The sequence below is a fragment of the Paraburkholderia sp. HC6.4b genome (genome assembly GCF_014200875.1).
In the GTDB taxonomy this organism is placed as follows: domain Bacteria; phylum Pseudomonadota; class Gammaproteobacteria; order Burkholderiales; family Burkholderiaceae; genus Paraburkholderia; species Paraburkholderia tuberum.
Map to the genome: position 1 here is coordinate 1 of NZ_JACHDC010000016.1, position 57,286 is coordinate 57,286.

The following is a 57,286-nucleotide window of genomic DNA, read 5'->3' on the forward strand; positions in this document are numbered from 1 at the left end:
TCGTCGATGGCGCCGAACTGGAACATCAGCCTGTTCCACTACCGCAACCAGGGCGCGGACTACAGCTCGATTCTGGTCGGCATTCAGGTGCCCGGGAGCGACCACGCGGCGTTCGAGCGCTTCATCGAAACGCTCGGCTATCCGTGCTGGGAAGAGACGAAGAATCCGGTCTATCGTCTCTTCCTCGCCTGATCTCTTCGAACCGGAACGCAACGATGGCGCTTTCGCTCGTCGACAAACTGGTGGTCGCAATCTCGTCGCGCGCACTGTTCGACTTCGAGGAAGAGAACCGTGTCTACGAGGCCGGCGACCTGAAGGCTTACGAAGCGTTGCAGCGCGAGCGTCTGAACGTGCCCGCGAAACCGGGCGTGGCGTTTCCGCTGATCCGCAAGCTGCTTGCGCTGAACGCCGGCGGTCATCGCGTCGAAGTGGTGATCCTGTCGCGTAGCGATCCGATCAGCGGTCTGCGCGCGTTTCATTCCTGCCGCGAACACGGGCTCGCGATCGAGCGCGGCGTGTTCACGCGCGGCCGCGCGCCGTTCGGTTATCTGAAGCCGCTGAACGCTTCGCTGTTTTTGTCGGCGAATCAGCACGACGTGCGCGATGCGCTCGCCGCTGGCTTCCCAGCCGCACGCGTGTTGCCGGAATCGGCGAAAATGGCGAGCAAATACCCGGACGAAATCCGTATTGCGTTCGACGGCGACGCGGTCTTGTTTTCCGACGAAGCGGAACGCATCTTCCAGCAAGACGGCCTGCGCGCGTTCGTCGGTCACGAGATCGACAACAAGCATCTGCCGCTCGCGGACGGTCCGCTCAAGCCGCTGCTCGAAGCACTCCACCGGCTGCAAAAACTCGCGGACGCGGCCGCGCCGATGCGCATTCGCACGGCGCTGGTGACGGCGCGCTCGGCTCCCGCGCATGAGCGCGCGATCCGCACCCTGATGGCATGGAACATCGAAATCGACGAAGCGATGTTCCTCGGCGGCCTCGACAAAAGCGCATTTCTGCGCGAGTTCGAGCCCGACTTTTTCTTCGACGACCAGATCGGCCACTGCGAATCGGCCCGCGTCGTAACCGCGACCGGGCACGTGCTGAGTGGCATCGTGAACGCATCATGACACCCGAACAATCCCCGCTCGGCAAGTCCTCGACTTACACCGAACAATACGATCCGACGCTGCTATTTCCGATTGCGCGCAGCCATGCGCGCGAGGCGATCGGCATTACCGCGCGACTGCCGTTTTTCGGCACCGACATCTGGAACGCCTACGAGCTGTCGTGGCTGAACGCGCGCGGCAAGCCGCAGATCGCCGTCGCGACGTTCTTCGTGCCGGCCGACTCGCCGAACATCGTCGAGTCGAAATCGTTCAAGCTGTATCTCGGCTCGTTCGCGCAGACTGCGTTCGACTCGGCCGAGAGCGTGCGCGACACGATCAGGCGCGACGTGTCCGCGTCGTGCGGCGCGAGCGTGTCGGTACATCTGAGCACACCGCACGAATTCGGCAAGCTGAAAATGGAAGAATTCGCCGGTCTGTCGCTCGACCGGCTCGAACTCGAGGCGAGCGTCTATCAGCCGGACGCGTCACTTTTGAGCGCGGCGCACGACGAAGCGCCGGTCGAGGAAACGCTGTTCTCGAACCTGCTGAAGTCGAACTGCCCGGTGACCGGTCAACCGGACTGGGGCAGCGTGCAGATCCACTACACGGGCCCGCAGATCGATCACGCGGGCCTGTTGCGATACATCATCTCGTACCGCAATCACACCGGGTTTCATGAGCAATGCGTCGAGCGAATCTTCGTCGACATCATGAAGATGTGCAAACCGCTGAAGCTCGCCGTGTATGCGCGCTACACGCGCCGCGGCGGGCTCGACATCAACCCGTTCCGCACCAACTACAACCTGCCGATGCCGGACAACATGCGGCTCGCGCGGCAGTAACTCCAACACAAAAAAACAGCGGTAAACGCGACGAGGGCGCCGCAGGCCATCACGACCTGCGGCGCCCTCGTCACATGAAAGCCATCAAAGCGATCAGGCCGCCGGCTTCTTATAAGCGACGCAATCCACCTCGACCTTGCAGTCGATCACCATCGACGACACCACGCACGCGCGCGCCGGCGGATTCTCGCCAAAATACTCGCGAAACACCTTGTTGAACGACGCGAAGTCGCGCGGATCGTCGAGCCACACGCCGCAACGCACGACGTGCTCGGCGCCATAGCCCGCTTCCTTCAGGATTGCGAACACGTTCTGGATCGCCTTGTGCGATTGCTCGACGATGCCGCCGTTGATCACTTCGCCGTTTTCCATCGGCGTCTGGCCCGACACGAACAGCCAGCCGTCCGCCTCGACCGCGCGCGCGAACGGCATCACCTGACCGCCCGTTCCCTTTCCGCCTTCCACGCCATATCGCTTCATCGTCACACTCCTTAAAAAGTCGGGCACGCACGGCGCCCTCGCCGCGCGTGCCGCCATCAATCGATAAAAAATCAGAACGCGCCCTGCGCATCGCCCTTCGACGGCGCGCCGCGCGTGACGAACCGGCCAGCCCGCTCGCCCGTCACCGCGCCATCGCGATACGACAGCACGCCGTTGACCCACACCGCATCGATGCCGGCAGCGGGCTGCTGGGGCTTGTCGAACGTCGCCACGTCATGCACTTTCGCCGGATCGAACAGCACGAGGTCGGCGTGATAGCCGATATGCACTTCGCCGCGTTGCGCGAGTCCGAAGCGGCGCGCGGACAGGCTCGTCATCTTGCGCACCGCTTCCTCGAGCGGCAGCAAAGCGGCATCGCGCGCATAGTGACCGAGCACGCGCGGAAACGCGCCCCACAGCCGCGGATGCGGCAGCGGATCGTTCGGCAGGCCGTCGGAACCGACCATCGTCGCCGGATGCGACAGGATGCGCCGCACGTCGTCTTCGGACATGTTGTGATAGACCGCGCCGGCCGGCTGCAGGCGCTTGCCCGCCTCCTGCTGCGAGACGCCCCATTCGGCCGCGACTTCCTTGATCAGCTTGCCCGCCATTTCCGGATGCGGCTCGGACCACGTGATCGTGATGTCGATGTCGCCTGTCACCTGCTTCAGATCGAGCGTCGACGAGCTGCGGTTGTACGGATAGCAGTCGCAACCGACCGGCTGCCCGCCGCGCGCGCCTTCGAGCGACTTCAGCACCTCGACGCTGCGCCCCCAGTTCGACGGCCCCGCGCACTTCAGATGCGAGATCACGACCGGCACACGCGCATGACGACCGACGCGGTAGGCCTCGTCCATCGCGTCGAGAATCGCGTCGAACTCGGTGCGCATATGGGTCGTGTACAGCGCGCCCGCGGCCGCGAGCGGCTCGGCGAGCGCCATCACTTCCTCGGTCGGCGCGGCGAACGCCGAACCGTATGCGAGCCCCGAGCTGAGACCGAGCGCGCCGTGCGCGAGCGCTTCCTCGAGCTGCGCGCACATGCGCTCGATTTCCTCGGCAGTCGCCGCGCGATCGAGCCGGTCCATCTGGTTGTTGCGCAACGCCGTGTGGCCGATCAGCGCGCCGACGTTCACCGCCGGCCGCGCGGCGTTGACCGCGTTCACATAGTCGGCGAAGGTCGGGTACTGGAACGCGTCGCGCTCGCCGAGCAGGTTCATCGGATCGGGCGGATCGCCCTTCAGCGATACCGGCGACGCGCTGATCCCGCAATTGCCGACGATCACCGTCGTCACGCCTTGGGTGATCTTCGGCAGCATCTGCGGCGAGCGGATCACATGCGTGTCGTCGTGCGTGTGTACGTCGATAAAGCCCGGCGCGAGCGCGCGCCCCTCGGCCTCGATCACCTCTTCGGCGAGCCAGTTCGACAGATTGCCGATCGCGACGATGCGCCCGTCGCGGATCGCCACGTCGCGCTCGACGGGCGGCGCGCCCGTGCCGTCGTACAGTTGCGCGCCGACGATCAGCGTGTCGGCGGCTTCGGGATGCGAATGCATGGATCAGTCTCCTAACGGTTGTCGATCGCCGCCGCCGCGGTGCGCGTCGAGCGCGTGCTTCATGCGGCGCAGCAATTCGCGGCTTTCGTCGCCCTGACTGACGGCAAGTTCGGTGACGAGCACATCGAGCGCCATCATCATCGCGTAACGGGACGACGACGGCTTGTAAATGAAATCGGTTTCGAACGCGACGATCGGGATCAGCCAGTTGGCGAGCTTCGCCAGCGGCGACGCGGGCGCCGTCAGCGCGACCACCGTCGCACCGTAGCTGCGCGCGATCTTGCAGTTCTCGACCATCTCGGGCACGCGCCCCGTGGTGGACAGCGCGATCACGACGCACTCGCGCGACACCGTGCTCGCCACCATGCGCTGCAACAGCCCGTCCTGATAGGTCGCGACCGGGCGGCCGAGGCGCACGAGCCTGAAACGCATTTCGTCAGCGAGCGCGGTCGAGCCTCCGCCCATGCCGAACACGTAGATCATGCGCGCATCGCGCAGCGCGGCCGCCGCTTCGGCGAGCGGCGCCTGGCGCAGCAGTTGATGATTGTGCGCGAGCGCCGTTTGCAACTCGTCGAAGACGCGCGTGGCGATCGGCTCGGGTGCGTCGCTTGCGGTGTCGCGCTCGAGAAACCGCTGACCGACCGCGGCCGCCTGCGCGAGCCGCAGCTTGAGTTCGCGCACGTCGCGGCAGCCGACCGCCTTCGCGAAGCGCGTGACGGTCGCGATGCTGACCTCGGCCTGCTGTGCCAGCGCGCCGATGCTCGCGCGCGACGCGGCGGTCAGATCGTCGAGGATCAGCGCGGCGACCTTGCGTTCGGCCGAGCGCAACTCCGGCGCGCACTCGGCAATGCGCGCGACGATGTCGAAAGCGAGCGGTTCGGCGCTACGGTTCATGGCAGGCGGTGGGGTTCGCGGCACGGCTTTCGCGGCCCTTTCCGGCGGCCTTCGAAACCCATGGTACTAAATAACATTCGTTCAGACATCGTACTTTCGATAACATGGTAAAGTCAAATCTGACTCAATTTACCCGGACGATGGAGCACGGAGACATGAAAGTTACAAACTATCAGGGCGCGACGATTGATCCTTATAGCAAGGGCTTGGGCATGGTTCCGGGCACGAGCGTCCAGCTGAAGGACGCCGCGCGCCTCGAGTGGAACCTGCTCGCCGAGGACGTCAGCCTGCCGGCTGCCGTACTGTACGAGGATCGCGTCGAGCACAACCTGAAGTGGATGCAGGCGTTCGTTGCCGAATACGGCGTCAAGCTCGCGCCTCACGGTAAGACCACGATGGCGCCGCAACTGTTTCGCCGTCAGCTCGAAACCGGCGCGTGGGGCATCACGCTCGCCACCGCTCATCAGGTGCGCGCGGCGTACCACGGCGGCGTCTCGCGCATCCTGATGGCGAATCAGCTGGTCGGCCGTCACAACATGATGATGATCGCCGAATTGCTCAGCGATCCGGATTTCGAATTCTTCTGCCTCGTCGATTCGGCTGAAGGCGTCGAGCAACTCGGCGAATTCTTCACCTCGGTGAAGAAGCCGCTGCAGGTGCTGCTCGAACTCGGCGTGCCGGGTGGACGCACCGGCGTGCGCGACGAAGCGCAACGCAACGCGGTGCTCGACGCGATCGCGCGCTATCCGGACGTGCTGAAGCTCGCGGGGGTCGAACTGTACGAAGGCGTGCTGAAGGAAGAACCCGAAGTGCGCGCGTTCCTGCAAGGCGCGGTTGCGGTCACTCGCGAACTTGTCGAGCAGGGGCGTTTCGCGCGCTCGCCGGCGGTGCTATCGGGCGCGGGATCGGCGTGGTACGACGTGGTCGCCGAAGAGTTCGCGCAGGCGACGCAATCCGGCAAGGTCGAGGTCGTGCTGCGTCCCGGCTGCTACCTGACGCATGACGTCGGCATCTATCGCAAGGCGCAGACCGACATTTTCAAGCGCAATCCTGTCGCGAAGAAAATGGGCGAAGGGTTGCTGCCGGCGCTGCAATTGTGGGCGTACGTGCAGTCCATTCCCGAGCCGGATCGCGCGATCATCGGCCTCGGCAAACGCGACTCCGCGTTCGACGCAGGCATGCCGGAGCCGGCGCGCCACTATCGCCCGGGCCGGCAAGCGCCGCGCGACATCGCCGCGAGCGAGGGCTGGGAAATCTTCGGCCTGATGGATCAGCACGCGTATCTGCGGATTCCCGCCGGCGCCGATCTGAAAGTGGGCGACATGATCGCGTTCGACATCTCGCATCCGTGCCTGACGTTCGACAAGTGGAAGCAGGTGCTGGTCGTCGATCCGCAGTATCGCGTGAAGGAAGTGATCGAGACGTTCTTCTGATCGGACCACGCCGCGCTGACTGAAGCGCGATCTGTTCCGCTAAAGAAAAAGGCTGTGCGCCCTTGGGCTCACAGCCTTTTTTATCGCCACGCGCGGACTAAAAATCACATGCGCTGCGCCGCCTCGTCGCCGGCGGTCTCCTGCGGCGCGGCGGCCACGGTCGCGGCGCCGGCGTTGGCCGTCACCTCGCCAATGCGCGTCTCCAACATTCTCAGCGCGCTCGACAACGCCGCGAGCGCCTCATCCGGCAACCCGGCCATCGTGTCGTGCAAGAACGCGTTGCGACGCGGCAGGCTCGCTTCGGTCGCGGCGTGGCCCGCTTCGGTCAGGCGCACGTTGGTCACGCGGTTATCGCGCGTATCCATGCTGCGCGCGATCCAGCCCAACCCTTCGAGCGCCTTCAGCTGTCGCGTGAGCGCGCCAGGATCGACGCGCAACCGCTCGACGAGCCGCTTCTGCGACGACTCGCCGGCCTGCTCGCGCAGCGCGAGCAGAATGCGCCAGCGTGGCAACGGATGCCCCACCTGGGCCTCGAATGCCGACATGAACGCCCGATACGTGCGACCAAATTGCTGCATGACGGCGACGCGGTCCTGTTCTTCCATAATCTGCCTGTCCAACACCAAGTTCAAAAATCAGTCTGCGTGAATCACCGGCTCGAGCTTGCGCTGCAGCTTGATCGGCGGCACGCGGCGGGTTTGCCACACCGACACGACGGCGATCACCGCGGCCATCGCGAGACCCAGATGAATCGCCCCGACCAGCGCCTCGCGCGCACTTTCGAGCAACATCGCGCCGTTGTGGCCAGCGTGGGTCAACTGGTCGACGAGCGTGGTCTGCGCATCGCGGTTGATCAGGATCTGCGGATCGCCGAGATCGGCGAACCAGTGCGTCGCGCCCGCGCCTTCGAGCGCATTGCGCACACCGCTCTTGTACATGTGGGTCACGAGCGTGCCGGTCAGCGCCGTGCCGATCATGCCACCGATCATCCGCAGCGACTGCAGCAGCGCGGTCGCGATGCCGAGGTGTTCGCGGCCCGCGGTCTGCTGCGCGAAGATCGTCAGGTTCGGCATCACGAAGCCGAGCCCGAGGCCGCCGACGACCATGAACGACATCAGCACCCATTGCTGCATCGAACGGGTCGCGACGACGATGCCAAGGCATGACAGCGCGACCATCGCAAAGCCGATGTACAGCATCAGGTTCGGATTCTTCACCCGCGACACGACGCGCCCGTTCGCGATACTGCCGATCGTGATGAACACGACGAGCGGCGTGATCACGAGGCCCGCCTCTTTCGGCGACATGCCGAAGCCGCCCTGGAACAGCAGCGGTGCGTAGAACAGCAGCGAGAACATCGTGAAGCCGCCGAGCACGGCCAGCGTGAACAGCGCGGCCAGACTGCGGTTGCGGAACATGTCGACGGGCAGGATCGCGGTCGGGCAGCGCTTTTCCCATTTCCACAGCGTGACGGCCGACGCGACGGCGAGCCCGAGCAGCGCGAACGCGCTCAGCGTGACGCCGTGCTTCGGCAGCAATTCGACGAACAGCTGCAGTGAGCCGAGCGCAATCGCGATCAGCAGCGCGCCGGGCCAGTCGAGCCGCATTTTGCCGGTATGTTCGACGTGCCGCAGATGCGGCAGGAAACGCCAGACGAAAAACAGCGACAGCAGCCCGACCGGCAAATTCACATAGAACACCGAGCGCCAGCCGTAGTACTGCGTGAGAAAACCGCCGAGCGACGGGCCGACCGCATTGGCGATGCCGAACGCCGAGCTCATCAGCACCTGCCAGCGCAGCCGCACGACGGAATCGGGGAACAGATCGGGAATGCATGCGAACGCGGTGCCGACGAGCATGCCGCCGCCAATGCCCTGCAACCCGCGCGCGAGCACGAGAAACAGCATGCTGTTGGCCGCCCCGCACAGCACCGAGGCGCCGGTAAACACGACGATCGACGCAATCACGAACGGCTTGCGCCCGTAATAATCACCAAGCCGCCCGAAAATCGGCACGGTGATCACCGAGGTCAGCAGATACGAGGTTGCGACCCATGCGTACAACTCGAAGCCTCGGAGTTCGGACACGATGGTGGGCAGCGCGGTGCCGACCACGGTCTGGTCGAGCGCGACCAGCATCGTGACGAACGAGATGCCGAGCATGGCCAGCAGGGATTCGCGGAACGGTAAGACTTGCCCACTCGAATGGTGGGCGGCGGTATGGACAGCCATTTTTGATGGAGCAAAAGTTGACGTGTCAAAAGATTGGGGATCATACCACGATGCGACGCTCCAACCGGGACCGGAACGCGTCTTGCAACGCGGTAGACTGACCTTGAAGTATCCAGGACACGACATGCCAGGGAGGCCCATGCAGCCGAGTTCGCTCGCAGCACCATCCTTATCGGAGCAGGATCTCGCCGCGCTGCGGCGCGCGAAACACCAGCTCGAAAGCCCCGCGCTCACGATGAAGCTCGCGAGCGTCGTCGGCGCGCCGATCGAGAAGCTGCTATCGCGCATCCCGGCGTTCGCCAACCAAAAAGTGTCCGATGCGACGCAGGCCGCGTTGCGCAAATGTCTGTCGATCGCGCTACGCACGCTCGGCCGGCGCGACGACGCCAGGCTTCTCGCGCCCGACAAGCCGAACAACCTGCTGCACAAGTTCGCGGTCGCGACCACCGGCGCGGCCGGCGGGGCGTTTGGATTGATCGCGCTGCCAGTCGAGCTGCCGGTCACGACTACGCTGATGTTCCGCTCGATCTGCGACATCGCGCGCAGCGAGGGCGAGGACCTGACCTCGGTCGACACGCAGCTGCAATGCCTGACCGTGCTCGGCATGGGCGGTACATCGAGCGAGGACGACGACGCCGACCTCGGCTACTTCTTCATGCGCGGCGCGCTAGCGCAGGCGGTGTCGAAGGCGTCGTCCGAGGTGGCCAGCAAGGGCTTCACGACCCACGGCTCGGCGGCGCTGCTGCGGCTGCTCAACGCGATCGCCGCGCGCTTTTCGGTGCAGGTCAGCGAACAGATCGCTGCCAAATCGATTCCCGCGATCGGCGCGGTGCTCGGCGCGATGGTCAACACCGTGTTTATCGATCACTTCCAGCAGGTCGCGCACGGGCACTTCACCGTGCGGCGGCTCGAGCGGCAATACGGCCAGCAAACGATCGAAGCCGTCTATCGGACGCTCGACGTCACGCTCGACGCCTGAGCCCTGTTCGCGGCGCGGCTCGTCGCGCGTCGCACGAACGCGGCCGCGCGATCGAGCGCGCGGTTCGCCTCCGGCATGAATGGCGCGAACATCGGCCACACGTGCGGCAGGTTTTTCCACACCTCGCATTCGCAATCGACTCCTGCCGCGTGCGCGTTGTCGGCGACGCGGCGCGCGTCGTCGAGCAGCACCTCGGTGCTGCCCGCCTGCAAGAACAGCGGCGGCAGACCGCGCAGGTCCGCGTAGACCGGCGACGCGTACGGATGCGTGGCCGGCGCGTCGCCGAGATAGACCTTGGCCGCGCGCTCGATCGAGGCGCCACAGAACATCGGATCGACGCTGTCGTTGGTGCGCAGGCTCGCGCCGGTCGTCGCCAGATCGGTCCACGGCGAGAACAGCAGGCCGCCAGCGGGCATCGGTGCGCCGGCGTCGCGCAGCGCGACCAGCGTGGCGAGCGCGAGGCCGCCGCCCGCCGAGTCGCCGGCGACCACGATCGAGCTCGGTGCGATGCCCATCGCGAGCAGCTGTCGATAGGCGGCGGTGGCGTCCTCAAGCGCGGCCGGAAAGCGATGCTCGGGCGCGAGGCGGTAGTCGAGGGAGAAGAGCCGCGCGTCTGCGCGGGTAGCGAGAGCGAACGTTAGCGACCGATGCGTGCGCGGCGAGCAGAAGTAGTAGCCTCCGCCGTGGCAATACAGCACCGTCGGCTCCGCGCCGCCGGCCGTGCCGCCGTCCACGCGTTCCAGCCATTCGCCGACGAGCGGCGCCTCGCCCGCGCCATACGTTTCGCGAAGATGCCAGCCGCGCGGCACGCGTGGCGACCACACCCGCTTCGAGGTCAGCGCGCGCGCCCGCTCGACGTTGATAGACGGTTTGAGGGTTTCGGGCCGGAACTGCTTGCGCAAATACCAGCAAGCGAGCGCGCTTTGCCAGCTCATCGGGACATGCTCCTTCGTTGAAGTCCCGTCATGGTACGGGCGGTGGCGGGGACGCCGTTGGTTGGCGGGTTCTAACGGTGTGAAGCTGCTTTTGGCCGCGGCACGCGCGCTCGGCCCACGCGAGGCCCACGCCTAGTTCGCCGGCAACACCTGCCCGCGAATTTCGCCCGTCGGATTCTGCGCGGTATGAACATTGAAGTACCACTGCCCCGCCATCAGATCCGTGACCTGCTGCTCGGTCAGCTTCGCCGTGCCTTTGATCGGACTCGCGAGGCCATTCTTCTCGATCGGCACCTGGACCTTCGCGTTCTGGCCAACCGGCGCGGGACCGTGGAAATGCGCGGCGGTGACCGGACTGCTCAAGCCTTCGTAAGTAACAGTCCACTGCAGCGATTGGGTGGACGTGTCGAAGGTCGCATTCAGCATGCCGTGCCCGTGACTCACGCGCGGCGGCACTTCGCTCGACGGCTGGAGATTCGCCTTCAGCGCAACCGTATCCGCGAACGCAGCGCCCGACGCAAGCGCCCACACCACCACGGCCAGATTCAATTTTCGCAGTGAAATCATGGTCTTCTCCGGACATTGACGCGCCGCCGCGGCACCCGTGTCGGCCGTGCGGAGCTTCCACATACTAGTGCAAATCATTTGGAGCCGGTGAGGTTGGGATGGTGGCTTGCGCGGGCCGCTTTGATTCGAACCGGACTGTGATTAAAACCGAAGGCCTGATGGGCAAGGTGCGCAATGCGCACAGGCGTTCGTCACGATATGCCTAAAATACCGGCAAAAACGTAGTGCGAAATCGTTTTAATCGATTTAATCGAAAAGTTAATTGCGCGATTTGTAATGAATAAATGACGCTGTTCCTGGTATGCTTCGATTTGCGAGAAGTGACTCCTTCATCGAAGGATGTCTCCAAATCTTTAACGCGGCTTCGGCCGCGTTTTTTTTTCGTCCCGATTTTGGTCGCGGCCGTTTGAATCGGCCGCGTATTCGCGCGAGGTCACCGCCCGCCGCCCGCTAGGCGAGCAATGCGGCCTGCTGTTCGATGCCATCGAGCATCGCCTCGCATTGGCGGATTAGCGCATGCCCCTCGTTACGCAACTGCTCGGGCGACTTCGCGACAATGTCGCGACGAAAGGCTTCGAGCGCGTGTACGAGTGGCTGATACTGCAGCACGCTGGCCGCCCCCATCACCCGATGCAGCCACTCGGGCACCCGCCCCGTGTCCGCGCGTTCGAGTAACGTCGCAAGCACGTTGAAGTCTTCGCGCATCGACGAGATGAATGAACCGAGCAACGCCTTGACCGTCGACTCGCTTCCCCATAACTGCGTCATGTGTGCTAGTTCGATGGGCACGTACGGTTCGACACCGACGCGCTGCGTGATCTGCCGCTCGCCGGCCGGCGCAGACGATTCGCGACCGCATGTTTCTGCCGGCGCGGGGTGCCGAACGGTGTCGGTACCAAACCAGCGGCTCAGGTAGTCGCGCAACGTGGCGAGCCGAGTCGGCTTGATCAGACTGTCGTCCATGCCGGCTTCGCGGCACAGCCTCAGGTCATCGGGCGCGGTGTTGGCCGTGATGCCGAGTATCGGCAGACGCTGCGCGCCGCCGCGCAGTGCCTCCGCTTCGCGGATACGGCGAGTCAGTTCGTAACCGGACAGGTTCGGCATGTGACAGTCCGTGATCAGGCAGCCATAGCTCGTGCGCTCGAGCGCGAGAAGCGCTTCGGCGCCGTCGTTCGCGACGTCGCACGCGAACCCCAGCAGGGCGAGTTGATGGCGGATCAACTCCTGATTGACTGGGTGATCTTCCGCGACAAGAATCAGTCGCCCGCTCGCGATCGCGCGTTCACGATCAGGCGGCGGCGCGACGCCATCGGTCGAGAACGGCACGCCTGGCGCTCGCGGTACCATCGGGGACATCGACGACAGGCCCGTCATCGCGGCCGCGCATGCGGCGCCGAGGCCGCGCCACGAAAACGGATTGATGCTCACGCGCACCTTGTCGTCGAGGATGCGGTAACCCGTCGGCATCGGCTTTTCGGTCAGCGTGACGACACGCGCATTTGCGCCGATCTGTACGGGCAACGTGACGTCCTCGCCGACGAACAGCAGATCCGCGCGGCTCAGCAGGTCGCTTTTGCCCTGCGTCGCCGCAGCGGCCGGGAGGCTGCGCAGTTCGAGCCCGAGCGCCTCGCCGAAGTGTGCGAGAGCGCGGCCGATGCGCGGATCTCGCGTGATCACGACGGCGCGTTTGCCGCGCAGACCGTTGATCGAATAACGCTGCTCGACGATCGGCATCGTCAGCCGCACGGTCATCCTCGTGCCGTGGCCCGGTTCGCTGCGCAGCGCGAGCGTGCCGTTCATCAGGTCGATCAGCTTGCGGCAGATCGTCAGCCCAAGGCCCGTGCCGCCGAAGCGCCGCGTGGTGGACGACTCAGCCTGCACGAACGGCTCGAACAGGCCCGCCTGCACATCCGGCGCGATGCCGATGCCGGTGTCCTCAACGGTCAGCTCCAACGTCTGCGAGTCCGCGCGATCCTGGACGACCGCCACGCTAACACCCACCTCGCCCTTCGGCGTGAACTTGATCGCATTGCCAAGCAGATTGAACAGAATCTGGCGCAGACGCACGCTGTCGCCGCGGAGCGTCGCGGCGGCGTCGGTCGCGATGTCGACGCGCACTTTCAGCCCTTTTTCGTGGGCGCGCCCCGCGAGCAGGCCGACCGCGTTATCGACGAGTTCGCGCAGATCGATCGGCTCGGCTTCGAGCGTGAGCCGCCCCGCCTCGATCTTCGAATAATCGAGCAGATCATCGAGAATCTGCAGCAGCGCGCCCGCCGACTCATGGATCATGCCGAGCATTTCGCTCTGATCGGTACTGAGCGGCGTGCGCTCGAGCACTTCGACGAGACCGAGCACACCGTTCATCGGGGTGCGGATTTCGTGGCTCATCATCGCGAAGAAGTCGTCCTTCGCGCGCGAGGCCGCCTCGGCCACATCGCGTGCCCGCGCGAGTTCCTCCGAACGCGCGCGCTCGACGCTCGCATCGACCCAATAGCCGCTCCAAACGACGCTGCCATCGGCTTCTCGCCGCGGCACCAGCTCGGCCCGCACCCACTTTAGTTGACCGGCGTTTTCGAGGCGGAACTCCATATGCACTGGGGAGGCGCAGCTCGCGGAACGCTCGAGCTCGGCGAGAACGCGCGGCCGATCCAGCTCCGACACTCGTTGGAAATCGACTCGTGCCCCCCCATGCCAATCACCCTCGCCGAGCAGATGCCGCGTGTCGCCGCCGATGTACGGGAAGGAATACGCGCCGGACGGCGAGCGCCGCAACTGGAACACGACGGCGGGCAACGAGCGCGTGACGTCGAACAGGCGCCGTTCGGTTTCGCTCGCGCGCATTTCAGCGCGCCGGATGTCGGTGATGTCGACCATCGTGCCAAGCACGTACGCCGGACGCCCATCGCTGGCCTCGCAGACGCTCGTCCAGAAAATCCCATGCCGCGTCTCGCCAGCGCCGTCCTCGAACTGGAGTTCGACTTTCGCGATGCCGCCGCCGCGCAGGATCTCGCCCGTGATGTCGTCGAGCACGCGGCTGTTTGCGTCGCCCCATGTGCCGACCTCGGTCGTCGTGCGCCCGAGCACGTCCTTCCGCTCCAGCCCGCACGCTTTCTCATAGGCCTCGTTGATCGCGATGTACCGTCCGTCCAGGCCTTTCGCGATGAGCGGATACGGCACCGTCTTCATCATCGTTTCCTGGAAGTTCAATTGCAGTGCGAGTTCGCGCTCGGTCTGCTTGCGTAGCCGGACTTCGCGTTGCAGCAGCACGTACGCGCGCAACGTGACCAGCAGCACGACGCCGATGCCGATCAGCACCGGCAGCAGCCGCACCGCAGTCACGCTCCATACGGCGTTGTCCGGCGCGGCGGGACTCACCCACTTGCGCCGGATGCGCTGCTTTTCGGCTGCCGGCATCGCCTGCAACGCGCGATCGATCAGCTTGACGAGCGGGCTCAGATCCTCGCGCACAGCAAAATACAACGAGTCGGATTCGCCGAGCGAGTCGAGCACCCTGAGCGCGCCGACGTAGTGCTGTCGCAGTTGCACGTTGATCGCGGCCGCGTTGCCGACCAGCACGTCGGCCTCGCCGCTCGCGACCATGCGCAGCGCCTCGCCCAGGCTCGCCGCGACGACGATGTGATCGACCGGCACCGCTTCCAACGCGAGCGGCACCGAGCCGGCCACGTGCGGCGACATCACGACGCGGCACGACGTGATGTCGTCGAACGAGCACGGGGGCGGCGCGCCGCTGCGCCCGACGATCACCAGCGGATCGCTCTCGTACACACGGCTATGGTCGGCGCCTACCAGAAGCGCGGCGCGACTCGATGTGGAGGACAGCATCGCGAGGTCGCCACGCTGGAACGCTTCGACGGCGGCGGCCCAGTCGGCCATGCGCGCGCGGTTGAACACGACACCGAGCGTGCTGCTCAGGTACGTGAGGTAATCGGCGGTCAGACCGACGGGGCGGCCTGCGGAATCAACATAGCTGAACGGCGCCCAGTCGTTGTCGAAGCCGACCTGCAACGGCGGCAGCGAACGCAGCCAGTTCTTCTCTTCCGGCGTCAACGTGAAGCGTGGTGCATGCGGCGCGGGCGCCGCGTTGAAGTTGCCGGACAGCCAGCGCGCGCGTATCGCGGCGGCCTCGGCGGGATTCATCGACACGAGCGCGCGGTTCAGCTGATCGCGCAAAGCAGGCTGGCGAGGCGATACGGCAAAGCGCAGGTCGAGCGCTTTGCCGCCTTGCTCGAACGCTACGCGCAGCTTGCGATACGCGTCGGTCGCCAGTTCGTATTGCACGACCGGCGTGAAGCCGAAGTAGACGTCTGCATCGCCATGCAGTAGCGCGTTCAGCGCTTCGTGCGTGCTCGCGAACGAGACGATACTCGCGCGAGGAAAACCTGCGCGCAACAAACGCTCACGCGCAAAACCGCGCTCGATCGCGATACGCGCGCCAGCGAGGTCGGCGGGGTTCACATGCCGGGCGTCGTCGCGACGCACGACGGCCGAGGCGAACGAGTGGAAGTAAGGAGCCGTAAAGCTGAGGCAGCGCTCGCGCTCCGGCGTGCGCGCTATGCTCGTCAGCAGGTCGACCTCGCCGGCGCAAGCCGCGGCGACCAGCCTGGCCATGTCGGGAAAGCTCTTCGTCTCGATGACGACGTTCGGCCCCACGAGCGCGCGCAACAGGTCGCCGCTGACGCCGGCGAGCCGGCCGCCCAGCGGAATGTCGAACGGCGCCCAGCCTCCTTCGAGAATGCCGACCGTCAATCTGGCAGGAAATGCAATGGATGACGACGCGGAAGAACCCGCTCCCACTGCGGAAATTACGGGTGGCTGTGACGCAGCGCCGGCAGGTCCGGCCATGCAGACCGCATCCGTAACCGCCAGCAGGAAAAACGCGAGCCAATGCGTCATTGAGTGGCGCGGCGAGCGCGGCCAAAGACACCGCAACAAACGCCGCAGCCCCAATGTCAGCACCGCATCGACCGGAAGTGGTGAGTACCGCCCCTCGCTCACGAAACGTCACCCTGCCCATCCACCAACGACACCGAAGACGAATCGGCTCCGCCGTCCAGAAACGAAAACAGCACGCCAGCCGCGATTGCTCCGGCCAACGGCGCGGCCCAGAACAGCCACAACTGATCCAGCGCCCAGTTGCCGACGAACAGCGCCTGCGCGGTCGAGCGTGCGGGATTGACCGCTCCATTGGTGATCGGAATGGACACCAGGTAGACGAGCATCAGACATGCGCCGGTGATGAATGGCGCAATCGTTGCCACCTCTTTTCGAACGACGACCAGCAGGCACGCTCCGACAAACACGAACGACAGCACGCATTCCACGACGAGCGCCGCATGCAATGGATAGTCGGCGGGCGAATGAGCGCCGAAGCCGTTCGCCGCGAATTCACTCGCGGAGAGTTCGAAACCTGGCCGGCCGCTGGCGAGGTAGGCGAGAAGCGCCGCGGCGACTATTGCGCCCCAGATTTGCGCAGCGATATAGGGCAAGACATCACGCACGGGAAAGCGCTGCGCGATCGTCAGGCCGATGGTGACGGCAGGATTGAAATGCGCGCCGGAAATCTTGCCGAAGGCATAGCTGCCGGTAGCAAGCGCAAGACCGAACGCCAACGACATTTGCAACGCGCCAGTGCCCTGCAGCACGCCTGTGGTGTCCAGCACCGTACTGCCGCAGCCGACGAACACGAGCCAAGCCGTACCCACACCCTCGCTGCACAATCGCTTGCCTAGCGCAAACATCTCTATCCCGTCCATCAAGTATGAGGCACAGACGCCAAACGATCGCGCGAAGAGGTCTGCACCGGATTCCCCTGATCCATTGGTAATCGGATCACGAACCAGCCGCTTGGCAGTTGCGGCGCAAGGCGCGCAATGACAGGCGGCCAAGATTATTGGGTGCCCCCACGTCACGGCAATCAGATAAGTCTGATAAGGGCTACCTCAAATCCATCGAGAACAAGAATTTGTGGCCGTTGCTGCGCCTCATATCAGCCCAATCTGAGTGGCGTAGTTGATCAGGTCGGCTTCTGTTTCCAGTCCGAGCTTGCGCATCGCGCTGCGTTTTTGCGTGCTGATGGTTTTGTCGCTACGTCGCAGACGTGTGGCGATCTCGTGCACCGCGAGGCCTCGCACATAGAGTTGAAACACCTCCCACTCGCGTGCGCTCATCACACCGCCGCGCCGGGGCGGCGCAGGCTCCGCGGTCGCGAGTGCGGCCCGAACCTGTTCCGATAGATGGGTGCCCCCGGCGGCAACGGCTTCGATTGCGTCGATCAATGCGTCCACGGCGTCGCGCTTGTCGACGATTCCAGTCACGCCGATATTGCGCAAGCCGGCCAACACATGCGCGCGCCCAATCATGGTCAGCACGACCACGTGGGGATGCGGCGTGCGCCGTAGCAGCCGGCGCAATAGCGGCACCGCGCTGGTGTCTCCGTCGAGTCCCGGCATGCCGATGTCCGACACGACGACGTCGCATGCGCAGGCATCGAGCAGCTTCGCGAGACCACGGGTGTCGGCAGCTTCGCCGACAATTTCGATATTTGGCTTGTCGCGCAGCAGAGATCGGACGCCCGCGCGAATGGAGTCGTGATCGTCCGCCACGACGACGTGAATCTTGTTTGGCATTCTTTTCCGTGACTTTTTTATGGTGTCGATCGGGCATACCGCACGAAATGTGTCCCCCGGTTATGCCGATATATTCGCCGCGCGCCTGCGCAGTATGTTGCCGCCCGCTTAACGGCTTTGACCAAGCCCTTCTGGCACTACGCCATACTCGACTGCGAAGCGAAACAGTTCGGCGTCGCTATTCAGCGACAGCTTGCGCATGGCCATGCACTTCTGCGCGCTGATCGTCTTCACACTACGTCCCAGCCGCGTGGCGATTTCCGTGACGCCGAGTCCTGACGCGTATTGCGTAAAAACCTCGAACTCTCGGCGAGACAGGGTGGCGCGCACGAAGTCGAGACGTTTCGTCAGCGTGACATCGGCCAGCATGGCGCGCACCGCCGGACCGACAAAACATTCGCGCGCCAGCGCCATGACCACCGCCACATGGATCAGATCGATACGATCACGTTTGCTCAGCAGCCCATCCACGCCGAGCGACATCACTTTGCGCAGCGTCGCCGCCTCCGTTTCCATTGTCAGAATGACGAGCGCCACGTTGGGATAGCGCGCCTTCAACTGCCTGACGACGTCGAACCGGTTGTCGTTGTGCCCTCCTGGCATGTAAAGGTCCATCAGCACGATATCGCAAGGACTGCGATCGACTTCGATGAACAGTTCGGCGACATCCGCCGCACGGCCAACCACCTTCAGGTCCGGATAGTTGCCAATCAGATTTTCTATAGCCAGCAGAACCAGCGGATGATCATCCGCAATGATCGTTCGAACAGGCGAGCCTGATGCAGCCATGAGGTTCATCGTCTGGCGCTCCTCGATACTTTCATTTCTCGACCTTGTTATGTGTGACCGGCGCTCACGCAATGGTCGAGCATTTCTATTGCGACAAACATCAGAGCGCTCTGAAATGGTACGAACAACCGTATGCCTGATGCTTAGTCTTCCGATTCGAGGAGGACCGTGCCGCAGGCGCGCACACAGGAAAAAAGCGCGGGGTCGTCGTTGACGCCAAGCCGCGCCATCGCTTCGCGCTTGTGCCGGCTCACCGTGCGGCGATGGCAGCCGAGCGCCGCCGCGATCTGCACGATGGACTCGCCGCTCACGAGCCTGCGCAGGATGTCGGTCTGCCGCTTCGACAGCAGCAGGGCCGACACGAACCGACCGTTGTCCGGCTGCAAACGCGCGAGCGTTTCGACTACCGAGCGGCCCAGGTAGCGCGCGCCGCGCGCACTGTCGCAGACCGCTTGCGGCAGTTCCTCGAGCGAATCGGCTTTGCCGATCACACTGACCGCGGCATCGGCGACGACGACACGCAACATCGCGGCATTCGTCTGCCCGGTCACGACGACGACGCGCAATGAGGGCCACTCGCCACGAATGCGCCGGATCAGGCCGAGTCCGTCGCCAATCTCGCCGGCGGGCTCCGGCATGGAAAGATCGACGACGAGCACGTCGCACGGTGTGTGTTGCAGCAATGCGATCAACGCAGTGGGCATCTGCGCCTGACCGACGACGGACAGACCTTCGTGCGCCTCCAGTGTCGATTTCAGGCCAAGCAGGACGAACGGGTGATCGTCCGCCAGAATGATTCGAAGATTTGTCACGATTAGTCTCGCTCGTTATAAGAATGGTCGAAATGCGCGCGGCAGTGGCTGTGCAGGCGGCAGGCGTCGATCTGCGTCGCGGCACTCAAGCGACGTGCCGGAAAAGCCATCTGATCACCCTCGCAAATTCACGACAATCGGAGCGTTCCTAATCCAGATCAATAATCGGGATAATTTATAGTTCGACCAGGCAATATGCGCACCGTGATTCGAATCGAATCAAAATCAATTCGGCAACGCAAAGCGCGCGCTGTTCGCCCCATGTCTCACGCCGCATCGCAAGCACGCGTCGCGCGCATCGCACGCGTCGACGCGGCGCGCGGAAACACCGGCAATGCGAGCAACGCGCAAGCGCTCGCCACCGTCCACACCAGCGGCCATGCTCCGATAGACAGCAGCGCCGGAATCGCAAGCGGCGTCACGAACAGCGTGAGGAACACGCAGGTGTTGCCCATCGCGAGCGCGGTGCCCGCGCGGCGAGTACCGGCGAGCGTCGCGAGTTCGGTGAACGCGACGCCGTGCCACGCCGACGCGCTAACTCCGCCGAGTACGATCATCAGCGCGAACGGCGCGACCGCCCCGGCGCGACGCAGCCCGATGAGCCCGGTCGCGAGCGCGAGCAGCACGAACAGCACGGCGGTCACCAGACTGCATGCCCGCATATACGCGCGGCGGTTGCCGCGCCGGTCGGTCCACGCGCCGCTCCAGACCCGCGCGATCGCGGCGCCAGTCTGCACCGCGGCCATCGTCGCGCTGATCGCGAACACGCCGGCACGCCCGAAGTCGTGCAGGAACACCGTGCCGAATGTGATCACGGCAATCTGCGGCATGCACAGCGCGCCCGCGCCGAGCGCGACGCGCCAGATCGCGATGTCGCGCAATGGGGAGATCATCGGCGGCGGTGCGCTGACGTTCGAGGAGTCCAACCTCCGACCGTTGGCCGCCGCAGCACAGGCCGTCGCAGCCGCGCGCACTCCTTTGGGCGCCGGCGTATCGTCCGCGTGTGCGGGCTCGTGCAGCCAGCGCCACGCGAACCATGCGGTGATCGCGCACGCCACCGCCAGCACCGCATAGGCGCTCGCAAAACCAAAGTGCGAGGCGAGCACCGGCAGGACCACTGCGCCGAGTCCACCGCCCGCCGGCACCGCGGTTTGGCGGATGCTCATCGCGAGGCCGCGCTCGCCTTCGCGAAACCACGCCATCACCGCCCGGCCGCTCGATCCGTTGACGCTGCCGCCCAGCAGTCCGACAAACAGCAGCCCGAGCGCGAGCGGGACGATGCCAGGCACATGCGCGCCGCCCGGCGACACGAACAGCGCGAGACCGGCTAGCGCGACCGCGGTCGACAGCAAGCCGAGCAGCAGTACCCTGCGATCGCCCCAGCGGTCGGTTAGCAGCCCCCACGGCAACTCGCTGACCGCAATGCCCAGGCCGAGCATGCCGAGCACGAGGCCGAGCCCGTGGTTGCCCAGGTGGTAGTCCGAGCGCAGGAACACCGCTGTCGTCGGAATCCCCGAAAATGCCGCCGAAAAGCTCGCATTCGCGGCAAAACCAACGCCCAGCACCTTCCAGCGATGCCGCGCGCCGCGCTCGCCGGTGCCGCCCGACGCTGTCAACGATCCGTTTTCCATCACACCCTCCGTGTCTCATTCGAGGGTATGCTACGGCTGGGCATTCCATCGGCAAAGCCGGAAATTTAGATCGCCACCATCGGAAAAACCGAATCATGAGCCAGCGTGGTTTCGACCTTGCGCAGTTGCGGACCTTCGTCGCCGTCGCCGAATCGGGCGGGGTGTCGGCAGGCGCGGAGCGCGTGTTCCTGTCGCAGTCGTCGGTAAGCGAGCAGTTGAAGAAGCTCGAGGAGCGCGCCGGCCAGCCGCTCCTCGTGCGCAGCCGGCAGGGTGTGAGTCCCACGTCCGCCGGCGAGCGCCTGCTCGAGCATGCGCGCCGCATCATCGCGATGAGCGAAGCGGCCTTCGACGACCTGCAAGGCCGCTCGCTCGACGGCGAGCTGCGCATCGCGATCACCGATTACTACCGGCCGCACGACATCGCGCGCATCCTCAAGACGTTTTCGGAACAGCATCCGCGGCTGAAGCTGCACGTGACGGTGTTGCCGAGCGCGGTGATCGACAGCGGCGCGGACGATCACGCGTCGTTCGACATCGGTTTGTCGGCGCGGCTCGTCGCAGGCCAGCTGCGTGCACGCGGCGCGGGTGCCGGTGCCGCGAGCATCGTCGTGCGGCGCGAAAGGCTGCTATGGGCCAGTTGCGCCGATGCCGCCACCCGCCCCATCGCGCCGTATCAACTGGTGCTGCTGCCGTCGACGTGTCAGTTGCAGCGCTTCGCCGTCAAGCTGCTCGACCAACACAAGGTACCGTACGTGGTGTCGCATTCGGCGTCGGGCGTCGCGGGCCTGCAGCTCGCATTGAAGGCGGGGCTCGGGATTTCCTGTCTGAACGAGTCGTCGCTCGGCGGCGGCGTGGTGGCGTGTGCCGCGAACTTCGGCTTGCCACCGCTGCCCGCCATCGAGTTTCATCTGCTGCCGCGGCGTCCGGGCGAAAGCGAGTTGGTCAGCAATGCACGTGATGCGCTCGTGCGGCTCTTCGCATGACGCGCGACGATCGCGACGCAGCACTGCTCGATGTGCCACGGCGTACTCGGCACCGTGCAGGTCACCGCGCCGGCGCTGGCCGGGCAGTACGCCGACGTGCACTACAAGGAATTGCGCGACTTCCAGAGCGGCCAGCGGCAAAGCGCGGTCATGCAGGCAATCATTGCGGGACGCAGCGACCAGGATCTGCACGATCTGGCGGTGTACTACGCGTCGCTCCCGCTCCCCGCGGCGGCCGAGAAGACCCGCGCCGGCGAAGGACCCGATGCGACCGCAACCAGGCTCGTGATGCAGGGCGACCCGCAACGCAATATCGCACCGTGCGCGGCGTGTCATGGCCAACTCGATCGCAAGGGCGCGGCGCCGTGGCTCGGCGGACAGTCGGCGGCCTATCTGACCGCGCAGTTGCAGGCGTTCGCTTCGGGCGCGCGGCGCAACGACATCAACGAGCAGATGCGCAATGTCGCGCGGCAGATGACGCCCGAGGAAATCGATGCGGTGGCGAGGTATTACGCGGCCATGCAGTAGTGGGACGGTGAGAGGTCGCGGGTTGACGCAGCGCAACGGCTCGCGTTACGCCGCGACAAACTCGCTGTCCAGTCTTCGCTCGCCGGCAACACCGGCCAGCTTCGCGCCGGGCGCCGGAGCACGGCTGCGCGATTCGCTGCCGGTCCGGAACACCGCCACCGCCGTCGACAGGCGCCGCGCCTGATCTTCCAGCGAACTCGCCGCCGCGGCCGCCTGCTGGACGAGCGCCGCGTTCTGCTGCGTGACCTCGTCCATCTGACCGACCGCGCGATTGACCTGATCGATGCCGGTGCTCTGTTCGAGCGCCGCCGCCGCGATCTCGTTCATGATGGAACTGACGCGCGCGATCGCGCCGACGATGTCGTTCATCGTCGTGCCCGAGCGCTCGACGAGCTGCGAGCCCTGCTCCACGCGGGTGGTCGACGCGTCGATCAAGCCCTTGATCTCCTTGGCCGCCGCCGCGCTGCGCTGCGCGAGCGAGCGCACTTCGCTCGCGACGACCGCGAAGCCGCGTCCCTGCTCGCCCGCTCGCGCCGCCTCGACCGCGGCGTTCAGCGCGAGGATGTTGGTCTGGAACGCGATCCCCTCGATTACGCCAACGATATCGGCAATCCGCCGCGAATCGTCGACAATGCCGTGCATCGTGCCGACCACCTGCTCGGTCAGCTCGCCGCCCTGCGCGGCCAGCGTCGAGGCGCCCTGCGCGAGCGAGCTCGCCTCTTTCGCGTTGTCGGCCGTCTGCTTGACCGTCGTGGTCAGCTCTTCGATGCTCGCGGCCGTTTCCTCGAGCGCCGCCGCCTGCTCCTCGGTGCGTTGCGACAGATCGGCGTTGCCGGCCGCGATCTCGCTGACGCCGGTATCGATCGAATCGGTACCTTGACGAACCGCGTTGACCGTCGCGATCAGCGACTCCTGCATCTTGCGCAGCGCGGCCGCGAGACGGCCCATCTCGTTGTCGCTGAGCACCTCGATGCGGCCGCTCAGGTCGCCGTTGGCGATGCGCTGGAACTGCGCGATCGTCGCATCGACCGGCGTGACGATCGCGCGCACGAGCACGAAGCGGGCGAGCAAGCCGCCGACCAGCGACAGCGCAATGCCGATCGCCACCGCCGTGCTGATCGCGTAAAACAGGTCCTGCGCATCCTTGTAGCGCTGTGCGCCGTGATCGAGCTGCAACTGCTCGAGCGCGAGCATGGCCTTCTCGTACGCGCTGTACAGCGACGGCAGTTTATGCGCCTGCAATTGCTGGAAGGCGTTGATGTCGCTCGACTTCAGCGCGGCGAGCGTCGGGTCGACGCCGTCGTGCAGGAACGCGTCGCGCTTCTGCTGCATGTCGGCGATCAGACGCTGCTCATCGGCATCCGTGCCCGCATCGCTCAAATAGTGGGCAAGCCGCTCGTCGGAGGCTTTGCGGTACTGATCGAAGCGCTTGAGCACGGCGTTCGCGCCGTCCTGATCGTTCAGCGCGACGAGCGACGCGTACGTCGCGAGCGCGAGCCGCAGGCGCAGCAGTTGGCCGGCGCTGCCTTCGAGGTCGGCGACGGCGGGCGTGTCGACCGTGTACATCTGTTGCAGCGACGCGTTCGACGAGCGCAGCGACAACAATCCCGCGGCCGCGCCGAGCAGCAGCACGATGCCGAAGAACACGATCATCAGGGTAAGGCTGGTGCGAATCGACAGCTTTTTCAACATCGGACTGGTCTCCTTGGGCTGCCCGGCCGATGATTCCGTATCGTTGACGATAGCTGCATGGCCACGCAGGCTGCGCCCACGCCGTTCGGCCCGGTCCGCAACTTATCTGAAAATTAAGCAAACAGCACATTCGGGACAACGGCGTATCGGCCGAAAACTTTATGGTTGATCGCTCGCCCGGCTTGCGTTACATCAATAGAGTCTCGAAGCCCGTTTGCTGAAGCCCTTCTGTCGAAGCCCCTTCCTGCCCGGAGCGCGCCCATGTCGGAAATCGGTTCGGCCGTACTCGTGTTCGCGCTGCTGCTGATCGCCACCGGCCTCGGCGTCGGGGTGCGGCCGCTGCTGCCGGAAGAGCACAAGGCACACGAGACCGTACAGCTCGTGCAGCTCGTGATCGGCATGCTGGTGACGTTCGCCGCGCTGGTGCTGGGTTTGATGACGGCATCGGCGAAAGCGAGCTTCGACACCGCGTCGAACGATATGCGCAGCTATGCGGCCGAACTGATCGAATTCGACTCGACGCTGCGCGAGCTCGGCAGCGCGGCCGACGAATCGCGGCGCCTGTTGCGCCAGTACACGGCGGCGGCGATCGCTTCGACATGGCCGCGCGAGCCCGCGCCGAGCGGCGACTATCCGCGCGATCTCGGGCCGCCGGGCAATCCGCAGCAACTCGAAAACGTGCATCTGGGCGACATGCTGACCACGGTGGGGCGGCAATTGCGACAGCTGCGCACGCAGGATGCGTTGCAGCAACGTGCACTCGATGACGCGTTGACGCAGTACCGGCGCGTCATCGATGCGCGCTGGAAAATCATCGAGGAAGCGCACAGCTCGATTTCGCGGCCGTTCTTCAAGACGCTGACGTTCTGGCTAGGCGTGATCTTTCTGAGCTTCGGGTTGATCGCGCCGCGTAATGCGTTGGCGCTGGTGACGATATCGCTGGGAGCGGTGTCGATTGCTTCGGCGGTTTATGTGATCGTCGATCTCGACACGCCGTTCACCGGGCCGATCGTGATTTCGAGTCTGCCGTTGCGGGATACGTTGGAGCATTTGAGTCGGTGAGTTTCTGACGGAATGCCCCGTCCGCGCGCGTGACGTAAAAAATGCCGGCAAACAGAAGGCAGAAAGGCCCGCTTTCCTGGCAGAAAGCGGGCCTCTGTTTTTGTGTCGATCAGCGGGACGCTGGTCGGCTCGGCATCGAGCCGCAACGATCAGAACGGAATATCGTCGTCCATCTCGTCGAAGCCGCCGCCAGCCGGCGCGCTCGGACGGCTCGCACCGCCTCCGCCGCTACCGCCACGCGAACCGCCGCCCGACGACATCGCGCGACCACCCCCGCCGCCGCTGCGCTCCGACGGCTCGCCACGGCTATAACCGCCTTCATCGCCGCCACCCATCGACGCGCCGCCGCGGCCGCCGAGCATCTGCATCTGCTCCGCGACGATCTCGGTCGAATAGCGATCGGTGCCGTCCTGCGCCTGCCACTTGCGCGTGCGGATGCGCCCTTCGAGGTACACCGACGAGCCCTTCTTCAGATATTCCGCCACGATTTCCGCGAGGCGGCCGAAGAACGCGACGCGGTGCCACTCGGTGGCTTCCTTCATCTCGCCCGACGCCTTGTCCTTGTAGCGGTCCGTCGTCGCAAGGCGGATGTTCGCCACTGCGTCGCCGCTCGGAAGATAGCGGACTTCCGGATCGGCGCCGAGGTTGCCGACCAGAATGACCTTGTTCACGGATGCCATGAATTTCTCCTGTTGATTCCTGTTGCAGGCGGCGCGGCACTACGCGGTTCGCGTCTCACGGCCGGCAGGCCCGAGACCAGAAGAGCGCCTCTGCCCGCCGCCGGGTGAGTTCTGGATGATTCGGGAGGTGCCCCGAGTACGCTGTGTTATGCCTTGCGCGGCGGCTGTTTCATCTTTGCGGCGATTATAAGCCAGCAAAATACCAGCCCGGAGCAGGCGAAGAAAACCGCGCTCTGGCCGTTCACCTTCAGCAGCCAGCCGCCGACCACTCCGCCCAGCGCAAGACCGATCGACTGCGTGGTGTTGTACACGCCGGCCGCGGCTCCCTTGCGGGTACCGGGCGCGAGCTTCGACACCAGCGAAGGCTGCGAGGCCTCGAGAATATTGAAGCCGAGAAAGTACACGAACAGGATCGCCGCCACACTCAGAATCGTATGCGGAGCAACGCCCAATAACAACTGGCCGATCAGGATAAGAGCAATCGCCGACAGCAGCACGATCTTCATCTTGCCGCGCTTCTCGGCGGCGATGATCGCCGGCACCATCATCACGAACGACAGCCCCATCACCGGCAGATACACCTTCCAGTGTGAAGCGACCGGCAGCCCGCCCGCTTCGAGAATGCGCGGCACGACGAGGAACAGCGCGGTTTGCGTGGCGTGCAGCACGAGCACGCCGAAATTCAAACGCAGCAACTCGACGTTGTGCAGCACTTCGGCGAACGGCGCGCGCACATGCACCGGCTTCGGCGCATCGGGCACGACCCATATCACGACGCCGATAGCGAGAATCGAGAACACGCCGACCAGCGTGAAGAGCCCGCTCATGCCGAGCCAGTGGAACACGATCGGCGCGCCGACGATCGCGACCGCGAACGACACGCCGATGCTGCCGCCGACCATCGCCATCGCCTTCGTGCGATGTTCCTCCGAGGTCAGATCGGCGATGAACGCGATCACCGCCGACGACACCGCACCCATCCCCTGAATCACCCGGCCGACGATGATCCACGTCATGTCGTGCGCGGCCGCCGCGACGAAGCTGCCGATCGCGAAGATCAGCAGGCCCGTCGCGATCACCGGCTTGCGGCCGACCTTGTCGGAGATCCAGCCATAGAAGATGTAGAGCATCGACTGCGTGACGCCGTACGCGCCGAGCGCGATGCCGACGAGCAGCACGTTTTCGCCGCCGGGAATGGTCTTCGCGTAGATCGAGAACACCGGCATGATCATGAAGAGACCCAGCATGCGCAGCGCGAAGATGGCGGCAAGCGACACGGTCGCGCGCAATTCGGGCGCGCTCATGCGTGTGGAGATGGCGGACGGATTGGACATCGAAGCGTTGTTTGAATGAACCGGGCGGCGAGCCCGTGGGGACAGCCTTGGCCGCCGGCACAGTGGAGCAGAACGAACAGGCAGGCGGCTAGCCCCGGCATATCGGCGGGTCCGCGCCGACGAGACGCGCAAAGCCCGTGCCCCATCGCCCCCGCTCGTCCCTCGCGGCATCTTGTACTCACGGAAAACGGCCCCAGTTTCGCCTTTTTCCCGCTGTCAGCACACCGTAACGGCGGTCTGGAAAAGTCGTTATAGTAGCAGGTTTGGCCTCTTTCCCTTTCCGCAGTTCATGGAATAAATCCGTGGAACAAATCCGTATTCGTGGGGCTCGCACCCACAACCTGAAGAACGTCAATCTCGACCTACCGCGTCACAAGCTCGTCGTTATCACGGGGCTTTCGGGCTCCGGCAAATCGTCGCTGGCGTTCGATACGCTGTATGCGGAAGGACAGCGGCGCTACGTCGAAAGTCTGTCCGCCTATGCGCGGCAGTTCCTGCAACTGATGGAAAAGCCGGACGTCGACCTGATCGAAGGCTTGTCGCCGGCTATCTCGATCGAACAGAAGGCGACCTCGCACAATCCGCGCTCGACGGTCGGCACCGTCACCGAAATCCACGACTATCTGCGTCTGCTGTTCGCGCGCGTCGGCACGCCCTACTGCCCCGATCACGAGATTCCGCTCGAAGCGCAAAGCGTGTCGCAGATGGTCGACGCGGCGCTCGCGCTGCCCGAGGAAACGCGCGTGATGATCCTCGCGCCCGTCGTCAGCGATCGCAAGGGCGAGCACACGGATCTGTTCGAGGACATGCAGGCGCAAGGCTTCGTGCGCTTTCGCGTGCGCTCGGGCGGCGGCACCGCCAACGAAGGCACCGCGAAAATCTATGAAGTCGACTCTCTGCCGAAGCTGAAGAAAAACGACAAGCACACGATCGACGTCGTGATCGATCGTCTGCGCGTGCGCCCCGACGTGAAGCAGCGCCTTGCCGAATCGTTCGAAACGGCGCTGCGTCTCGCCGACGGCCGCGCGATCGCGCTCGAAATGGATACGGACAAGGAGCACCTGTTCAGCTCGAAGTTCGCCTGCCCGATCTGCTCCTATTCGCTGCAGGAACTCGAGCCGCGCCTGTTCTCGTTCAACAACCCGATGGGCGCGTGCCCCGAATGCGACGGCCTCGGCCAGATTACGTTCTTCGATCCGAAGCGGGTGGTCGCGCATCCGTCGCTGTCGCTCGCGGCGGGCGCGGTGAAGGGCTGGGACCGGCGCAACCAGTTCTACTTCCAGATGCTGCAGAGCCTCGCAGCGTTCTACGACTTCGACATCGACACCGCGCTCGAGGACCTGCCGGAGAAAGTCCGCAAGATCCTGCTGTACGGTTCGGGCAAGCAGGAAATTCCGTTCTCGTACATCAACGAGCGCGGCCGCACGTCGGTGCGCGAGCACGTGTTCGAAGGGATCATCCCGAATCTGGAGCGGCGCTACCGCGAAACCGATTCGTCCGCGGTGCGCGAAGAACTCGCCAAATACCAGAATAACCAGCCATGCCCGGCGTGCGCGGGCACGCGGCTGCGTCGCGAGGCGCGCTTCGTGCGCATCGGCGCGGACAGCGACGCGCGCGGCATCTTCGAGATCAGCGGCTGGCCGTTGCGCGACGCGCTCGGCTACTTCCAGACCCTGCGTCTCGAAGGCTCGAAGCGCGAGATCGCCGACAAGGTCGTCAAGGAAATCGTCGCGCGTCTGATGTTCCTGAACAACGTCGGGCTCGATTACCTGTCGCTCGAACGCAGCGCCGAAACGCTGTCGGGCGGCGAAGCGCAGCGCATTCGCCTCGCTTCCCAGATCGGCTCGGGGCTGACCGGCGTGATGTACGTGCTCGACGAACCGTCGATCGGCCTGCATCAGCGCGACAACGACCGGCTGATCTCGACGCTCAAGCATCTGCGCGATCTCGGCAACTCGGTGATCGTCGTCGAGCACGACGAGGACATGATCCGCATGGCCGACTACGTGGTCGACATGGGCCCGGGCGCCGGCGAGCACGGCGGCATGGTGATCGCCGAGGGCACGCCGAAAGAGGTGCAGAAGAACGCGGCGTCGCTGACGGGCCAATACATGTCCGGCGCGCGCACGATCGAATACCCCGACGAGCGCAAGGATCCCGACGAGCGGCGCCTGCGCATCGTCGAGGCGTACGGCAACAATCTGCACAACGTCACGCTCGATCTGCCGGTGGGTCTTTTGACCTGCGTGACCGGCGTGTCCGGCTCGGGCAAGTCGACGCTGATCAACGACACGCTGTATCACGCGGTCGCGCATCATCTGTACGGCTCGGCCACGGAGCCGGCGCCGTACGAGTCGATCGAGGGCCTCGAGCACTTCGACAAGGTGATCAACGTCGACCAGTCGCCGATCGGCCGCACGCCGCGCTCGAATCCGGCCACCTACACGGGCCTTTTCACGCCGATTCGCGAGCTGTTCGCGGGCGTGCCGGCCGCCAAGGAGCGCGGCTACGATCCGGGCCGCTTCTCGTTCAACGTGAAGGGCGGGCGCTGCGAATCGTGCCAGGGCGACGGCGTGCTGAAGGTCGAAATGCACTTCCTGCCCGACGTGTACGTGCCGTGCGACGTGTGCCACGGCAAGCGCTACAACCGCGAAACGCTCGATATCCAGTACAAAGGCAGCAACATCAGCGAAGTGCTCGACATGACGGTCGAACACGCGTACGAGTTCTTCAAGGCCGTACCGGTCGTCGCGCGCAAGCTGAAAACCCTGCTGGACGTGGGTCTCGGCTATATTCGCCTGGGTCAGTCGGCCACCACGCTGTCGGGCGGCGAGGCGCAGCGTGTGAAACTGTCGCTGGAACTGAGCAAGCGTGATACCGGTCGCACGCTATACATCCTTGACGAACCGACTACCGGCCTGCACTTTCACGATATCGCGCAGTTGCTGGAAGTCATACACCGGTTGCGTGACCAGGGTAATACCGTCGTGATCATCGAACATAATCTCGATGTAATCAAAACTGCGGACTGGGTCATCGATCTCGGCCCCGAAGGCGGCGCCGGCGGCGGGCAGATCATCGCCCAGGGCACGCCCGAGCAGGTCTCGAAGTCGAAGGCCAGTTTTACCGGCAAATATCTGGCGCCGCTGCTCAAGCGCGCCGCCACCACAAAGTAACGCTGCACTACCGAGGTTGGAGACGGGATAAGCCATGACCAAGCGTAATCAGGCGCGCGAAGAAGATCGGGTGCAGGACCTGCGCCCGCGCCCGGTCAGGCTGACCAGCGACATGAGTCTGCCGAAGCTGTCGGCGGTCGAGATCGGCAGCTACGTGGTGATGCTGTTCGGCATGTGGGCGGTGATCGAACTGAAGCTGCTCGGCGCGCTGCTCGCCGGGCTGCTGGTGTTTCAGCTCGTGCATACGATCGCGCCGCGCATCGAGCGTCACATGTCGAGCAAGCGGGCGCGCTGGCTCGCGGTGGTGATTCTGTCGACGCTGATCGTCGGCGCGCTGACGGGACTCACGCTCGGCATCATCTCGCATTTCGAGAACGACGTGCCGAGCGTGCAGGCTCTGCTCGATCAGGCCATGCAACTGATCGACCAGGCGCGCGGCAGGATTCCCCAATTCGTCGCGAACTATCTGCCGGTCGACACCGAGCAGATGAAGACGAAGGCCGCCGAACTGATGCACACGCACGCGAACATGCTGCAGCAAAGCGGCACGACCGTGGCGCGCGCGTTCACGCACGTGCTGCTCGGCATGATCATCGGCGCGATCATCGCGGTCGGCGCGCAGAAGCATATCCAGCGGCTGCCGCTGTCCACCGCGTTCGTCACGCGCGTCACGCGTTTTGCCGACGCGTTTCGCCGCATCGTATTCGCGCAGGTGAAGATCTCCGCGCTGAACACGGTGTTCACCGCGATCTTCCTGCTCGTGATCCTGCCGGTTTTCCACGACCAGCTGCCGCTGTCGAAGACGCTCGTGCTCGTCACGTTCATCGTGGGTCTGCTGCCGGTGATCGGCAATCTGATCTCGAACACGATCATCGTCGCGGTCGCGCTGTCGGTGAGTTTTCCGGCGGCGATCATGTCACTTGTGTTCCTGATCCTGATTCACAAGCTCGAGTACTTCCTGAACGCGCGCATCGTCGGCGGGCAGATCGAGGCGCGCGCATGGGAGCTGCTGATCGCGATGCTGGTGATGGAAGCGGCGTTCGGTATCGCCGGGGTCATCGCGGCGCCGATTTTTTATGCGTACATCAAGCGGGAGCTCATTTATTTGCGGTTGGTGTGAGTTGGGCTGGGTCGAGTAGCAAAAGTCAGCACTCACTAGCGCTCTGCAGCACACGCGGCAGTCCATGCAGCCGACGAAAGCGCAAGCGGCACTTCGGTGCCGCTTTTTTTTGCTTCCCGTGACCCTGCATCGTCGCCTCTTGCTGACAGAAAACTTGCAGCCGACCGCGTCAACCCCTAAGATGCGAACAATTCCTATTTACACCCAGTCCGCATCGTGACGTTTCGCCTGATCTCCCACCCGCGTCTCCGTCTGGGTCCCTGTTGCGCGTTGCCGGCTCGCGCATGAGACGCCAGCTTGTCCGCCTGCACCGCTGGTTCGGCGTCGCGACCGCACTGTTTCTGTTGGTCGCGGGCCTTACGGGCGCGATCATCGCGTGGGACCACGAGTTCGATGCCGCGCTGAACCCGTCGTTTTACCAGGCTCGCACGGTCGGGCCGACGCTGTCCGGCCTCGAACTGGCGAATCGCGTCGAAGCCGCCGATCCGCGTCTTCGGGTGACCTATCTGCCGCTCGCGGTCGAACCGGGCCACACGCTGCAGATGATGGTGCTGCCGCGCACCGATCCGGCGACGAAGCAGCCCTATCCGCTCGATTTCAATCAGATCGCCGTCGATCCCGTCACCGGCGAGATCCAGGGACGCCGCGAGTGGGGCGCCGTGTCGCTCGCGCGACTCAACCTGATTCCGTTCATCTACAAGCTGCACTACACGCTGCAGTTGCCGTTTACCGGCGGTGTCGACCTTGGCACCTGGCTGATGGGGATCGTCGGCATCGTGTGGCTCTTTGACTGCGTGATTGCGCTGTGCCTGTCGTTTCCGAGCCTGAAGGCCTGGCGCAAGTCGTTCACGTTCCGCCTGAAACGCGGCGGCTATGCGTTGACGTTCGATCTGCACCGCTCCGGCGGCGTATGGATCTGGGGTCTGCTGGCGATCGTCGCGCTGACGTCGATTTCGATGAATCTGTCGTCCCAGGTGGTGCGGCCGATCGTGTCACGACTGTCGACGCTGACACCCGATCCGTTCAGCAACCCCGAAATCCTGCGCGCGCCGCAACCCGGCGATCAGGTGCTGAGCCGCGAGCGCATCGTCGAACTCGCCGGGCAGGCCGGCAAGGAAATGCATGTCGCCGCGCCGCCGGGCGGGCTCTACTACGCCGAATTCATGCACGCGTATGGCGTCGGCTTCTACACGTCCGGCAACGACCACGGCGACACCGGCCTCGGCAACCCGTGGATGTATTGGGACGCCGCCACCGGCAAGCGGCTCGCCGCGCGGATTCCCGGCCGAGGCACGGCCGGCGACATCTTCCTGCAGGTGCAGTTTCCGCTGCACTCGGGGCGCATCCTCGGTCTCGGGGGGCGGATTCTGATCAGCGCGGTGGGGGTGGCGGTGGCCGTGCTGAGCGTCACGGGCCTGCTGATCTGGCTGAAGAAGCTGAACGCGCGCCGTCGTTCCGCGCAAAACGCGAATCTCGCGAGAAGCACGGGCGGCGCGGCAGCGCGTTCGTAACGCGAGCAGGTAAAGCGACGCGCCGGCCTCGACCGGCGCAGTGTGACTGGCGCGGCTCCTAGCGGAACACCACCGTCTTGCTGCCGTTCAGCACGACGCGATGCTCCACGTGCCACCTCACCGCGCGCGCGAGCGTCACACACTCGACGTCGCGGCCGATCGCCGTCAGTTGTTCCGGCGTCATGCTGTGGTCCACGCGCTCGACTTCCTGCTCGATGATCGGACCTTCGTCGAGATCGGTCGTCACATAGTGGGCGGTTGCCCCGATCAGCTTCACGCCGCGGTCGAACGCCTGGTAGTACGGCTTCGCGCCCTTGAAGCTCGGCAGGAACGAGTGGTGGATGTTGATCGCGCGGCCGGCGAGCGCCTCGCACAGGTTCGGCGACAGGATCTGCATGTAGCGCGCGAGCACCACGAGGTCGGCCTGATGCTCGTTGATCACTTCGAGCACGCGCGCTTCCTGCGCGGTTTTCGCTTCGGGCGTGCCGCCGAGCAGCGGGAAATGATGGAACGGGATGTCGTAGCTCGCGGCGAGCTGGTAGAACTCCTTGTGGTTCGAGATGATCGCCGGGATGTCGATGTTCAACTGACCGGTGCGGTAGCGGAACAGCAGATCGTTCAGGCAGTGGCCGATCTTCGACACCATGATCACGACGCGCGGCTTCACGTTCGCGTCGTGCAATTCCCAGCTCATGCCGAACTGCTCGGCGAGTGTCACGAACGACGCGCGCAGCGCGTCAAGCCCCGGATCGCCGCCCACCTGCTGAAAATGCACGCGCATGAAGAACTCGCCGGTGCGGCTGTCGCCGAACTGCGCGGAGTCGAGAATATTGCTGCCCCGCTCGAACAGAAAGCCCGACACGGCGTGAACGATGCCGGGCCGGTCGGCGCACGACAGTTTGAGGATAAAGCTGTGATCGGTCGACATGACCTCGGTGACTCCCTTGTTCAATGCGTGGTTTGTTTCAGTGGGTACTGGCTGCACGGGTTGAGCTCGACTGATGAGCCTGAGCTAGGCGAGCGCCGGCGGCGCGAACAGCGCGTCGATGCCCTCGCACGCGTCCTCGTCGATCCAGCGGCGGCGCAGCAGGCAATCGAGCGTCGCGAGGCTGGCATCGACGGTCAGCGCGCCTTCCTCGATCCAGCGCGCGACTTCGTCGATGCGCGCGAGCCGGTGTTCGCCCACTTCGCCGTCCTGGTTGCGCGGCGCGAAGTCGGCGGGCAGCGTGAGGTCGTAGATGAAAATCTGCTCGGCCTGCGTGCCTTCCGGCAGCGATTGCAGCACGTGCGCGGTGCGGCCCGCGACCGCGCTCGCCGCGATCTGCGCCGGAATGCCCGCCTCTTCCCAGCACTCCTTGACGATCGTCTCGGCGATGCCGAAGCCCCAGCCGATCCCGCCTGCGACGACGTTGTCGAGCATGCCGGGGTCGGTCGCCTTGGTATCGCTGCGGCGCGCGATCCACAATTGCGGTGCGCCACGCGGCGCCCCGCCAAAGGGCGCTCCGCCAAAGGGCGCCCCGCCATCCGCATATTCTACGACGCCGTTCAGATGCACCGCGTAGGTCATCGTGCCGAAGAAGCGCGACGCCGCGCGCTCGATATACGCGAGCGGCGGCGCGTCGAACGCATTGCGGATCGCGTACGTCTCGTTGCGCCAGCCGGGGATGCGGCCATCGGCGGCGAGCGCGCCGATCACGGAAGCGAGCGCCGCGCTGCGCAGATCGACGGTATCGAACGTGGCGCAGAGCGTCACGCCGTCGTTCGCCATCTCGAACACGTCGGGCCAGCGCGCGAGCAGCGGCACGTCGCGCTCGCGAATCCACCCGACCGGTTCGGCGCCGATCAGAAACGGCCGATGCGCGTTCGCGTCGAAGCGGCGCGCGGCGGTGATGCAGGGCAAAGTCATCGGAAAACTCCAAACTGTCCGTCGTCGTGGCGAACCGGGGCAAAGCAGAAGCGGGCGGATGGCGTGACGACTGTCAGTCGCGCAAGACGACGCGAATCCCGACCGCGATGAACGTCGCGCCGGCCACGCGATCGAGCCACAGGCCCACGCGCGGCCGCCGTCTGAGCCAGCCGCCGATGATCCCCGCGCACACGCCGAATAGCGAAAACACCACGACGGTCTGCAGCATGAACAGCGCGCCGAGCTCCAGCATCTGCACGGTGACGCTCTGCGCGCCGTCCGGCTGCACGAACTGCGGCAGAAACACGACGAAGAACAGCGTGACCTTCGGATTCATCAGATTGCCGAGCACGCTCTGGCGAAACACCGTCGAAAGCGGCTGCGGCGCACGCTCGTGCGCGGTCGCGAGGCCCTGGCTGCGCAGCGCCTTGATGCCGATCCACACCAGATACGCGGCGCCGGCGAGCTTGATCGCTTCGAACGCGAGCGGCGACGAGCGCAGCAGCGCGGCGACGCCGAGCGCCGCGAGTGTCGTATGAAACGTGATGCCGGCGGCAAAGCCGAGCGCGGCGACCAGGCCGGCCGCGCGGCCCTGCGAGATGCCGCGCGCGAGCACCTGCAGATTGTCCGGGCCGGGCGCCACGGTGATCGCGATCGAGGTGGCAAGAAACAGCAGGAAGTTGGGCATCGTGGTGGTCTTCTGGTTGGGCGACTGGTGAACCATGATGGGTGAGCCATATCGTTGAGCCCGGTTGGTTTTGCTCGGCCAACGGGGCTTGTGCGGCTCATGCGACTTTAGCCGCTGGTACGGCGGGAAACGCTACCGCGCGTCACGGCACGCGCCGTGACTACCTCCCCGGTTCAATGACCGTCGAAACTCGTCACGGTATAGAGCGCAAGACCGCCCTCGCCCAGCAGCTTCGAGCCGCCCAGCTCCGGCAGATCGACGATCGCCGCGCCTTCCACGACGACCGCGCCGAGCCGCTCGAGCAGCAGTTTGCCGGCCATCATTGTGCCGCCGGTCGCGATCAGATCGTCGATGATCACGACGCGGTCGCCCGGCTCGCACGCATCCTCGTGAATCTCGACGGTCGCGGTACCGTATTCCAGTTCATACGATTGCGAGATCCGCTTGTACGGCAGCTTGCCCGCCTTGCGAATCGGGATGAAGCCAACGCTCAACTCATGGGCGACGATCGGCCCGATGATGAAGCCGCGCGCATCGAGCCCGGCAATGTAGTCGAGCTTCGCGTCGATATAGCGCTGCACGAACAGGTCGATCAGCACACGCAGCGACTTCGGCTCGCGCAGCAGCGGCGTGATGTCGCGGAACTGCACGCCCGGCTGCGGCCAGTCGGGCACCGTGCGAATGTGACTTCTGATGTAGTCGGCCGCATCGAGCGGCGCGCTCGCGAGCGCCTTGGACATGATGTCTCCGGATGGACCTCGACAGGTCCGGTGAAAGGCTTGAATCAGGGTCGCCCGCCAGAACGGGCCAGGCTCACGGGTTCAGGCCGCAGCGGCGCGGCGATGCTTCGACAGCCGCTCCTCGGCTTGCGCCAGTTGTTCGGGCAGACCGCGCAGCACCACGATGTCGCTCGCGCGCAGTTTCGTCGACGGGTCCGGTTCGACGCCGCGGATGCCGTGCCGGCGGATCGCGGTCACTTCGACACCGAGTTCGTACAGGCCCACCTCGGCGAGCGTACGGCCCACCGCGTCGGCGCTCTCGTCGACCGGCACCGATTGTAGCCGCACCTGCTCGTGGCCGTCGTCGTCGTCGATGTCGTCGGCGCCGTGGAAATAGCCGCGCAACAGCGAATAGCGTTCGTCGCGCATCTCCTCGACGCGCCGCACCACGCGCCGCATCGGCACACCCATCACGACGAGAGTATGCGACGCGAGCATCAGGCTGCCCTCGACGATCTCCGGAATCACCTCCGTCGCGCCGGCGGCGAGCAGTTTCTCCAGATCGGCATCGTCGACGGTGCGCACGATGACCGGCAGCGTCGGCTCCATCTCGTGAATGTTGTGCAGCACGCGCAGTGCCGACGGCGTGTTCGCGTAGGTGATCGCGATCGCGGCCGCGCGATGCAGGCCGGCGGCCAGCAGCGACTCGCGCCGCCCCGCGTCGCCGAACACGACCGATTCGCCGGCTGCCGCGGCAGCCGCGACACGGTCGGGATCGAGATCGAGCGCGACATACGAGAGCCCTTCATGCTCGAGCATGCGTGCGAGGTTCTGCCCGGCGCGGCCGTAGCCGCAGATGATTACGTGGCCGCTCTGCTTCAGGCTTTGCGTGGCGATGCGCGTCATCTGCAACGACTGCATCATCCATTCGGTCGACGACAGCCGCAGCACGACACGGTCCGCGTTCTGGATCATGAACGGCGCGGCGAGCATCGACAGCAGCATCGCGGCGAGAATCGCCTGCAACAGCGTCGCGTCGACGAGATGTCGGTCGAGGATCAGGTTCAGCAGCACGAAGCCGAACTCGCCCGCCTGCGCGAGACCGATACCGGTACGCATCGCGACGCCCGGCGTCGCGCCGAAGAGCCGCGCAAGGCCAGTGATCATGACCAATTTCAGCAGCACCGGGCCGAGGAAAAAGGCCAGCACGACGAGCGGATGCTCCCAGATCACGCGCGGATTGAGCAGCATGCCGGTGGTCACGAAGAAGAGCCCGAGCAGCACGTCGCGAAACGGCTTGATGTCCTCTTCGACCTGATGCCGATACGGCGTCTCGGCGATCAGCATGCCGGCGATGAACGCGCCGAGCGCGAGCGACAGCCCGAATTTGTCGGTGATGAACGCGGCGCCGAGCGTCACCAGCAGCAGATTGAGGACGAACAGCTCCTGCGAGCGGCGCCGCGCGACCACGTTGAACCAGCGCGTCATGAAGCGCTGCCCGACGATCAGCAGCAGCGCGAGGGCCACGACGATCTTGATCGCCGCGACGCCGAGCGCGCTGACCAGATTCTCCGAGCGGCCGCCGAGCGCCGAAATGATGATCAACAGCGGCACCACCGCGAGATCCTGAAACAGCAGCACGCCGAAGATATTGCGGCCGTGCTCGGTTTCGATTTCGAGCCGCTCCGCGAGCATCTTGCTGACGATTGCCGTCGACGACATCGCCAGCGCGCCGCCCAGCGCGACGCTCGCCTGCCACGTGATATGCACCCAACGCTCGAGCACGAAGCCGAGCGACACCGCCACCGCGACCGTGCCGATCACCTGCAGCAAGCCGAGTCCGAACACGAGCCGGCGCATCGTGCGCAGCTTGGCGAGCGAAAACTCGAGCCCGATCGAGAACATCAGGAACACGACGCCGAATTCCGCGAGATTCTGCGCCCCCGCCGAATCGGGAATCAGCCCGAACGCATGCGGCCCGACGACGATGCCGACCGTCAGGTAGCCGAGCATCGGCGGCAGATTCAGGAAGCGAAAGATCACCACGCCCGCCACCGATGCCAGCAGCAGAAACAGCGTCATTTCGAGCGGGGAAATCATCGGCAAAAACGCATGGGTGAAGCGTCCTCGTTCGTCAGCGGAACCGCGCACGAGAACGCCGTGCGAGATGATTGATTGGGCCGGCAAAAAAGCTGCAAAAAGGCGGCAAAGCAGCTGAAAAAGGGATTGTCGACAGGCCGATGCAGACAGCGGCTCGGCACAGCAGGCCCGGCGCGGCGAACAGGCGCCTTTGCTATACTCCGCGAATGATAGCGAAAATCAATGGCGACAGGGCACTCACGCTTGCTCGCGACGTACTCGACATCGAAGCGGACGCCGTGCGCGCGCTTCGCGACCAGCTCGACGGCAGTTTCGTCGGCGCGGTCGATTTCATCCTGGGTTGCCGTGGACGCGTGGTCGTCTCCGGCATCGGTAAATCCGGCCACGTGGCCCGCAAACTCGCGGCCACGCTGGCAAGCACCGGCACACCCGCGTTCTTCGTGCATCCGGCGGAAGCAAGCCACGGCGACCTCGGCATGGTCACCGCCGACGACGTATTTCTCGCGCTGTCCAATTCGGGCGAAACCGAGGAGCTGATGGCGATCCTGCCGCTCATCAAGCGGATCGGCGCGAAGCTGATCGCGATGACGGGCCGTCCTGGCTCAAGCCTCGCGCAACTCGCGGATGTACATCTGAATTCCGGCGTCGCGAAGGAAGCCTGTCCGATGAATCTCGCGCCCACCGCCAGCACCACCGCCGCGCTCGCGCTCGGCGATGCGCTCGCGGTCGCGGTGCTCGACGCGCGCGGCTTCGGCCGCGACGACTTCGCGCGCTCGCATCCGGGCGGCGCGCTCGGCCGACGCCTGCTCACCTACGTGCGCGACGTCATGCGCACCGGTGACCAGTTGCCGCAGGTCACCCCCGAGGCAACCGTCAGCGATGCCCTCTTCCAACTGACCGCGAAGCGCATGGGCATGACCTCGGTCGTCGACCGCGAGGGCCGTGTGACGGGCATCTTCACCGACGGCGACCTGCGCCGCGTGCTCGAACGCGACGGCGATTTCCGCCACCTGCCGATCGCCTCGGTGATGACCGCGGGCCCGCGCACGATCGGGCCGGACCATCTCGCGGTCGAAGCCGTGGAACTGATGGAGCGCTATCGTATCAATCAGATGCTGGTCGTCGACGAAACGGGCAAGCTGATCGGCGCGCTCAACATGCACGACCTGTTTTCGAAGAAGGTGATCTGATGGCCGTTGCTCCCCCTACCGCTACCGAACGCGCAAGCCGCGTGAAGCTGATGATTTTCGACGTCGACGGCGTACTGACCGACGGCGGCCTGCTGTTCACGGCGGAAGGCGACACGATGAAAGGCTTCAACTCGATGGACGGCCACGGCATGAAGCTGCTGCGCCAGGCCGGCATCGAAACGGCGCTCATCACCGGGCGCAAGTCCGGCATCGTGGCCGCGCGGGCGAAAGAAATGAACATCGCGCATGTCTACCAGGGCGTGCAGGACAAGCCACAGGCGTTCGCCGACCTGCTGCGGCAAACCGGCCTCACCGCCGAGGACTGCGGCTACATGGGCGACGACTGGGTCGATCTCGCGGTGATGCTGCGCGTCGGCTTCGCGGCCGCGCCGGCCAATTCGCATCCCGAAGTGATCGCGCGCGCCCACTGGGTCAGCGAGGCGCGCGGCGGTTACGGCGCGGCGCGCGAAGTGTGCGACACGCTGCTGCGTGCCCAGCACAAATATGAAGCACTGCTCGCGGCGGCGTGCAGCGGCGAGCAACGGGGCCTCGTGGGATGAACCAGTTTCGCCTGACTTCGCTGATCCCGCTCATCGCGATGGCGGCGCTCGCCGGCATCACGTGGTGGCTGCTGCAAGCCACGTTGCCGCGCAAGACCGACGACGAGGTGCGCCCGAAGGAACACACGCCGGACTACTTCGCCGACAACTTTTCGGTGTCCGAGCTCGACCAGTCAGGCGCGACGCAGTACCGGCTGACCGCGCAGTCGCTGGTCCATTACGAGGACGACGAAATGAGCGACCTCGTCAAGCCGGCGATGCGTGCGTTCCAGCCCGGCAAGCCGATCGTCACCGCGACCGGCGACACGGGCACGGTCAACGCGGATGCGTCGATCGTCAATCTGTACCAGAACGCGCGCATCCTGCGCGCGCCCGGCGGCGGCGATCCGCAGATGCAGGCCGATTCCGAGCATTTCAGGGTCCTCGTCAACGACGATGTGATCGAGACTGAAAAGCCAGTTAAACTTCAGCGCGGCATGTCCGTGATGACTGCCAGCGGCATGAAATACAACAATGTCACCCGGTTTATGCAACTGTTCGGCAATGTAAGAGGCGCAATCGCCGCGTCCGATTCCGGCCACTAAGCCAACGCATACCGGGTAATCCATTCCAGGCGTGACTGCATGAACGAATCGCACCCCCGTTTTGATACCGGCCGTTCGCGCGCGCTGTCCGCGTGCCGCGCCGCACTTGCTGCGCTCGTCGTCGCGCTGCCGCTCGTCGGCTTCGCGCCGCTTGCGCACGCGGACCGCGCCGACAAAGACAAGCCGCTGAACATCGAAGCGGACAACATGACTTACGACGACCTGCGGCAGGTCAGCATCTTCACCGGCCACGTGGTGGCCACCAAAGGGACGATCCTGATCAAGGCCGATCGCGTCGAAGTGTCGCAAGACCCGCAGGGCTACCAATTCGCGACCGGCACCTCGAGCGGCGGCAATCTGTCGTATTTCCGCCAGAAGCGCGAAGGGCTCGACGAATACATCGAGGGTACGGCGATCCGTATCGACTACGACGGCAAGCAGGATCTGACCACCCTGACCACCAACGCGACGGTGCGCCGCCTGCAGAGCATGACGACGCTGCTCGACCAGGTGCACGGTAGCGTGATCACCTACGACGGCCAGAACGACTTCTACACCGCGAAGTCAGGCAAGGACGTCGCCGGTCCGGGCAACCCGACCGGCCGCGTGCGCGCGATGCTGTCGCCGCGCAACGCCGGCGCCGCGCCGCTGACCGGCGCGTCGGCCACGCTCACGCCGTCCAACTCGATCCAGGGAGCGCCGAACCAGTGAGCACCATGAGCAGCACCATCGCGCCCCTCCCCCATCGGAAGCCGGCCGGCACCAGCAGTTCGCTGGTCGTGCGCAATCTGAAGAAGCGCTATGGCTCGCGCACGGTCGTCAAGGACGTGTCGCTCGACGTGAAGAGCGGCGAAGTGGTCGGCCTGCTCGGCCCGAACGGCGCCGGCAAGACCACGTCGTTCTACATGATCGTCGGCCTCGTGCCGCTCGATGCCGGCGAAATCGATCTGGACGGCAAGTCGATCAGCCTGCTGCCCATTCACAAACGCGCATCGCTCGGCCTGTCATATCTGCCGCAGGAAGCGTCGGTGTTCCGTAAGTTGAGCGTCGAGCAGAATATTCGCGCGGTGCTGGAATTGCAGCACGACGAAAACGGCAAGCGCCTCGGCAAAGACGTGATCACGTCACGCACCGAAGCGCTGCTCGACGAGCTTCAGATCGCGCATCTGCGTGAAAATCCGGCGCTGTCGCTGTCGGGCGGCGAGCGTCGTCGGGTTGAAATTGCGCGCGCGCTGGCAACCAATCCGAGCTTCATTCTGCTCGACGAACCGTTCGCCGGCGTCGACCCGATCGCGGTGCTGGAAATCCAGAAAATCGTCAAGTTCTTGAAGCAGCGCAATATCGGCGTCCTGATCACCGACCACAACGTGCGCGAAACGCTAGGTATCTGCGATCACGCGTACATCATCAGCGACGGCAGCGTGCTGGCCGCCGGCGCGCCTAGCGACATCATCGAAAACGAAAGCGTGCGGCGCGTCTATCTGGGCGAGCACTTCCGCATGTAAGCACGTACGGCGTCCCCGGCCAAGCGAGCGCGCGCGGCCGGCCGCGGCGCCATTTTTGCGGCACCCGCACATTCGTTGTCAGGCGGCGCAGGGTGGCGCCGCGCGGCGCGCCAAATTGGGCGTACCCAAAAATTGCGAGTGCCGCAAGGTATCGCGGTCGTGGCAAACTCTCTACAATGAATCTCAACTTGCCATGAAAGCCAGCCTCCAACTCCGCCTATCGCAGCATCTTGCGCTCACGCCGCAACTGCAACAGTCCATCCGGCTGCTTCAGTTGTCGACGCTCGAACTGCAGCAAGAAGTCGCCATGGCGATCTCGCAGAATCCTCTCCTCGAAAACGAAGACGAGTGGATCGCGAGCCCGTTGCGGGTGGCATCCGACGGTTCCGTGATCGCCCAGACACCGGGCTCCTCGACGCCGGCCGATCCGATGGCCGGCAACGGTTCGGCATCGTCCGAGGGCAACGGCGAGCGAGCCGAAAGCGGCGAGCCGCAGGGTGTCGACGAATACAATGGCCTTTCGGGCGACGGCGGCGGCGATACCTCGCAGTGGAACCTGGACGACTACGGCCGCTCCGGCAACGCGTCGGACGACGACGACCTGCCCCCGCTGCAAATCCACGAATCGAGCACGTCGCTGCGCGACCACCTGATGACGCAACTGCGCGTCACCCAGGCGAGCCAGCGCGACCGCGCGCTCATCACGTTCCTGATCGAATCGCTGGACGACGACGGCTATCTCGCCGCCACGCTCGAAGAAGTGCTGGCCGACCTGCCCGAAGAACTCGAAGTCGACGTCGACGAACTGAACGCCGCGCTTGCGCTGCTGCATAGCTTCGACCCATCGGGTGTCGGCGCGCGCTCCGCGTCCGAATGTCTGAAGCTGCAGTTGCTGCGGCTCGAGCCATCGCCCACGCGCACGCTTGCGCTAGACATTGTCAGCCATTACCTGGAACTGCTCGCCGCGCGCGATTTCACGCGGCTGCGCAAGCACCTTAAGGCCAGCGACGACGATCTGCGCGACGCGCATGTGCTGATCCGCTCGCTCGAACCATTTCCGGGCGCGGCCTACGGCAAGGCCGAAGCGGACTATGTGGTGCCCGACATCATGGTGCGCAAAACGGCACAGGGCTGGCTGGCGGAGCTGAATCCCGAGGTAGTGCCGAAGCTGCGGATTAACCATCTATACGCGAATATTCTGCGCAATAACCGCGGCGATCCGGGCAGTGGTTCGTTGCGCCAGCAACTGCAGGAAGCACGCTGGCTGATCAAAAATATCCAGCAGCGTTTCGAGACGATCCTGCGGGTTGCGCAGGCAATTGTCGAGCGTCAAAAGAGCTTTTTTGTGCACGGCGAAATTGCCATGCGCCCCTTGGTTTTGCGGGAAATAGCTGATACGCTGGGCCTACACGAGTCGACTGTCTCGCGTGTGACAACCGGCAAATACATGCTGACCCCATTCGGGACGCTGGAATTCAAGTACTTTTTCGGCTCACACGTTTCGACGGACACCGGCGGCGCGGCCTCCTCCACGGCCATTCGCGCGCTGATCAAACAACTGATAGGAGCGGAAAACCCGAAATCGCCACTTTCAGACAGTCGCATAGCCGAACTGCTGGCGGAACAGGGCTTCGTGGTCGCACGGCGTACCGTTGCGAAATACCGTGAGGCGCTCAAAATCCCGGCAGTCAACCTGCGCAAGTCTCTGTAGCCCGCCGCGTTTTGCAGCGGGCATTTACCGGCCGCTCCGCACCTGGCGGACAGGCCGGCCGCTGCGACCTGCCAGATGTCCGTCACCGGGGGGCGACACAGGCAAGCCGTCAGATCGACCGGACCTTTGTCATTGTGCGGACCAAGCGGCCATTAGCTTGGAGAAGCACTATGAATCTCAAGATCAGTGGACACCACCTCGAAGTAACGCCTGCGTTGCGCGAATACGTGATCACCAAACTGGACAGGGTGCTAAGACATTTCGATCAGGTCATCGACGGCAGTGTGGTCCTCTCGGTCGACAACCATAAGGAAAAGGACAAGCGTCAAAAGGTGGAAATCAACCTCCATCTGAAGGGTAAGGATATCTTCGTCGAGAGTTGTGACAGCGATTTGTACGCTGCAATCGATTTGATGATCGACAAGCTCGACAGGCAGGTGATACGCCACAAGGATCGTCTGCAAGGCCATCAGCACGAAGCGATCAAGTATCAGCCGGCGCCGCAACTGGACGTGCCGCCGCAATAGGAGAAATTAGAGGAAATTCCTCAATTCCCTTGAACTCGTCGAGCCGCCCGCGACCGGGCGGTTTTTCGTTTCAGCGCCCCGGTTCCCGCTCACCGCCGGTGCGTCTCGCCGAGGCCGACCCGAACCATTCCCGCAGAGGTTTGCGCAGCGCGACACGTGCCGCGGCGCAAGCGCTGAAAAACCTGATATGCATAGATGGCGCGCCGCACCATCGGCCGTCACCCTGTTCTATAATGTTCCAGTTACCATCGGGGTCAAGCCAGCTCTGATGAAGTACGGCCGATCGAAATCTAACGCTTTCGCGATCGACTCTGAGCGTCCGTCTTCGCCAGCATCGAACGAATGGAACGTCACTCAACCGCCCCGGTGGGGAGAACTCAGGCCACGTTTTCGCCTGTCAAAATGAATCGTTTAGCCAAATTTCTTCCCCTCGAGAACGTCGTCATCGGACTATCGGTCACCAGCAAGAAACGCGTGTTCGAGCAAGCGGGCCTGATCTTCGAGAACCAGAACGGCATCGCCCGCAGTACCGTCACAGACAATCTTTTTGCGCGAGAACGACTCGGCTCGACCGGGCTCGGCGAAGGCGTCGCGATCCCGCATGGGCGGATCAAGGGCCTCAAGCAACCGCTCGCCGCATTCGTCAGACTCGCCGAACCGATCCCCTTCGAAGCGCCGGACGGCCAGCCGGTCTCGCTGCTGATCTTCCTGCTCGTCCCCGAACAGGCCACTCAACAGCACCTCGAAATTCTCTCCGAGATCGCGCAATTGCTGTCCGATCGCGACGCCCGCGAGCGGCTGCACACTGAAGAAGAACGCGAATCGTTGCATCGCCTGCTTACTCAGTGGCAACCTTGATGCAACGGCGGCGGTAGTTCATACGCGCTCGCACACGCAGCAAAGACCCGGCAAGCGGCTCACACTGGAGTCACTGACTCATGGATACGTCCAGCATCAACGCCCAAAGCATTTTCGACGACAACGCCGCCATGCTGAAGCTCAGCTGGCTCACGGGGCATGAAGGCTGGGAGCGCGGCTTTTCTTCGGAATCGGTCGCCAATGCCACGTCGAGCGCCGACCTCGTCGGCCACCTGAACCTGATCCACCCCAACCGGATCCAGGTGCTCGGCGACGCTGAAATCGACTACTACAAACGTCAGACCGACGAAGACCGCTCGCGCCACATGGCCGAGTTGATCGCGCTGGAGCCGCCGTTTCTCGTCGTCGCGGGCGGAGTCGCGGCGCCGCCGGAGCTGGTGCTGCGCTGCACGCGCTCGTCGACGCCGCTGTTCACGACACCGACCTCGGCGGCCGCAGTGATCGATAGTCTGCGTCTTTACATGTCGCGCATTCTCGCGCCGCGCGCGACGCTGCACGGCGTGTTTCTCGACATCCTCGGCATGGGCGTGTTGCTGACCGGCGACTCGGGCCTCGGCAAGAGCGAGCTCGGCCTCGAACTGATCAGCCGAGGCCACGGTCTCGTCGCCGACGACGCTGTCGACTTCGTGCGCCTCGGCCCGGATTTCGTCGAAGGACGCTGTCCGCCGCTGCTGCAGAACCTGCTCGAAGTTCGCGGCCTCGGTCTGCTCGACATCAAGACGATCTTCGGCGAAACGGCGGTGCGCCGCAAAATGAAACTGAAGCTGATCGTGCAACTGGTGCGCCGCCCCGACGGCGAATTCCAGCGGCTGCCGCTGGAAAGCCAGACCGTCGACGTGCTCGGCCTACCGATCAGCAAGGTGACGATCCAGGTGGCCGCCGGCCGCAACCTCGCGGTGCTGGTCGAAGCGGCCGTGCGCAACACGATTCTGCAACTGCGCGGTATCGACACGCTGCGCGATTTCATGGATCGGCAACGTCTCGCCATGCAGGATCCCGATAGCCAGTTTCCCGGCAAGCTGATCTGAAGCCCGCCACAGCGCCATGAAGCGCCCGCAGAAGGCAGGCCGCGGGCACGCGCATGGAGGCCAGATGCTATGATGAAATCTACGCTTTCGACGACTCCATGCGCATAATCCTGATCACCGGTATCTCCGGCTCCGGCAAATCGGTTGCCCTGAACGCGCTCGAAGACGCGGGTTATTACTGCGTCGATAATCTACCGCCGCGTTTCCTGCAGCAACTCGCCACCTACCTCGCCGCGGACGGCCAGGATCGTCTCGCGGTCGCGATCGACGCGCGCTCCGGTTCGTCGCTCGACGAAATGCCCGCGATGATCCGCGACCTCAAGCGCTCGCACGACGTGCGCGTGCTGTTCCTGAGTGCGAGCACGCAGTCGCTGATTCAACGTTTTTCCGAAACGCGTCGCCGTCATCCGCTGTCCGGCTCGCCCGCGCACGACGCGGACGTTGGCCTGCTCACGTCGCTCGCCGAAGCGATCGAACGCGAGCGCGAACTGGTCGCGGGACTTGCCGAATTCGGCCATCAGATCGACACGAGCAATCTGCGCGCGAACGTGCTGCGCGCATGGGTCAAGCGCTTCATCGAACAGGAGGACGCGGGGCTCGTGCTGATGTTCGAGTCGTTCGGCTTCAAGCGCGGCGTACCGCTCGACGCGGATTTCGTATTCGACGTACGCACGCTGCCGAATCCATACTACGATCATGAATTGAGGCCGCTCACCGGCCTCGACAAACCGGTCATGGATTTTCTCGATGCGCAGCCGGTCGTCCACGAGATGATCGACGACATCGAGAAGTATCTGTCCAAGTGGCTGCCGCATTTCCGCGACGACAATCGCAGCTACCTGACCGTCGCAATCGGTTGCACGGGCGGCCAGCACCGCTCGGTATTTATCGCGGAGACGCTTGCCGCGCGTCTCGCAACATCGGCGAATGTGATTGTGCGGCACCGCGATGCGCCGGTCGACGTCGGCGAATCATCGAAGCTGGTGGCTTAACCGGCCGCATCGCGCGGCCTTAACCCGAAGCGTTGCGCCATGTCCTCTACGCCTACTGTGTACGCCGATTTGCCGCTGTTTCCGCTGCATACGGTGCTATTTCCCGATGGCTTGCTGCCGCTCAAAATCTTCGAAGCGCGCTACCTCGACATGGCGCGCGACTGTCTGCGCGAAAAAACACCGTTCGGCGTTTGCATGCTGAAAAGCGGCGCGGAAGTCGCGCGCGAGGAAGAACCTTCGGTACCCGAAACGATCGGCTGTCTCGCCGAAATCGACGAGTGCGACGTCGATGCATTCGGCATGCTGCTGATTCGCGCGCGCGGCACGACGCGCTTTCGTCTGTTATCGCATCGCGTCGAAGCGAGCGGTCTGCTGGTCGGCATGGCCGAGCCGCTCGCCGACGATCTCCCGCTCGAGGGCAATGAGCTATTGGCCAAATTCGGCGCGTGCGCGGAAGTGCTCGAGCGGATCATCGCAACGATCCGCGAACGCGATCCGGACAGCCTACCGTTCGCCGAGCCGTTCCGGCTCGACGATCCGTCGTGGGTGTCGAACCGTCTCGCCGAGGTGCTGCCAATCGCGTTACGCGCACGGCAAAAGCTGATGGAATTAACCGATGCCGGCGCGCGCATCGACGTCGTGCATCACTACATGCAACAGCATCAGTTGCTGTGAAATCCTGAAGTCGTGAAGGCTGCCGCGCCGGACCCAAGTCGCCCGCTCAGCACCTCCGATCCATTCCGCTAGAGCAACGAACCATGCAGACTGGCGAGCAGCTTGCGCACCGGCGCCGGCACGCCGAACGAATCCAGATCGCTGAGCGCAACCCATGCGGTGTCCGCATCGTTGAGCGCGGCCAGGGCGCCGACACCGCGATCGAACTCCGCAAGCCGCGGTTCGATATCGAGCTTGAAATGCGTGAATACGTGTGAGAACGACGCGAGCGCGGACACTTCGCCGTCGCCGCCGAACGCGCGCGCCCGCTCGGCCAGCGATGCTTCGTCGGCAGCTTCGGGCAGACTCCACAGACCACCCCAGATGCCCGACGGTGGACGCCGCTCGAGCATCACCGCATTGCCGTCGCGCAGCAGCAGCATCCACGTACGGCGTGTCGGCACCGCTTTCTTCGGGCGCGCGGTCGGCAATTCACGTTGACGTCCGGTGACGTTGGCAACGCAGTCCGGCGCGAACGGACAGCGTGTGCAATCGGGTTTGCCGCGCACGCACAATGTCGCGCCGAGATCCATCAAGCCCTGCGTGTACCCGCTGACCTCCGCGTTCGACGCATTCGACGGCAGCAGTGATTCCGCGAGCGTCCACATTGCGTTCTCGACTTTCTTCTCGCCCGGAAAGCCTTCGACGCCGAATACGCGCGCGAGCACGCGCTTCACGTTGCCGTCGAGAATCGTCGCGCGCGCGCCGAACGCGAACGACGCGATCGCCGCGGCCGTCGAGCGGCCAATGCCGGGCAACTCGGCGAGCTCATCGACCGACGCGGGAAACGCGCCGCCATGCTGCTCGACGACGACCTGCGCGCAGCGATGCAGATTGCGCGCGCGCGTGTAGTAGCCGAGGCCGGCCCACAGCGCCATCACGTCATCGGACGGCGCGGCGGCGAGCGCGGCGACATCCGGGAAACGCGCGAGAAATTTCGCGTAGTACGGAATCACCGTCGACACCTGGGTCTGCTGCAGCATGATCTCGGACAGCCAGATGCGATACGGATCGCGCGTGTTCTGCCACGGCAGATCGTGGCGGCCGTGCTGGCGCTGCCACGCGATCAGCCGCGCGGAAAACTCGGGCATCGGCGCAAACGCGGGCGTGGAGTCGAACGCGCTGGAGCGCGCGCCGGTCGTTGGGGTCAGGCGGGAAGGCATCGAGAATCTAGCGCTGGCAAGTGGGACAGAAGTACGTGGAGCGTTGCCCCTGCACGATCTGTTTGATTGGCGTTCCACACACGCGGCATGGCAGGCCCGCGCGATCATAGACGAAGTAGTCGAGCTGAAAATAGCCGCTTTCGCCGTCGCTGCCGACGAAATCGCGCAGCGTGCTGCCGCCCTTGTCGATCGCGGCGGCGAGCGTCACGCGCACGGCATCGGCCAGCAGTTCATAACGCACGAGCGACACGCGGCCCGCCGCGGTGGTCGGCCGGATGCCCGCGCGAAACAGACTCTCCGACGCGTAGATATTGCCCACGCCGACCACGATGTCCCCCGCCAGCAGCGCCTGCTTCACCGACACCTTGCGCCCGCGCGTCAACCGATGCATCAGCGCGCCCGAAAAAGCCGGCGAGAAAGGCTCGACGCCAAGGCTCGCGAGCAGCGGATGTTCGAGGATGTCGCCTGCTTCGCGCGGATGCCATAGCACCGCGCCGAAGCGGCGGGGATCACGATAGCGCAGGATAAAGTCGTCGAAGATCCAGTCGACATGATCGTGCTTCGCCGCGGCAGGCGGATGCGGCACATGACGCAGAACGCGCAACGTGCCCGTCATGCCGAGGTGGACGATGAACCACCCAGCGTCGATTTCGAACAGCAAATACTTGCCGCGTCGCTCGACTTTGCGCACCACGTGGCCGCGCAAGGTTTTCGCAAGGTCGGCCGGAATTGGCCAGCGCAGCGCGGCCGTCCGCACGTCGACGCGCTCAACCTTGCGCCCGGACACATACGGTTCGATCCCCCGTCGGGTAACCTCGACTTCTGGCAACTCTGGCATGGCTGATTGGTCTGCTACTTGCGTGAGTGGTTGTGCGCGTATTGTAGCGAGCGCGTTACAATCGACTGAAACATTGAACGGATTTCCATGAACGTGTCCTTCGTGAAGCTGCTATCAAAGCGCCGCGCGCGCGTGTCCAAGGTGCCGCTCGCCGTGTCCGCTCGCCGGATGCTCGGTGCGGCCGCGCTCGGATTGTGGGCGCTGGCCGCCGTGCCCGCGCATGCGCAGGACCCGTCGCCGGATTCCGACGACACGTCGGTCACGATGCCGGACCCGCTGGGTCCGGCAACACCTGAAGACGAAAAGTCGCTTCCCGGCGTACCCCTGTCGAGCCAGATCGTCTTCCAGGTGCTGGCCGCCGAGATCGCGCTGCAGCGCGACCAGCCGGCACCGGCCTATCAGACCTACCTCGCGCTCGCGCGCGACACTCACGACCCGCGCATGGCGCAACGCGCCACCGAAATAGCGCTGGCGGCGCAGAGCCCGTCGGACGCGCTCGCCGCCGCGCAACTGTGGCAACAGTACGCGCCGAGTTCGGAACGCGCCGCCCAGCTCGACGCGTCGCTGCTCGTGCTGTCTGGCAAGCCCGACGATGCGTCGCAAATCCTGTCGCAAGAACTGGCGAAGGTACCCGAGGAAAATCGCGGCAGCGCGATCCTCGCGCTGCAACTGCTGTTGTCGCGCGGCCCGAACCGCGTCGGTGGCCTGCACGTGTTGCAGGACCTGCTGAAGAACGACATGAACCGGCCGGAGGCGCAATTGGCCCTCGCGCGTCAGCAGCTGCTGGCCGACGACGCGCCGGGCGCGCACAAGTCGCTCGAGCAGGCGCTCACGATCAAGCCCGACTATCTGCCGGCGGCGTTGATGCTGTCGCAAATGGGTCCGGAGGAGCGCAAGGAAGGCATCGCGTCGCTCGAAAAGTACGTGCAGCAGAATCCGAAATCGCATGACGCACGGCTCGCGCTGGCGCAGATGTATCTTGCCAGTGACCGTCTCGACGACGCGCAGAAGCAGTTCGAGCTCATGCGCAAGGCAAACCCCAACGACTTGACACCGTTGATGGCGCTCGCGCTGATCAAGATCCAGCAGAAGAATCTCCCCGAAGCGCAGACGTATCTGGTGCAGTACGCGCAGCAGGCCGAGAAGATGCCGGGTGCCGATGCGGGCCAGGCCTACATCTATCTCGCGCAGCTAGCGCTCGAACAGAAGAATGAGGCGGCCGCGAGCGACTGGCTGAACAAGATCTCGCCAGCGAGTCAACAATACCTGGCCGCGCAGATTACCGGCGCGCAACTGCTCGCGAAACAGGGCAAGACCGAGGAGGCGCGCCAGTTGCTCTCCAACTTGCAGACCTCCGATCCGCGTGATGTGGCGCTGATCGCGCGCACCGATGCGGCGATCCTGTTCGACGCGAAGCGCTACCCGGAGGCCGAAGCGCGTCTGCAGCAAGCCACGGCGAACTTTCCCGACGACCCCGACCTCACCTACGACTACGCGATGGCCGCCGAGAAAACCGGCCATTACGACATCATGGAAGCGCAGCTGCGCAAGCTGATCCAGACGCAACCGGACAATCCGCAGGCGTATAACGCGCTCGGCTATTCGCTCGCAGATCGCAACCAGCGCCTGCCAGAGGCGGACAAGCTGGTCGAGAAGGCCTCGGCGCTCGCACCGAACGATGCGTTCATCATGGACAGCGTCGGCTGGGTCAAGTACCGGATGGGTGACACGGCCGATGCGATCAAGCTGCTGCGCAAGGCATACAGCCTCCAGCCGAACGCGGAAATCGGCGCGCACCTCGGCGAAGTGCTGTGGAAGGCCGGCGAGCAGGAACAGGCGCGCGCCGCGTTTCGCGAGGCTCGCAAGCTCGAACCCGACAACGAGACTCTCGTCAAAACGTTGCAACGTCTTCAGGTAAACAACCTTTGATGCGTCTTTCCCGTTTGATTTCTTTTTCCAGGGCGCCGCGCGGCATGGCGGTTGGTTTCGCGGCGGCGGCGGTTGTCGCGCTGGCCGGCTGCGCGTCGGTGAAGCCGCAGGGGCCGTCCACGTCGAACGCCGCCACCGAAGTCACCGCGCAGACGAGCCGCTCGTATCAGGGCCGCTTCGCGATCCAATACAACGATCAGAACGGCCAGCAGCGCAACGCTTACGGCAATTTCTCGTGGCAGGAAACGGGCGACACCGTCACGCTGCAGTTGCGCAATCCGCTTGGCCAGACGCTGGCCATCGTGACTTCGTCGCCGGCTTCGGCCACGCTCGAATTGCCGAACCGCCAGCCGCTCACCGCCGATAACGTGTCGACGCTGATGCAGAACGCGCTCGGCTTCACGCTGCCGGTCGAAGGGTTGCGCTACTGGCTGCAACCGTCGCCGGCGCCGACTTCGCGCGCGAAGACCGAGAAGGATCCGGAGCAACCGTCGCGCCTGAAGCAGATCACCCAGGACGGCTGGACGATCGACTATGTGGCCTATGCCGATGCACCAGCCACCGGCGTGAAGCGCCTCAATCTGAGCCGCTCGGAGCCGCCACTCGACATCAAGCTCGTGCTGGATCAGTGAGTCGTTCTTGCTGGGCCTTTTGTCCCAGCATCCGCTCACGTAACCTTGCTACCCGTTTGGCGCCACCGTGGCGCATGTAGCCTTCACTCATGATCGAAACAACCAATTCGCTGCGCGACTGTCTCGCGCCAGCGAAACTCAATCTCTTCCTGCACATCACTGGCCGTCGGCCGGATGGTTATCACACGCTGCAGACGGTCTTCCAGTTGCTTGACTGGGGCGACACGCTGCACTTCACGCGACGCGACGACGGTCTCATCACGCGCCGCACCGAAATCGCCGACGTGCCACCCGAGCATGACCTGACCGTACGCGCCGCGACGTTGCTGAAGGTACATACGGGCTCCCGCGAAGGCGTCGATATCGGAATCGACAAGCGCCTGCCAATGGGCGCGGGCCTCGGCGGCGGCAGTTCCGATGCGGCGACGACGCTGCTCGCGCTCAATCGCCTGTGGAAGCTCGATCTGCCACGTCAGGAGTTGCAGGATCTTGCGTTGAAGCTTGGCGCGGACGTGCCTTTCTTCGTATTTGGAAAAAATGCGTTTGCAGAGGGTGTCGGAGAATCATTGGACGTTGTACAATTGCCGCCGCGTCACTTCCTGGTAGTGACGCCGAGGGTGCAGGTTCCGACTGCGGCGATTTTTTCCGAAAAAGCGTTGACAAGAGATACAAAGCCCCTCAAAATTACGGACTTTCCTGCAGAACACAGCTGCAACACTGAATGGCCAGAAAGCTTCGGCCGGAATGACATGCAGCAAGTTGTCGTAGGAAAGTACGCGGAAGTAGCGCAAGTGTTGCGGTGGTTTGAAAGCATCGCGCCAGCGCGGATGTCCGGATCGGGTGCCAGCGTTTTTGCAGCGTTCCGTAGCAAAGCTGAAGCAGAAGCGGCGCAAGCCAAACTGCCCGGCGAGTGGAACAGTGCAGTAGCAGCGGGCTTGGATCAGCATCCACTCTTTGCTTTCGCGTCATAAATTTTGCATCGTCGAACGAAACTCCACGTTCGGCGGAGCTCAAAGTTAGTGTAGGGGAGTCGCCAAGCTGGTTAAGGCACCGGATTTTGATTCCGGCATGCAAAGGTTCGAATCCTTTCTCCCCTGCCAAAAATTCTCGTAGTTCGCTGTAGTTCGCATTTCTCCCGCCCCCAGCCTGAAGTAGGTGCACGATGAGCAGCCATGACGGCCTGATGGTTTTTACTGGCAACGCAAATCCCGCGCTTGCACAGGAAGTCGTCAAAAACCTCGGTATTCCCCTCGGCAAAGCAATGGTTAGCCGTTTCTCGGACGGTGAAATCCAAGTCGAGATTCAGGAAAACGTGCGCGGCAAGGATGTCTTCGTCCTGCAATCCACGTGCGCACCGACTAACGACAATCTGATGGAACTGATGATCATGGTCGATGCGCTCAAGCGCGCATCCGCAGGCCGGATCACCGCAGCCATCCCCTACTTCGGTTATGCCCGTCAGGATCGTCGCCCGCGTTCGGCGCGCGTCGCCATCTCGGCTAAGGTCGTGGCGAACATGCTGGAAATCGCCGGCGTCGAGCGGATCATCACGATGGATCTGCACGCCGACCAGATTCAAGGCTTCTTCGACATCCCGGTCGACAACATCTACGCAACGCCCGTGCTGCTCGGGGATCTGCGCAAGCAGAACTACGACAACCTGATGGTAGTTTCGCCGGACGTCGGCGGTGTGGTCCGCGCCCGTGCATTGGCGAAGCAACTCAATTGCGATCTCGCGATCATCGACAAGCGTCGCCCGAAGGCGAACGTCGCCGAAGTGATGAACATCATCGGTGAAGTCGAAGGCCGCACCTGCGTGATCATGGACGACATGGTCGACACGGCTGGCACGCTGTGCAAGGCCGCGCAGGTTCTGAAGGAACGCGGCGCGAAGCAGGTATTCGCGTACGCCACCCACCCGGTTCTGTCGGGCGGCGCGGGTGAGCGTATCGCCGCTTCCGCACTCGACGAACTCGTTGTCACGGACACGATTCCGCTCGGCGAAGAAGCCCGTTCGTGCGCGAAGATCCGTTCGCTGACGAGCGCCGGTTTGCTCGCCGAAACGTTCTCGCGCATCCGCCGCGGCGATTCGGTGATGTCGCTGTTCGCTGAGAGTTAAGCATTTGCGAAGACACCGGGTACCGCTTCATGCGACACGCGGCGTTTTTGCACAATCGGCATGAACGAACGAAGGTTCTTGCCGCTATCCTGGGCCTCAGCCATTACGGCTTCGAGGCCCTGTTTTTACTGCCTGGTCGCGGGCAGTGCATTGGAGATTCAACATGAAAGTAGTCGCTTTCGAGCGTTCCCTGCAAGGTACGGGTGCGAGCCGCCGCCTGCGTAACTCGGGCAAGACCCCGGGTATCGTTTATGGCGCCGGTGCTGACACGCAACTGATCGAACTCGATCACAACGCCCTGTGGCACGCGCTGAAGAAAGAAGTTTTCCACTCGTCGATCCTCGATCTGGAAGTGGCAGACAAGTCGCAACAGGTTCTGCTGCGCGACGTGCAATACCACCCGTTCCGTCAGCTCGTGCTGCACGTGGACTTCCAGCGCGTCGATGCGACGAAGAAGCTGCACACCAAGGTGCCGCTGCACTTCTTGAACCAGGAAACCAACCCGGCAGTGAAGCTGTCGAGCGCGGTGATTTCGCACATCCTCAACGAAATCGAAATCGAGTGCTTGCCGTCGGCACTGCCGGAGTTCATCGAAGTCGACCTCGCGAAGATCGAAGCAGGTCAATCGGTTCACGCGAAGGACATCCCGTTGCCGGCAGGTGTGGCGCTCGTGGCCCACGTCGACGCGGAAAACCCGGTGGTCGCTGCTGCAACGATCCCGGCTGGCGCAATCGCTGAAGACGCTGCTGCTGCTGAAGGTGGCGAAACGCCGGCTGCTTAAGAGCCTTCCGGTTCGAAGCAAGCAATCCTCTCGATCCGTTTCCTATGAAACGGTCGATGTGACCCGCCGAGGTTCGCCCTGGCGGGTTTTTTTTCGGCTTTTCTAGTCCGGTACGTTTCACTTCCTGACTTGGTGGACTCACGCAATCATGATCAAGCTGATCGTCGGGCTCGGCAATCCGGGCGCCGAATACACCGCGACGCGTCACAACGCCGGCTGCTGGCTGGTCGATCAACTCGCGCGCGAGGCCGGCACCGCGCTGCGCGACGAGCGGCGCTTTCACGGCTTTTACGCGAAAGCGCGGTTGCATGGCGAGGAAGTGCATCTGCTCGAGCCGCAAACCTACATGAACCGCTCTGGTCAATCGGTCGTCGCGCTCGCGCAATTCTTCAAGATTCTTCCCGACGAGATCCTCGTCGCGCACGACGAGCTCGACATGCCACCCGGCAGCGTCAAGCTGAAGCTCGGCGGCGGCAGCGGCGGGCATAATGGGCTGAAGGACATCAGCGCGCATCTGTCGTCGCAGCAATACTGGCGGCTGCGGATCGGCATCGGCCATCCGCGCGATCTGATTCCCGAAAGCGCGCGCGCCGGCGCGAAGCCGGACGTCGCGAACTATGTGCTGAAGCCGCCGCGGCGAGAAGAGCAGGAGGTCATCGACGCGTCGATCGAACGCGCGCTCGCGGTGATGCCGCAGATCATCAAGGGCGAGCTCGAACGCGCAATGATGCAACTGCATCGTAACAACAGCTGACGCGCGCCACACTCATCGACACCCGCAATCGGCCCCGCCAGGAGAATCGCTTGAGCCGCTACTGGAGCGACATCGTTCACCGTCTGACGCCGTACGTGCCGGGCGAGCAGCCCGCGCTCGCGCATCCGGTGAAGCTGAATACCAACGAGAATCCGTATCCGCCGTCGCCGCGCGTGCTAGACGCGATCCGCCGCGAGCTCGGCGACACGGCCGACGCACTGCGCCGCTATCCCGATCCGAGCGCACGCAAGCTGCGCGAAACGGTCGCCGCGTATCACGGCATCCGCGCCGAGCAGGTGTTCACGGGCAACGGCTCGGACGAGGTACTCGCGCTAACTTTCCAGGCCTTGCTCAAGCACGACAAGCCGCTGCTGTTTCCCGACATCACTTACAGCTTCTATCCGACCTACGCGAAGCTGTTCGAGGTCGACTACCGGACCATCCCCCTCGACGACAGCTTCGCGATCGACGTCGACGACTACACGGTGCCCAACAGCGGCATCCTGTTTCCGAATCCGAACGCGCCGACCGGCCGGCCGCTGCCGCTCGCGGAAATCGAACGCCTCGTCGCGAGCCATCCTGATTCGGTCGTGGTGATTGACGAAGCGTATGTCGACTTCGGCGCCGAGTCGGCGATTGCGCTGATCGCGCGCTATCCGAATCTGCTCGTCGTGCAGACCGTGTCGAAGTCGCGTTCGCTCGCCGGCATGCGCGTCGGCTTTGCGTTCGGCGATCCTGCGTTGATCGATGCGCTCAATCGCGTGAAGGACAGCTTCAATTCGTACCCGCTCGACCGCCTCGCGCAAGTCGCGGCCACCGCCGCCTACGAAGACGACGCGTGGTTTCGCGAATGCTGCGGGAAGGTGATCGCGAGCCGCGAACGGCTTGCGGCGGAATTGACCGCGCTCGGCTTCGAGGTGGTGCCATCGGCGGCGAATCTGCTGTTCGCGCGGCATGGGGGGTACGACGCGGCGACGCTCGCGTCGCGGCT

General features: G+C 64.3%; 50 protein-coding genes, 1 tRNA gene and 2 pseudogenes (1 of these 53 cut by a window edge). 30 read left to right on the forward strand and 23 right to left on the reverse strand.

The window, feature by feature from the left end; all coding sequences use genetic code 11:
- The 3 genes and pseudogenes from HDG34_RS23185 to queF all read left to right on the forward strand — a co-directional run.
- Positions 1-192 (forward strand): annotated as a pseudogene (locus HDG34_RS23185) (threonine ammonia-lyase, biosynthetic); the annotation flags it as partial.
- A 23-nt stretch (positions 193-215) separates the two neighbouring features.
- Positions 216-1,118, forward strand: coding sequence for a 5'-nucleotidase (locus HDG34_RS23190; RefSeq protein ID WP_184062437.1), 903 nt, complete (start codon positions 216-218; stop codon positions 1,116-1,118).
- The gene (gene queF / locus HDG34_RS23195) at positions 1,115-1,939 is read left to right on the forward strand and encodes an NADPH-dependent 7-cyano-7-deazaguanine reductase QueF (protein ID WP_184062439.1); all 825 of its coding nucleotides are present in this window, start codon (positions 1,115-1,117) and stop codon (positions 1,937-1,939) included. The genes HDG34_RS23190 and queF overlap by 4 nt, the downstream gene beginning before the upstream one ends.
- Positions 1,940-2,032: 93 nt before the next feature.
- Here queF and HDG34_RS23200 read toward each other — a convergent pair whose 3' ends face one another.
- The 3 genes from HDG34_RS23200 to HDG34_RS23210 form a co-directional block, all read right to left on the reverse strand.
- On the reverse strand, positions 2,033-2,419 hold the full coding sequence (locus HDG34_RS23200) for a RidA family protein (protein ID WP_008923846.1): 387 nt from the start codon (positions 2,417-2,419) through the stop codon (positions 2,033-2,035).
- A gap of 71 nt (positions 2,420-2,490) precedes the next feature.
- The gene (locus HDG34_RS23205) at positions 2,491-3,972 is read right to left on the reverse strand and encodes an amidohydrolase family protein (protein WP_184053838.1); all 1,482 of its coding nucleotides are present in this window, start codon (positions 3,970-3,972) and stop codon (positions 2,491-2,493) included.
- 3 nt (positions 3,973-3,975) lie between these two features.
- On the reverse strand, positions 3,976-4,866 hold the full coding sequence (locus tag HDG34_RS23210; protein WP_184062441.1) for a MurR/RpiR family transcriptional regulator: 891 nt from the start codon (positions 4,864-4,866) through the stop codon (positions 3,976-3,978).
- Positions 4,867-5,021: 155 nt separating this feature from the next.
- Between HDG34_RS23210 and HDG34_RS23215 the strand changes: the two genes are divergently transcribed.
- A complete protein-coding gene (locus HDG34_RS23215) occupies positions 5,022-6,299 on the forward strand; it encodes an amino acid deaminase (RefSeq protein WP_184062443.1) in 1,278 nt (425 codons plus the stop codon).
- A gap of 104 nt (positions 6,300-6,403) precedes the next feature.
- On the opposite strand, the gene HDG34_RS23220 is transcribed toward HDG34_RS23215, so the two are convergent.
- Both HDG34_RS23220 and HDG34_RS23225 read right to left on the reverse strand, forming a co-directional pair.
- Complete coding sequence (locus tag HDG34_RS23220; protein ID WP_184062445.1) at positions 6,404-6,904, reverse strand: MarR family winged helix-turn-helix transcriptional regulator; 501 nt, start codon at positions 6,902-6,904, stop codon at positions 6,404-6,406.
- A gap of 30 nt (positions 6,905-6,934) precedes the next feature.
- The gene (locus HDG34_RS23225; RefSeq protein WP_184062447.1) at positions 6,935-8,530 is read right to left on the reverse strand and encodes an MDR family MFS transporter; all 1,596 of its coding nucleotides are present in this window, start codon (positions 8,528-8,530) and stop codon (positions 6,935-6,937) included.
- A gap of 139 nt (positions 8,531-8,669) precedes the next feature.
- Here HDG34_RS23225 and HDG34_RS23230 point away from each other — a divergent pair, with 139 nt between their 5' ends.
- Entirely contained in the window at positions 8,670-9,509 is an 840-nt protein-coding gene (locus tag HDG34_RS23230) for an EcsC family protein (RefSeq protein WP_184062449.1), read from the forward strand.
- Here the strand turns inward: HDG34_RS23230 and HDG34_RS23235 are convergent.
- From HDG34_RS23235 to HDG34_RS23270, 8 genes are all read right to left on the reverse strand, one after another.
- Complete coding sequence (locus HDG34_RS23235) at positions 9,476-10,444, reverse strand: alpha/beta hydrolase (protein ID WP_184062451.1); 969 nt, start codon at positions 10,442-10,444, stop codon at positions 9,476-9,478. The two genes, HDG34_RS23230 and HDG34_RS23235, sit on opposite strands and share 34 nt — an antisense overlap.
- 132 nt (positions 10,445-10,576) lie before the next feature.
- On the reverse strand, positions 10,577-11,011 hold the full coding sequence (locus tag HDG34_RS23240) for a CHRD domain-containing protein (protein WP_184062452.1): 435 nt from the start codon (positions 11,009-11,011) through the stop codon (positions 10,577-10,579).
- A gap of 450 nt (positions 11,012-11,461) precedes the next feature.
- Positions 11,462-15,874 carry an ATP-binding protein gene (locus HDG34_RS23245; RefSeq protein ID WP_260321304.1) on the reverse strand — a complete coding sequence of 1,471 codons (4,413 nt, stop codon included), beginning with the start codon at positions 15,872-15,874 and terminating at the stop codon, positions 11,462-11,464.
- A 149-nt stretch (positions 15,875-16,023) separates the two neighbouring features.
- Positions 16,024-16,770 (reverse strand): aquaporin Z, encoded by a 747-nt coding sequence (gene aqpZ / locus HDG34_RS23250; protein ID WP_184062454.1) that lies wholly within the window; start codon positions 16,768-16,770, stop codon positions 16,024-16,026.
- A 243-nt stretch (positions 16,771-17,013) separates the two neighbouring features.
- Positions 17,014-17,658, reverse strand: coding sequence for a response regulator transcription factor (locus HDG34_RS23255; protein ID WP_184053864.1), 645 nt, complete (start codon positions 17,656-17,658; stop codon positions 17,014-17,016).
- A 108-nt stretch (positions 17,659-17,766) separates the two neighbouring features.
- Entirely contained in the window at positions 17,767-18,456 is a 690-nt protein-coding gene (locus HDG34_RS23260; protein WP_090802973.1) for a response regulator transcription factor, read from the reverse strand.
- 134 nt (positions 18,457-18,590) lie between these two features.
- On the reverse strand, positions 18,591-19,259 hold the full coding sequence (locus tag HDG34_RS23265) for a response regulator transcription factor (protein ID WP_184053870.1): 669 nt from the start codon (positions 19,257-19,259) through the stop codon (positions 18,591-18,593).
- Between the two features lie 266 nt (positions 19,260-19,525).
- Entirely contained in the window at positions 19,526-20,890 is a 1,365-nt protein-coding gene (locus tag HDG34_RS23270; RefSeq protein ID WP_184062456.1) for an MFS transporter, read from the reverse strand.
- Between the two features lie 95 nt (positions 20,891-20,985).
- Between HDG34_RS23270 and HDG34_RS23275 the strand changes: the two genes are divergently transcribed.
- Both HDG34_RS23275 and HDG34_RS23280 read left to right on the forward strand, forming a co-directional pair.
- Complete coding sequence (locus HDG34_RS23275; RefSeq protein ID WP_184062458.1) at positions 20,986-21,873, forward strand: LysR family transcriptional regulator; 888 nt, start codon at positions 20,986-20,988, stop codon at positions 21,871-21,873.
- Between the two features lie 3 nt (positions 21,874-21,876).
- A pseudogene (locus HDG34_RS23280) lies at positions 21,877-22,401 on the forward strand (c-type cytochrome); the annotation flags it as partial.
- 45 nt (positions 22,402-22,446) lie between these two features.
- Here HDG34_RS23280 and HDG34_RS23285 read toward each other — a convergent pair.
- Positions 22,447-24,093, reverse strand: a complete 1,647-nt coding sequence (locus tag HDG34_RS23285; RefSeq protein ID WP_184062460.1) for a methyl-accepting chemotaxis protein — start codon at positions 24,091-24,093, stop codon at positions 22,447-22,449.
- Between the two features lie 261 nt (positions 24,094-24,354).
- Here HDG34_RS23285 and HDG34_RS23290 point away from each other — a divergent pair, with 261 nt between their 5' ends.
- Complete coding sequence (locus HDG34_RS23290; RefSeq protein ID WP_184062463.1) at positions 24,355-25,155, forward strand: hypothetical protein; 801 nt, start codon at positions 24,355-24,357, stop codon at positions 25,153-25,155.
- A gap of 149 nt (positions 25,156-25,304) precedes the next feature.
- On the opposite strand, the gene HDG34_RS23295 is transcribed toward HDG34_RS23290, so the two are convergent.
- Both HDG34_RS23295 and HDG34_RS23300 read right to left on the reverse strand, forming a co-directional pair.
- The gene (locus HDG34_RS23295) at positions 25,305-25,835 is read right to left on the reverse strand and encodes a single-stranded DNA-binding protein (protein ID WP_090802962.1); all 531 of its coding nucleotides are present in this window, start codon (positions 25,833-25,835) and stop codon (positions 25,305-25,307) included.
- 146 nt (positions 25,836-25,981) lie between these two features.
- Positions 25,982-27,169 (reverse strand): MFS transporter, encoded by a 1,188-nt coding sequence (locus tag HDG34_RS23300; protein ID WP_090802960.1) that lies wholly within the window; start codon positions 27,167-27,169, stop codon positions 25,982-25,984.
- Positions 27,170-27,471: 302 nt separating this feature from the next.
- Here HDG34_RS23300 and uvrA point away from each other — a divergent pair, with 302 nt between their 5' ends.
- The 3 genes from uvrA (at position 27,472) to HDG34_RS23315 (ending at position 32,976) form a co-directional block, all read left to right on the forward strand.
- On the forward strand, positions 27,472-30,345 hold the full coding sequence (gene uvrA / locus HDG34_RS23305; RefSeq protein WP_184062465.1) for an excinuclease ABC subunit UvrA: 2,874 nt from the start codon (positions 27,472-27,474) through the stop codon (positions 30,343-30,345).
- Between the two features lie 34 nt (positions 30,346-30,379).
- A complete protein-coding gene (locus tag HDG34_RS23310) occupies positions 30,380-31,465 on the forward strand; it encodes an AI-2E family transporter (RefSeq protein WP_184062467.1) in 1,086 nt (361 codons plus the stop codon).
- 284 nt (positions 31,466-31,749) lie between these two features.
- On the forward strand, positions 31,750-32,976 hold the full coding sequence (locus tag HDG34_RS23315; RefSeq protein ID WP_184062469.1) for a PepSY domain-containing protein: 1,227 nt from the start codon (positions 31,750-31,752) through the stop codon (positions 32,974-32,976).
- A gap of 58 nt (positions 32,977-33,034) precedes the next feature.
- Here the strand turns inward: HDG34_RS23315 and purU are convergent, their stop codons facing one another.
- The 5 genes from purU to HDG34_RS23340 all read right to left on the reverse strand — a co-directional run bounded on the left by purU (position 33,035) and on the right by HDG34_RS23340 (position 38,389).
- Entirely contained in the window at positions 33,035-33,904 is an 870-nt protein-coding gene (purU, locus tag HDG34_RS23320; RefSeq protein ID WP_090802954.1) for a formyltetrahydrofolate deformylase, read from the reverse strand.
- Between the two features lie 84 nt (positions 33,905-33,988).
- Positions 33,989-34,882, reverse strand: coding sequence for a DUF4743 domain-containing protein (locus tag HDG34_RS23325; protein ID WP_184062470.1), 894 nt, complete (start codon positions 34,880-34,882; stop codon positions 33,989-33,991).
- 73 nt (positions 34,883-34,955) lie between these two features.
- Positions 34,956-35,570 (reverse strand): LysE family translocator, encoded by a 615-nt coding sequence (locus HDG34_RS23330; RefSeq protein WP_184062761.1) that lies wholly within the window; start codon positions 35,568-35,570, stop codon positions 34,956-34,958.
- A 173-nt stretch (positions 35,571-35,743) separates the two neighbouring features.
- Positions 35,744-36,310, reverse strand: a complete 567-nt coding sequence (locus tag HDG34_RS23335; RefSeq protein WP_184062472.1) for an adenine phosphoribosyltransferase — start codon at positions 36,308-36,310, stop codon at positions 35,744-35,746.
- A gap of 81 nt (positions 36,311-36,391) precedes the next feature.
- Complete coding sequence (locus tag HDG34_RS23340) at positions 36,392-38,389, reverse strand: cation:proton antiporter (RefSeq protein WP_090802948.1); 1,998 nt, start codon at positions 38,387-38,389, stop codon at positions 36,392-36,394.
- A gap of 206 nt (positions 38,390-38,595) precedes the next feature.
- Here HDG34_RS23340 and kdsD point away from each other — a divergent pair, with 206 nt between their 5' ends.
- From kdsD to HDG34_RS23395, 11 genes are all read left to right on the forward strand, one after another.
- Positions 38,596-39,579 carry an arabinose 5-phosphate isomerase KdsD gene (kdsD, locus tag HDG34_RS23345; protein ID WP_184062475.1) on the forward strand — a complete coding sequence of 328 codons (984 nt, stop codon included), beginning with the start codon at positions 38,596-38,598 and terminating at the stop codon, positions 39,577-39,579.
- Positions 39,579-40,139, forward strand: a complete 561-nt coding sequence (locus HDG34_RS23350) for an HAD family hydrolase (RefSeq protein ID WP_184026959.1) — start codon at positions 39,579-39,581, stop codon at positions 40,137-40,139. The genes kdsD and HDG34_RS23350 overlap by 1 nt, the downstream gene beginning before the upstream one ends.
- Positions 40,136-40,723: an LPS export ABC transporter periplasmic protein LptC gene (lptC, locus tag HDG34_RS23355; RefSeq protein WP_018419357.1), complete on the forward strand. Its 588-nt coding sequence runs from the start codon at positions 40,136-40,138 to the stop codon at positions 40,721-40,723. The genes HDG34_RS23350 and lptC overlap by 4 nt, the downstream gene beginning before the upstream one ends.
- Positions 40,724-40,762: 39 nt before the next feature.
- On the forward strand, positions 40,763-41,434 hold the full coding sequence (lptA, locus tag HDG34_RS23360) for a lipopolysaccharide transport periplasmic protein LptA (protein ID WP_184062477.1): 672 nt from the start codon (positions 40,763-40,765) through the stop codon (positions 41,432-41,434).
- Between the two features lie 17 nt (positions 41,435-41,451).
- Positions 41,452-42,228, forward strand: coding sequence for an LPS export ABC transporter ATP-binding protein (lptB, locus tag HDG34_RS23365; RefSeq protein WP_090805577.1), 777 nt, complete (start codon positions 41,452-41,454; stop codon positions 42,226-42,228).
- Positions 42,229-42,421: 193 nt separating this feature from the next.
- Complete coding sequence (locus tag HDG34_RS23370; protein WP_184062763.1) at positions 42,422-43,939, forward strand: RNA polymerase factor sigma-54; 1,518 nt, start codon at positions 42,422-42,424, stop codon at positions 43,937-43,939.
- A 170-nt stretch (positions 43,940-44,109) separates the two neighbouring features.
- On the forward strand, positions 44,110-44,466 hold the full coding sequence (gene hpf / locus HDG34_RS23375) for a ribosome hibernation-promoting factor, HPF/YfiA family (RefSeq protein WP_027199628.1): 357 nt from the start codon (positions 44,110-44,112) through the stop codon (positions 44,464-44,466).
- 342 nt (positions 44,467-44,808) lie between these two features.
- The gene (locus tag HDG34_RS23380) at positions 44,809-45,324 is read left to right on the forward strand and encodes a PTS sugar transporter subunit IIA (RefSeq protein ID WP_184026940.1); all 516 of its coding nucleotides are present in this window, start codon (positions 44,809-44,811) and stop codon (positions 45,322-45,324) included.
- Between the two features lie 80 nt (positions 45,325-45,404).
- Complete coding sequence (gene hprK / locus HDG34_RS23385; protein WP_008921706.1) at positions 45,405-46,373, forward strand: HPr(Ser) kinase/phosphatase; 969 nt, start codon at positions 45,405-45,407, stop codon at positions 46,371-46,373.
- 98 nt (positions 46,374-46,471) lie between these two features.
- Entirely contained in the window at positions 46,472-47,365 is an 894-nt protein-coding gene (rapZ, locus tag HDG34_RS23390; RefSeq protein WP_041734268.1) for an RNase adapter RapZ, read from the forward strand.
- Positions 47,366-47,404: 39 nt separating this feature from the next.
- Positions 47,405-48,040, forward strand: a complete 636-nt coding sequence (locus HDG34_RS23395; RefSeq protein ID WP_090802941.1) for an LON peptidase substrate-binding domain-containing protein — start codon at positions 47,405-47,407, stop codon at positions 48,038-48,040.
- Between the two features lie 68 nt (positions 48,041-48,108).
- Here the strand turns inward: HDG34_RS23395 and mutY are convergent, their stop codons facing one another.
- Entirely contained in the window at positions 48,109-49,242 is a 1,134-nt protein-coding gene (gene mutY, locus HDG34_RS23400) for an A/G-specific adenine glycosylase (RefSeq protein ID WP_184062479.1), read from the reverse strand.
- 7 nt (positions 49,243-49,249) lie between these two features.
- On the reverse strand, positions 49,250-50,080 hold the full coding sequence (gene mutM / locus HDG34_RS23405; RefSeq protein ID WP_184026933.1) for a bifunctional DNA-formamidopyrimidine glycosylase/DNA-(apurinic or apyrimidinic site) lyase: 831 nt from the start codon (positions 50,078-50,080) through the stop codon (positions 49,250-49,252).
- Between the two features lie 87 nt (positions 50,081-50,167).
- Here mutM and HDG34_RS23410 point away from each other — a divergent pair, with 87 nt between their 5' ends.
- From HDG34_RS23410 to hisC, 8 genes are all read left to right on the forward strand, one after another.
- The gene (locus HDG34_RS23410) at positions 50,168-52,009 is read left to right on the forward strand and encodes a tetratricopeptide repeat protein (protein ID WP_184062481.1); all 1,842 of its coding nucleotides are present in this window, start codon (positions 50,168-50,170) and stop codon (positions 52,007-52,009) included.
- Positions 52,009-52,641 carry a lipoprotein insertase outer membrane protein LolB gene (gene lolB, locus HDG34_RS23415; protein WP_184062483.1) on the forward strand — a complete coding sequence of 211 codons (633 nt, stop codon included), beginning with the start codon at positions 52,009-52,011 and terminating at the stop codon, positions 52,639-52,641. Before HDG34_RS23410 ends, lolB begins: the two co-directional genes overlap by 1 nt.
- A gap of 89 nt (positions 52,642-52,730) precedes the next feature.
- Positions 52,731-53,612 carry a 4-(cytidine 5'-diphospho)-2-C-methyl-D-erythritol kinase gene (gene ispE, locus HDG34_RS23420; protein ID WP_184062485.1) on the forward strand — a complete coding sequence of 294 codons (882 nt, stop codon included), beginning with the start codon at positions 52,731-52,733 and terminating at the stop codon, positions 53,610-53,612.
- 52 nt (positions 53,613-53,664) lie between these two features.
- Positions 53,665-53,741: transfer RNA gene (locus HDG34_RS23425), tRNA-Gln, on the forward strand.
- Between the two features lie 62 nt (positions 53,742-53,803).
- Complete coding sequence (locus HDG34_RS23430; RefSeq protein ID WP_008921698.1) at positions 53,804-54,760, forward strand: ribose-phosphate pyrophosphokinase; 957 nt, start codon at positions 53,804-53,806, stop codon at positions 54,758-54,760.
- 163 nt (positions 54,761-54,923) lie between these two features.
- On the forward strand, positions 54,924-55,541 hold the full coding sequence (locus HDG34_RS23435; RefSeq protein WP_184062487.1) for a 50S ribosomal protein L25/general stress protein Ctc: 618 nt from the start codon (positions 54,924-54,926) through the stop codon (positions 55,539-55,541).
- 148 nt (positions 55,542-55,689) lie between these two features.
- Positions 55,690-56,295, forward strand: a complete 606-nt coding sequence (gene pth, locus HDG34_RS23440) for an aminoacyl-tRNA hydrolase (protein ID WP_090802935.1) — start codon at positions 55,690-55,692, stop codon at positions 56,293-56,295.
- 50 nt (positions 56,296-56,345) lie between these two features.
- Positions 56,346-57,286, forward strand: partial view of a histidinol-phosphate transaminase gene (gene hisC / locus HDG34_RS23445; protein ID WP_184062489.1) — the 5' portion only. Its footprint extends 139 nt past the window's final position; 941 of the gene's 1,080 nt are visible here — the first part of the coding sequence; it begins with the start codon at positions 56,346-56,348; its stop codon lies off the right edge, out of view.

Excerpts from the sequence above, each read along its gene's own strand:
- HDG34_RS23410 (WP_184062481.1), top strand. The coding sequence starts at position 50,168 with ATGAACGTGTCCTTCGTGAAGCTGCTATCAAAGCGCCGCGCGCGCGTG.
- HDG34_RS23300 (WP_090802960.1), bottom strand. The coding sequence starts at position 27,169 with ATGTCCAATCCGTCCGCCATCTCCACACGCATGAGCGCGCCCGAATTG.
- HDG34_RS23340 (WP_090802948.1), bottom strand. The coding sequence starts at position 38,389 with ATGATTTCCCCGCTCGAAATGACGCTGTTTCTGCTGCTGGCATCGGTG.
- kdsD (WP_184062475.1), top strand. The coding sequence starts at position 38,596 with ATGATAGCGAAAATCAATGGCGACAGGGCACTCACGCTTGCTCGCGAC.
- purU (WP_090802954.1), bottom strand. The coding sequence starts at position 33,904 with ATGTCGACCGATCACAGCTTTATCCTCAAACTGTCGTGCGCCGACCGG.
- HDG34_RS23190 (WP_184062437.1), top strand. The coding sequence starts at position 216 with ATGGCGCTTTCGCTCGTCGACAAACTGGTGGTCGCAATCTCGTCGCGC.
- HDG34_RS23295 (WP_090802962.1), bottom strand. The coding sequence starts at position 25,835 with ATGGCATCCGTGAACAAGGTCATTCTGGTCGGCAACCTCGGCGCCGAT.
- pth (WP_090802935.1), top strand. The coding sequence starts at position 55,690 with ATGATCAAGCTGATCGTCGGGCTCGGCAATCCGGGCGCCGAATACACC.
- HDG34_RS23275 (WP_184062458.1), top strand. The coding sequence starts at position 20,986 with ATGAGCCAGCGTGGTTTCGACCTTGCGCAGTTGCGGACCTTCGTCGCC.
- hprK (WP_008921706.1), top strand. The coding sequence starts at position 45,405 with ATGGATACGTCCAGCATCAACGCCCAAAGCATTTTCGACGACAACGCC.
- HDG34_RS23260 (WP_090802973.1), bottom strand. The coding sequence starts at position 18,456 with ATGAACCTCATGGCTGCATCAGGCTCGCCTGTTCGAACGATCATTGCG.
- HDG34_RS23330 (WP_184062761.1), bottom strand. The coding sequence starts at position 35,570 with ATGCCCAACTTCCTGCTGTTTCTTGCCACCTCGATCGCGATCACCGTG.
- lptA (WP_184062477.1), top strand. The coding sequence starts at position 40,763 with ATGAACGAATCGCACCCCCGTTTTGATACCGGCCGTTCGCGCGCGCTG.
- HDG34_RS23220 (WP_184062445.1), bottom strand. The coding sequence starts at position 6,904 with ATGGAAGAACAGGACCGCGTCGCCGTCATGCAGCAATTTGGTCGCACG.
- queF (WP_184062439.1), top strand. The coding sequence starts at position 1,115 with ATGACACCCGAACAATCCCCGCTCGGCAAGTCCTCGACTTACACCGAA.
- HDG34_RS23235 (WP_184062451.1), bottom strand. The coding sequence starts at position 10,444 with ATGAGCTGGCAAAGCGCGCTCGCTTGCTGGTATTTGCGCAAGCAGTTC.
- lolB (WP_184062483.1), top strand. The coding sequence starts at position 52,009 with ATGCGTCTTTCCCGTTTGATTTCTTTTTCCAGGGCGCCGCGCGGCATG.
- ispE (WP_184062485.1), top strand. The coding sequence starts at position 52,731 with ATGATCGAAACAACCAATTCGCTGCGCGACTGTCTCGCGCCAGCGAAA.
- HDG34_RS23245 (WP_260321304.1), bottom strand. The coding sequence starts at position 15,874 with ATGGCCGGACCTGCCGGCGCTGCGTCACAGCCACCCGTAATTTCCGCA.
- hpf (WP_027199628.1), top strand. The coding sequence starts at position 44,110 with ATGAATCTCAAGATCAGTGGACACCACCTCGAAGTAACGCCTGCGTTG.
- aqpZ (WP_184062454.1), bottom strand. The coding sequence starts at position 16,770 with ATGTTTGCGCTAGGCAAGCGATTGTGCAGCGAGGGTGTGGGTACGGCT.
- mutM (WP_184026933.1), bottom strand. The coding sequence starts at position 50,080 with ATGCCAGAGTTGCCAGAAGTCGAGGTTACCCGACGGGGGATCGAACCG.
- HDG34_RS23290 (WP_184062463.1), top strand. The coding sequence starts at position 24,355 with ATGTCGGAAATCGGTTCGGCCGTACTCGTGTTCGCGCTGCTGCTGATC.
- HDG34_RS23435 (WP_184062487.1), top strand. The coding sequence starts at position 54,924 with ATGAAAGTAGTCGCTTTCGAGCGTTCCCTGCAAGGTACGGGTGCGAGC.
- HDG34_RS23310 (WP_184062467.1), top strand. The coding sequence starts at position 30,380 with ATGACCAAGCGTAATCAGGCGCGCGAAGAAGATCGGGTGCAGGACCTG.
- HDG34_RS23210 (WP_184062441.1), bottom strand. The coding sequence starts at position 4,866 with ATGAACCGTAGCGCCGAACCGCTCGCTTTCGACATCGTCGCGCGCATT.
- rapZ (WP_041734268.1), top strand. The coding sequence starts at position 46,472 with ATGCGCATAATCCTGATCACCGGTATCTCCGGCTCCGGCAAATCGGTT.
- lptC (WP_018419357.1), top strand. The coding sequence starts at position 40,136 with ATGAACCAGTTTCGCCTGACTTCGCTGATCCCGCTCATCGCGATGGCG.
- HDG34_RS23430 (WP_008921698.1), top strand. The coding sequence starts at position 53,804 with ATGAGCAGCCATGACGGCCTGATGGTTTTTACTGGCAACGCAAATCCC.
- HDG34_RS23255 (WP_184053864.1), bottom strand. The coding sequence starts at position 17,658 with ATGCCAAACAAGATTCACGTCGTCGTGGCGGACGATCACGACTCCATT.
- HDG34_RS23315 (WP_184062469.1), top strand. The coding sequence starts at position 31,750 with ATGAGACGCCAGCTTGTCCGCCTGCACCGCTGGTTCGGCGTCGCGACC.
- HDG34_RS23350 (WP_184026959.1), top strand. The coding sequence starts at position 39,579 with ATGGCCGTTGCTCCCCCTACCGCTACCGAACGCGCAAGCCGCGTGAAG.
- HDG34_RS23335 (WP_184062472.1), bottom strand. The coding sequence starts at position 36,310 with ATGTCCAAGGCGCTCGCGAGCGCGCCGCTCGATGCGGCCGACTACATC.
- HDG34_RS23285 (WP_184062460.1), bottom strand. The coding sequence starts at position 24,093 with ATGTTGAAAAAGCTGTCGATTCGCACCAGCCTTACCCTGATGATCGTG.
- mutY (WP_184062479.1), bottom strand. The coding sequence starts at position 49,242 with ATGCCTTCCCGCCTGACCCCAACGACCGGCGCGCGCTCCAGCGCGTTC.
- HDG34_RS23215 (WP_184062443.1), top strand. The coding sequence starts at position 5,022 with ATGAAAGTTACAAACTATCAGGGCGCGACGATTGATCCTTATAGCAAG.
- HDG34_RS23395 (WP_090802941.1), top strand. The coding sequence starts at position 47,405 with ATGTCCTCTACGCCTACTGTGTACGCCGATTTGCCGCTGTTTCCGCTG.
- HDG34_RS23200 (WP_008923846.1), bottom strand. The coding sequence starts at position 2,419 with ATGAAGCGATATGGCGTGGAAGGCGGAAAGGGAACGGGCGGTCAGGTG.
- HDG34_RS23270 (WP_184062456.1), bottom strand. The coding sequence starts at position 20,890 with ATGGAAAACGGATCGTTGACAGCGTCGGGCGGCACCGGCGAGCGCGGC.
- HDG34_RS23325 (WP_184062470.1), bottom strand. The coding sequence starts at position 34,882 with ATGACTTTGCCCTGCATCACCGCCGCGCGCCGCTTCGACGCGAACGCG.
- HDG34_RS23230 (WP_184062449.1), top strand. The coding sequence starts at position 8,670 with ATGCAGCCGAGTTCGCTCGCAGCACCATCCTTATCGGAGCAGGATCTC.
- HDG34_RS23225 (WP_184062447.1), bottom strand. The coding sequence starts at position 8,530 with ATGGCTGTCCATACCGCCGCCCACCATTCGAGTGGGCAAGTCTTACCG.
- HDG34_RS23380 (WP_184026940.1), top strand. The coding sequence starts at position 44,809 with ATGGAACGTCACTCAACCGCCCCGGTGGGGAGAACTCAGGCCACGTTT.
- HDG34_RS23370 (WP_184062763.1), top strand. The coding sequence starts at position 42,422 with ATGAAAGCCAGCCTCCAACTCCGCCTATCGCAGCATCTTGCGCTCACG.
- HDG34_RS23240 (WP_184062452.1), bottom strand. The coding sequence starts at position 11,011 with ATGATTTCACTGCGAAAATTGAATCTGGCCGTGGTGGTGTGGGCGCTT.
- HDG34_RS23205 (WP_184053838.1), bottom strand. The coding sequence starts at position 3,972 with ATGCATTCGCATCCCGAAGCCGCCGACACGCTGATCGTCGGCGCGCAA.